The following is a 57671-nucleotide window of genomic DNA, read 5'->3' as shown; positions in this document are numbered from 1 at the left end:
CCGGCCCGCTCCAGCGCCTCCCAGGACGTCTCCAGCAGCAGCCGCTGCTGCGGGTCCATGGAGAGCGCCTCGCGGGGCGAGATGCCGAAGAACTCGGCGTCGAAGTCGGCGGCGGCGTCCAGGAACCCGCCCGTGGTGGCATAGCTCTTGCCGGGCACGGCGGGGTCGGCGTCGTACAGCTCGGTGAGGTTCCAGCCGCGGTCCTCCGGGAACGGCGAGATGGCGTCGGTGCCGGCCGCCAGCAGGTCCCACAGCTCCTGCGGGGTGTCGGCGCCGCCGGGCAGTCGGCAGGCCATGCCGAGGACGGCGATCGGTTCGTCGGCGGGCCGGGCCGTGGCGGCCGCCCGCGGGCCCTGCTCCGCCGGCTGCTCGGACCGGCCGGCGGCGGCCAGCCGGGTGTGCAGATGGGCGGCCAGGTCGGTGGGGGTCGGGTGGCTGAACGCCAGGCCGGTCGGCAGATGGAGGCCGGTCGCGTGGGCCAGCCGGTTGCGCAGCTGGACGGCGGCCAGCGAGTCGAGGCCGAGCTCCTTGAACGGCCGGTTCGGGGCGACCGAGTCGGGCGCGTGGTGGCCGAGGACGGCCGCGGCGGTGGAGCGGACCAGCTCGGCGAGGACCTGCCGCTGCCGGGCGGCCGGCAGCTGCGGGAAGTCGGACGGCAGGCCGGCCGCGGTCCGGGCGGTGCCGCCCGCCCGCTCCTGCTGGTCCTGCCGGGCCTGCTGGACGGGCGGGAGGTCGTTCAGGAAGGGGCTGGGGCGGTCGGCCGCCCGGCCGGACAGGAAGACCGGCCAGTCGAAGCGGGCCAGGACGATCCGGGGTTCGCGGCCGGCGGCCAGCGCGGGCAGCTCGGCGACGGCCCGGTCGCTGTCCAGCGCGAGCAGTCCGTGCTCGGCCGTCCAGTCGCCGCCGCCGGCACCGAGGCCGCCGGGGAAGTAGCCCCAGGAGACGGAGGTGGCGGGCAGGCCGCGGGCGCGGCGCCGGTCGGCGAGGCCGTCGAGGTAGGTGTTGGCCGCGCAGTAGGCGGTGTGGCCGCCCATACCGACGGTGGCGAGGACGGAGGAGTAGAGGACGAAGGCGTCGAGGTCGGCCCCCTCGGTGAGGTCGTGCAGATGGCGGGCGCCCAGCGTCTTGACGGCCAGCACCCGCTCCAGGTGGTCCGGCGTCAGGTTGTCGATGGTGGCCGTCTCCAGCACACCGGCGGTGTGCACCACGCCGGTCAGCGGCTCGTCCGGGGGGACGGCGGCGAGCACGGCGGCGAGCGCGTCCCGGTCGCGGATGTCGCAGGCGGCGAAGGTCACCCGGGCTCCCCGGCCGGTGAGTTCGGCCGCCAGCTCGGCCGCGCCCTCGGCGTCCGCGCCGTGCCGGCTGAGCAGCAGCAGGTGCGGTGCCCCGGCGGCGGCCAGGGTCCGCGCCGCGTGGGCCCCGAGGAAGCCGGTGCCACCGGTGACGAGGACCGTCCCGCGCGGCCGCCAGCCGGGCCCGGGCGGCACGGCGGCCTCCCGCAGACGGCAGGCGTACGTGCCCCGGGCCCGGACCGCGAGCTGGTCCTCGGCACCCGGCAGGGTCAGGGCGGCGCAGGCCCGGCGCAGGCTCTCGGGGTCGGGCTCGGCGGGCAGGTCGAGCAGCCCGGCCCAGCGGTCGGGATACTCCTGGGCGGCGGTGCGGCCGAGACCCCAGAGCGCGGCCTGCGCCGGATCGGTGTCGGTGTCGTGCGCGTCGACGCGCACGGCGTCCCGGGTGACGCACCAGAGGGAGGTCTCCCAGTCCAGGTCGTCCAGCGCCTGGAGCAGCGCGGCGGTGTCGGCGAGGGAAGGCTCCGGCTGTCCGTCGCCGTCGGTGTCCGGCCGGTGGGAGAGGAGCGAGACGATGCCGTCCGGTCGCCGGCCGTCGTCGCCGCCGACCAGCCGGGCGGTCCCGGCGCGGTCCGTCCCCGGTGGCACGGCCACCGTGCGGACCTCGGCGCCGAGGGCGGCCAGGGCGGTGGCCAGGGCCTGCGGCCACGGCCCGGTTCCGGTTCCGGCTTCGGTTTCGGGGGTGACCAGCAGCCAGTCGGCCCGGGTGGTCGGCGCGCTGTGCTCGACCAGCGGCGTCCAGGCGGTGGTGAAGCAGAGGCCGGTCAGCCGGGCGCGGCTGCGCCGGGCACTGCGCCAGGCCGCCAGTGCCGGGAGCACCTCGCGGACCGGCGCCTCGTCGGCCAGGCCCAGCGTGGCGGCCACGGCGGCGGTGTCCTGCCGTTCGACGGCCTCCCAGAGCGGGCGCTCGGCCTGGTCCTCCTGGCGCCGGGCGCCGTCGCCACCGGGCTGGGGCGAGGCGGACAGCCAGTAGCGGCTGCGCTGGAAGGCATAGGTGGGCAGCGCGACCGGCCGGGCTCCGCCGAGCACCGGCGCCCAGTCGACGGCCAGGCCGTGGCACCAGGCCCGGGCCAGTGCGAACAGCAGGTCGGCCGGCTCCCCGGTGTCCCGGTGGAGCGAGGGGAGCACGGTGATCTCCCGGGGCGGCTCCTCGCTGTCGGCGGTCTCCTGGATCCCGAGGGTCAGCAGCGGGTGCGGGCTCATCTCGACGAAGGTGTCGTGCCCGGTGGCGAGCAGGGCCCGGACGGTCGGCTCGAAGCGGACCGGGCTGCGCAGGTTGGTGAACCAGTACGCACCGTCCAGCAGCCGCGCCGGGTCCGTGTCGGCGGTGACGGTCGAGTAGAACGGGATCCGGGCCGGCCGCGGGGCGAGGCCGGCCAGGGCCTCGGCCAGCGGCTCGCGCAGGACGTCGACGTCGGCGCAGTGCGAGGCGTAGTTGACGGCGATCCGGGCGGTGCGCACGCCGTCCTTCTCGCACCGGGCGAGCAGCCGCTCCAGTTCGTCCCGCGGCCCGGAGACCACGGTGGCCGAGGGGCCGTTGAACACGGCCACGCCGAGACCGGGGTAGCCGTCCCGCAGCAGGCGCTCGACCTCGGCCGCGGGCAGCCGGAAGGAGGCCATCGCGCCGTCCGTGGCCAGCGTGCCGACCAGACGGCTGCGGGTCACGGTGGCGAGGACGGCATCCTCCAGGGTGAGGGCCCCGGCGGCCCAGGCGGCGGCGAGTTCGCCCTGGGAGTGCCCGACCACCGCGTCGGGCGTCACCCCGTGCGCGCGCCAGACCTCGGCGAGCCCGGTCATGACGGCGAACAGGGCGGGCTGCACCACGTCGTCCCGGTCCAGCGAGGGTGCCTGCGGCTCCTGGGCCAGCACCGACCGCAGCGACCAGTCGCAGTGCGCGGACAGGGCACGGTCGCAGGCCTCGATGTGCGCGCGGAAGACCGGGGAGGCGGCCAGCAGGCCGCGGGCCATGCCGGGCCACTGGGAGCCCTGCCCGGGGAAGACGAACACCGTCCGGTGGCCCGGGCGGGCCTCGGCCCGGACGACCGCCCCGGTCTCGGGGTGGTCGGTCGGGGCCGAGCGGGCCAGGGCGTCCAGACTGTCCAGCAGCGCCTCCCGGGTGTCGCCGACCACGGCCGCGCGGTGGTCCAGCGCGGTCCGGGTGGTGGCCAGCGACCAGCCGACGTCCCGGGGGTCGAGGGCCGGACCGTCCCGCAGGGCCCGGGCCAGCCGCTCCGCCTGGGCCGGCAGTGCCTGCGGGCTCCCGGCGCTGAGCGTCCACGGCACGGCGGGCGCGTCCCAGGCCCGGGCGGGGGGCTCGGCGGCGTGCTCGGCGGGGTGGCCGTCCGGCCGGTCGGTGGAGTCGTCCGGGGCCTCTTCGAGGACGAGGTGGACGTTGGTGCCGCTGATGCCGAAGGAGGAGATGCCGGCCCGGCGGGCGGCCGGCCCGCGCGGCCAGCGGACGCTCCCGGTCAGCAGCCGCAGGCGTGCCGCGTCCCAGTCGATCCGCGTCGAGGGCGCGTCGATGTTCAGGCTGGCGGGCAACTCCTCGTGCTGGAGCGCGAGCACCATCTTCACCAGACCCGCGGCTCCGGCGGCCGCCTGGGCGTGGCCGATGTTCGACTTGAGCGAGCCCAGCAGCAGCGGGCGGTCCGCGTCCCGGCCCTCCCCGTAGGCCCGGCCCAGCGCCTGGGCCTCGATCGGGTCCCCGAGCGTGGTGCCGGTGCCGTGGGCCTCGACCACGTCCACCGAGGCGGCGCTCACGCCCGCCTCTGCGAGGGCGCGCCGGATCACCCGTTCCTGCGCCGGTCCGTTGGGGGCGCTGAGGCCGCTGCTCGCGCCGTCCTGGTTGACGGCGCTGCCCCGGATCACGGCCAGCACCGGGTGGCCGTGGCGGCGGGCGTCGGAGAGCCGCTCCAGCAGGACCAGGGCGGCGCCCTCGCTCCACGCCGTCCCGTCGGCCGCGGCGGCGAACGGCTTGCACCGCCCGTCGGGGGCCAGCCCGCGCTGGCGGGAGAACTCCACCCACATGCCCGGCGAGGACAGCACCGCCACACCGCCGGCCAGCGCCAGTCCGCACTCGCCCGCGGCGAGCGACCGGCAGGCCAGGTGCACGGCCGCGAGCGAGGAGGAACAGGCGGTGTCGACGGTCAGGGCCGGCCCGGTCAGGCCGAAGGTGTAGGCCAGCCGGCCGGAGGCGACGCTGGTGGTGGTCCCGGTCAGGGCGTAGCCGCCGGACTCGGCGGGCGCCTGGTGCATCCGCGGGCCGTACTCCTGGGCGGTCGCCCCGATGAACACACCGGTGGCGCTGCCCCGCAGCGAGTCGGCGGGGATGCCGGCGCGCTCCAGGGTCTCCCAGGCGATCTCCAGCAGCAGGCGCTGCTGGGGGTCCATCGCGCGCGCCTCGCGCGGGGAGATGCCGAACAGGTCGGCGTCGAACTGCGCGGCGTCGTAGAGGAAGCAGCCCTGGCGTACGTACGTCTTGCCGGGTGCGTCGGGGTCGGTGGCGAACAGTTCGTCGATGTCCCAGCCCCGGTCGCGGGGGAAGTCGCCGACGGCGTCCCGGCCGGCCTGGAGCAGCGACCACAGCTGCTGCGGGGAGGTGATGCCGCCGGGCAGCCGGCAGCCCAGCGCGACGACCGCGACCGGGTCCTGGCGCAGGTCCGGTGGAGTGGCGAACTCGCCGTCATCGGTGGGGAGTTGTTCGCTCCTGGCGGTGAGGAGCCCGGCCACCTCGGCGGCTGCCGCGCGCGGGGTCGGGTGGTCGTAGGTCAGTGTGTCCGGCAGCGGCCGTCCGACGGCCGCACCGAGGGCGGTGGACAGCTGGACGGCGGTGAGGGAGTTCACCCCGAGGTCCTCGAAGGAGCGGCGCGGGTCGATCCGGTCCTCCGCCTCGTAGCCGAGGAGCGCGGCGGCGTGGCTGAGGAGCAGCTCCAGGACGGTCCGCTCCAGCTCCGGGCCGGAGAGGCCGGCGAGGTCGGAGGGGCCGGAGGGGCCGGAGGGGCCGGCGAGGTCCGGTGACGGCTGCGGTTCGGGCCGCGGCGCTTCGGGCTGCCGCGGTTCGGGGCGCGGTTCGGCCTGCGGCCCGGGGACGGGCTCGGGCCGGGTCCCGGGCCCGGTGCCGGCGGCGCCCGCGACCGGTGGCGTCAGCCAGTGGGCCCGGCGCTGGAAGGCGTACGTCGGCAGCGCGGTCCGCCGGGCGGGCAGCTGCTCGAACACCTTCGGCCAGTCCACCGGGACCCCGTGGACGAACAGTTCGGCCAGCGCGCCCGACAGCGCGGCCGGCTCCGGGACGGTGTCGCTGAGCAGCGCCAGCGTGCTCCGGTGCGGCTCGTCCTCCGGGGGCAGGCAGCGCCCCGCCATCGTGGTCAGGGTGGCGTCCGGGCCGAGCTCCACCAGGTGGGCGGCCCCGCCCTCGGCGGCGGTGCGGACCGCGTCGAGGAAGCGCACGGTGCCCCGCAGCTGCTCGACCCAGTAGTCGGCCGTGCACAGCTCCTCGGGGCGCGCCCGGACGCCGGTCAGGGTGGAGATCATCGGCACCTCGGGCGGCCGGTAGGAGACCGACCGGGCGACCTCGGCGAAGTCCGGCAGCACCGCGTCCACCTGGGGGGAGTGGAAGCCCCGGCTCACCCGGAGGATCCGGGTACGGGCGCCGCGCCGCCTGAACTCCGCGGCCACCGCCCGCACACCGTCCGGCTCCCCCGAGACCACCACGGCCCGCGGGCCGTTCACGGCGGCGAGCGAGACCAGCCCGCCCTGCTCCGCCAGCAGGGGGGCGACCTCCTCCTCGGTCGCCTCGATCGCGGCCATCGCCCCCGTCGGGAGGCCGCTCATCAGCTGCCCGCGCCGCGCCACCAGCAGCGCCGCGTCCGGCAGGGACAGCACACCCGCCGTGTGCGCCGCCGCCAGCTCGCCGACCGAGTGGCCGAGCAGGACGTCCGGGCGGATCCCCCACGTGGTCAGCAGCCGGTGGAGCGCGACCTCCAGCGCGAACAGGGCCGGCTGGGTGTAGGCGGTGTCGTCCAGCAGCGCGGCCCCGGCGCTGCCCGCGTCGGCGAACACCACGGACTTCAGCGGGCGCGGGAGGTGGCGGTCCAGGGCCGCGGCCACCTCGTCGAAGGCCGCCGCGAAGACCGGCTGGTGCCGGTGGAGCTCCCGGCCCATGCCGGGCCGCTGGGTGCCCTGTCCGGCGAAGAGGAAGGCGGTGCCCGCCCGGTCGCACACCTCTCCCTGGTGCACGCGGGGGGACGAGGTCCCCTCGGCGAGGTGCGACAGCCCTTCGCGGAGCGCGTCGCGGTCCCCGGCGACCACGCCCGCCCGCCGGCCGAACCGCGTCCGGGTGGTCGCCAGCGAGTACGCCAGGTCGAGCGGCTCGGGCGGCCCATCGTTCGAGCCGTCGGGCCCGTTCGAGCCGTCGGGCCCGGGGTCGGCCCCGTCCGTGACCCGGGCCGCCGAGGTGAGCCGGCCGAGCAGGGCGCGGGCCTGCGCCTGCAGCGCCTCCCGGGTGCGCCCCGAGACCACATGGACGTGCTCGTCGTGGATCCACTCCGCCCGGGGCTCCGGCTCCGCCGTCCTGGGGGCCTCGGCGAGCACCACATGGCAGTTGGTGCCGCCCAGCCCGAAGGAGTTGACCGCCGCGACCAGCGGCGCGTCCCGTCGTGACCAGTCCTCGAAGGCGAGCGGCACCCGCAGGTTCAGCTCGTCCAGCCGGATCCGCCGGGACGGCTCACGGTAGTTCGGCTGGGGGACGATCGCGTGATGCCAGACGGAGAGCGCGGCCTTGATGAAGCCCGCGATCCCGGCGGCGGCCTCCAGGTGCCCGATGGCCGCCTTGACCGAGCCGACCACCACCGGGTGCCCGCTGTCGTGGGCCGCACCCAGCGTGCCGCCGACGGACCGCGCCTCCACCGAGTCGCCGGCCGGCGTCCCGGTCGCGTGGAGTTCGACGAACTGCACCGCGTTCAGGGTGCCCGCCCGGTCGTTCACCCGGCGCAGCAGCTCCTGCTGCGCCACGACGCTGGGGTGCGTCAGACCCGGCCCGCCGCCGTCGTTGTTGACGCCGCTGCCCCGGATGACGCAGTAGATCCGGTCCCCGGCCGCCAGCGCGGCGGTCAGGGGCTTGAGCAGGACGACGCCCGCGCCCTCGCCGGGCACGAAGCCGTTGGCGGCCTCGTCCAGCGGGCGGCACCGGCCGTCGGGCGACAGGGCTCCGAAGGACCCGGCCCCCGCGGCCCCGTCCTGGTCGAGCAGCAGATTGACGCCGCCCACCAGGGCCGCTTCCGACTCGCCGCGCAGAATGGACTCGCAGGCCAGGTGGAGGGCGACCAGGGAGGAGGACTGCCCGGTGTCCACCGTCATGCTGGGGCCGCCCAGCCGGAGCGCGTAGGACACCCGATTGGCGATCATGCTGCGTTGCAGCCCGGCGAACGTGTGCAGGCTGTAACGGTCCTGACCGTGACGTCGGGTGAGCACGGCATAGTCGTCGCGCATGGCACCGAAAAAGACCCCGGTGTCGAGTTCACTCAGGGCGGCCGGCAGGATTCCGGCGTCCTCGACGCTTTCCCAGGACACTTCGAGGGCCAGGCGCTGCTGCGGGTCGAGTGCGGCCGCCTCTTTCGGGGAGATGCCGAAGAAATCGGCGTCGAATTCCTCGGGGTTGGCGATGAACCCGCCCGAGGACGGTCGGTCGGAAAATTCTGCGAAGGAATTCTTGGGTGGTCCGGAAATTGCGCTGGTGCCGCCGGTCAGAAGAGACCAGTAGGATCGGATGTCAGGTGCGGAAGGAAAGCGGCAGCTCATTCCCACGACCGCTATGCTTGCGTCCACGAATTCGTCCTTCTCTCCCTGCGGCCCGGTTCCCGGGGAACCGGCCCGGGCGGGTGCCGTCCTGTTGTCCCGGTCGGGCCGGAGCGCGCGGTTGGGCGCGCGGTTGGGCGCGCGGACAGCCGGCGCGGCCCGGGCCGACCCGCACCGGCTCCCGCCGGGATCCGGTCGTCCGTCTCTTCCGGCCGGCTGTCGGGTCATCCGGTTCCGGTTCTCCGGCGGGGCGGACAGGGCCCGCCCCGCCTCAGGCGTGGTGCGGTGCGCGCTACTCGGCGATCGCCGTGCTGTAGCTCCAGCGGAACACCGGCAGCAGCTGACCGTCCACGTACTCGGTTCCGCCGCTGCGCTCGAAATGGTGGTGCTGCCCGCAGCGGGTGACGACCACCTGGGCCCCGCCCGTGGCCGGGTCGACGTCCGAAGGGTCGGTGGGCAGGCTGTCGGGCCGGCCTTCCAGAACGACCGACCGCTCGGCTCCTGCTGAATCGGTCACAAAAATTCGCGTTGACATACCGTAGCCATCCTCCGGTGAGGAGCGCCGGTGCACTGCTACGCAGGGTGATGATTTCCGGGTTTTCGGAGGACATCCGATGGGGGCCTCCTCCGTCTGCGAACACGCACGGTGAGAGCCTTCCGGTCCGCATGCGAAAGCCATTCCAGTGTGCCTGGAGTGCATCGAGGGAATATCCAGTTGGATTCAGTAGACCATGCCCGAATCGGGCATGCAACAATTCCCGGACGAGGCGGTTGGTGGAAAATTACACGACCGTACGGACCGGTTCGGCCGCATCGTCCGGGGCCTGGATATCGCCGCTCGCACGGGAATCCGCGGGGTGCCGCGCGGGCGCGGCCGCGGGCGGATCCACGGATGGCACACTCCGGTAGCGCTCCGTGTGGGCGCGTGTGTAGATGGTGACGGGCCGCCATGCCGCGGTGGCCTGCTGAACCACGAACTCCACAGCCTTGGAAGGGCGCTTCCCTCATGCGTACTGCTCACCGCGTACTCGCCGTCTCCGCGCTCGCGCTCCCGCTCGTCATCGGCGGGGCGACGGTCGCCTCCGCGACCGAGTCCGTCCACGTCCCGAACGCCAACTTCACCCAGGGGGCGTTCGCCGTCGGCCCGAACGGCAGCGCCATCCACTTCACCGATGTCGACTTCGGCCCGAACGGTGCCACGTTCTTCGAGGGCACCCTGGTGATCGGTCCGACGGGCGTGGCGGGCAACTTCACCGAGACCGGCATCGGCGGCTGACCGGTCCCGCTCCACGACCGCCCCGGGCCGACGGTCCGGGGCGGTCGTGCGTCGTCAGGGCGCCCTCAGGCCTCAGGCCCTCGGCGGTCCCGAGCGGACGCGGGCGCGGACGAGGTCGGCCGGGCCGCGGAACCAGCCGAGCTTCTCCACCCACCAGGTCAGCCCGGCCGCCCGGTACGGGGCGACGACGGCGGCGTCGGCCGCCGGCTCCAGCCCGGCGGTCTGCCCCTCCATGACGACCTCGAACGGCCGCCGGTCGCCGTTCGTCCGGTCGCTGTCCGTCGGGTCGCCGTCAGGCCGGTCGCCGTTCCGGTGGGCGCGGACGTACCCGACGACGGCCTCCAGGTCCGCCGGAGGCATCATCTCGGTGTGGCCGACCCCGGCCCGGGTGGGGAAGACGCCGTCCCAGCGAGCGGCCCGGCGCATCGGGCGCCGTGCGGGCCAGGTCCCGGCGATCCACACCGGGATCCGCGGGCGCTGCGGGCTGACCGGCTGGAACGCCTGGTCCGCGACGGTGAACCAGCGGCCCTGGAACGTGAAGGGCCGGCCGGTCCACAGTCCGTCCAGGACCTGGAGGGCCTCGTCGAGCCGGTCGGCGCGCACCCGCGGATCCGGGTCCTCGCCCAGCGCCTCGAACTCCCGCGCGGAGGAGCCGAGACCGGCACCGAAGACCAGGCGGCCGCCGCTGAGCAGATCGAGGGCCACCGTCGCGCGCGCGACCTCGGCCGGGCGCTTCAGGGCGAGCACGCTGACCATGACGCCGAGGCGCAGCCGCGCCGTGTCGGCGGCGACCGCGGCCAGGGTGGTCCAGGCGTCGGTCACGTGCTCGCCGGGGTGTTCCGCGACCTGCCCGTCCCAGAGGAAGAACCCGTCCCAGCCGGACTGTTCGGTCAGTACCGCCAGTTCGCGCAGCAGCCGGGGATCCGCGTACTCGCGCCGGTTGGGGAGTCCGACCGCGTACCGCAGGGGCGGCTGAGGGGTGGCGTCCATCGGGTGCCGCCTTCCTGGCGTCGGCGGGCGCTTCGGTGGGCGCTTCGACAGGTGTGCCGCCCTGCCCCCGCCGGAGGGGGTGACCCGGCGGTGTTCCGGGGCCGCACGGCCCCGCTCACCCGGGGTGGTCCACGCCCTCATGATGTCCGGCGCCCGACGGCGGGGCAACAGGGGCCGCGCGCCTCGTCGCGCACGGTGACGCGGCGTTCGAAGCGGTCGGTCCGACGTGCCGATGGCCGGACCCGCCGCTACGGTCGGATGGCGGGGTGCCTCCGCCGTAACCGGCTCCGGTGCCCTCGCTCAGGCGCCGCCTCCCACGACGCGGCGCACGTCCGGACGCGAGCGGCCGGCGCCCCCTGGCGGGCGTACGGCGCGAACCGGTGGCTGGCGCCTCGGAGCGCCTCCGGCCCCGCCGCGGGCCGTCGAACCCGCCGGGTGCGCGACCACCGTCCCGGGCGCCGGCCGAACCCCCGAGGTCCCGAGGAGTGGCGATGTCCGACAGCGGCTCGGCCCTGTCCCGGCTTCACCCGAACGGCCCGCCCGGCCTCGGCCCGCCCGGCGGTGAAGTCCTGGTGATCGGCGGCGGGTTCACCGGCCTGGCCGCCGCGCACGAACTCGCCCTGGCCGGCGTGGCCTGCCGGGTGCTGGAGAGCGAGCCCTTCGTCGGCGGCCTGGCCGGGTCGTTCGAGGTCGAGGGGGCCAGACTGGAACGCTTCTACCACCACTGGTTCTCCTCCGATCTGGAGATCCGGCGGCTCTGTGCCGAACTCGGCTGCGCCGAACTGCTGGAGCAGCACCGGACCCGGACCGGGGTGTACTACGCCAACACCGTGTACCGGCTGTCCAGCCCCTGGGACGTGCTGCGCTTCGCCCCGCTGCCGCTGCCCGACCGGGTCCGGCTGGGCTGGTCGGCGGTACGGGCCGGGCGGGTGCGGCACTGGCGGGAGCTGGAGGCGCTCACGGCCCGCGAGTGGCTGCTGGCGCTGAGCGGTCCGCGCGTCTACGAGACGGTCTGGAAACCGCTGCTGGAGGGCAAGTTCGGCCAGTACGCGCCGGAGGTCGGCGCCACCTGGATGTGGACCAAGCTCCATCTTCGCGGCGGCAGCCGGTCGCGTTCCGGCCGCGAGGTCCTCTACTACCTGCGCGGCGGCTGCGCCGCCCTGCTGGACGCCTGGGTCGCGCGCCTCACCGGCCTCGGTGTCCGGATCTCCACCGGCACACCGGTGCGGGAGGTGCTGACCGACGAGTCCGGCGTCCGCGGAGTCCGCACCGAGAGCGAAGTCCTGCCCGCCCGGCGGGTGCTGGCCACCACGGCGCCGGACCTGCTGGCCGGACTCCTCGCCCCGGGCGCCACCCCGGGCCGGGCGGCGGCCCACCCTTCGGTGCCCGCCGTCCGCCGGCAGCTGTCCGCGATCCCGTACCTGGCCAATCTCTGTCTGGTGCTGGAGAACGACCGGGCGCTGTCGGACACTTACTGGCTCAATGTCACCGACCCCTCGTTCCCCTACGTCGGCGTCATCGAGCACACCAACCTGGAGGCCTCCGACGCCTACGCCGGGCGCCACCTGGTCTACCTCTCCGCCTACCTGCCGACCGGCGCGGAGCTGTACCGGATGGACGACGAGGCCGTGTTCCGCGCCAGCCTGCCGCATCTGACCCGGATGTTCCCGGACTTCCACGAGGGGTGGGTACGGCGCCACCACGTCTGGCGCGCCGATCACGCCCAGCCGGTCATCACCCCGCACTACTCCGAGCGCGTCCCCGCGATGGAGACCGAGCTGCCCGGGCTCTACCTGGCCGGCATGGCCCAGGTCTTCCCGCAGGACCGGGGCACCAACTACGCGGTGCGGCAGGGCCGGCACGCCGGCCGGCTGATCGCCGACCGGATCCGCACCGCCCGGCCCGCCGCCCACCACCCAGCCACCGAAGCGCAGTTGACCGATCTCACGGGCACCGCGGGCCCGCGACCCGTACCGCAGGAGGGAACCGAATGAGCGCACTGATCAGTGCCGAGGAGTGCGAGCGGATGCCCATCACGCGGGTGCACGAGCTCTACCGGCGCCATGTCAGCCGCGGGCAGGTGACGCTGCTCGGGGCGTTCGGCTTCGGCCGCGACACCGTGGACAGCGCCTCGGGCTGCTGGATCACCCTGAGCGACGGCCGGCGCGTCCTGGACTTCACCGGCGGCATCGGCGTGCTGAACCACGGCCACAACCACCCCAGGATCCTGGCCGCCCGCCGCCGCTTCCAGGAACGGCGGCGCATGGAGGTGCACAAGAACTACCTCTCGCCCTATGTGGCCGCGCTCGGCCACAACCTGGCCCAACTGCTGCCCGGGGACCTGGACATCAGCTACTTCCCGAACTCGGGCGCGGAGGCCGTCGAGGGCGCCCTCAAGATGGCGTACAAGTACCACCGGGGGCACCGCGGCACCGTTCTGCACAGCGACATCGCCTTCCACGGCAAACTGCTCGGGGCCGGCAGCCTGACCGCCTCGCCCGAGGTGCACTTCGCCTTCCCCCGGATCCCCGGCACGGACCGCTTCGCCTACGACGACCTGGCCTCGTTGCGGCTGGCCCTGGAGCGGCACACCACCCCCGAGGGGACGAGCGACGTCTACGCGCTCGTCCTGGAGCCGTTCAGCGCCTCCAGCCTGCGCGAGTGCTCCGAGGAGTTCCTGCGCGAGGCGCGGCGGCTCTGCACCGAGCACGACATCGTCCTGATCTTCGACGAGGTCTACACCGCCTGGGGCCGGACCGGCTCGCTGTTCCACTTCATGCGCCACCGCGGCCTCGTCCCCGACGTGGTGACCACCTCCAAGTCCTTCGGCGGCGGCAAGGCCTCCATCTCCGGCTATGTGGCCCGGGAACCGGTGTTCCGCCGGGCCTACGACGCACTGCCCGACGCCACCCTGCACAGCACCACCTACTACGGTTTCGGGGAGGAGACCGCGACCGCGCTGGAGGCCGTGGCGATCGCCGTCGAGGACGACTACCCGGGCCGGGCCCGCCGCATCGGCGAGCGGCTGCGCGGGGGCCTCACCGCCCTCGCCCGCGCACACCCCCGGGCCGTCGCCGAGGTCCGGGGGAGCGGCGCCCTGCACGGTGTGGTGCTGCGGCCCGGCCCGAGCTCCCTCGACCACCTGCTGCGGCTGCTGCCGTCCGCGTTCGCCCGCGATCCGCAGGCCCAGGCCAAGCTGGCGACCGCCGCCGTGGTCGCCGCGCTCTACCGCGACCACGGCGTGCTCACCTACTACGGCTCCAGCCGGGACCTGCCACTGATCGCCGCGCCCCCGCTGATCGCCGGGGACGCCGAGATCGACCGTTTCCTCGACGGGCTGGACGCCGTCCTGGCGAAGGGGATGCCCCGGCTGCTGGCCGGCCTGGTCCGGGAGAAGGTCGCCTCGTGAACGGCCTGGTGAGGCGGCTGGTGACCGCCTTCGCGGCCGCCTTCGGGGCCGGCTTCGTGACGGGTCTCGTGAGCCGTCTGATGGGTCGCCCGGTGAACCGTCCGGTGGTTCGTCGCCCACCGCGGCCTTCCGCGGACGGTGACCGCCGCTGGGAGCGGCGGGTGCGGGGCGGCGGCCTCCCGCCGATCTGGGCGGCCCGTTACGCCGTCCTGGCCGAACCGTCCCGGCAGGCCGCGGCGGTGAGGCACACCGCCGCGACGCTGGCCGCGCTCCCCGGGCCGTACCGGACGGTGTTCGCCGCCCTGCTGCGGGTGTTCCCGGCGGCCGTCGCCCTCGCCGCCCTGCCGGCGATCCCGGGCCGCAGCCGGGACCGGGCCCGGCTGCGGCGCGCCGCCGACCGGCTCGCCGCGGTGCCGGGCTGCGCCGAACTGCTCAGGGTGAGCAGCGTGCTGGCCCTGCACGGAGCCCTGGACGGCGCTCTTGACGGCGGCCTGGTCGGCGGCCCGGTCGGACCGGGCGCCGCCGGGTCGCCGACCGCCGGTACGGCGGGCCCGGCCGGAGGCCCCCGATGACGGCCGCCGTGCCCGCCACCCACTGCGACGCGCTGGTGATCGGCTCGGGCGCCGGAGGCAGCGCCGCCGCGCTGGAGCTGGCCGGGGCCGGCCGGGAGGTCCTGGTGCTGGAGGAGGGCCCGCGCGTCGCACCGGAGCGGATCGCGCGGGCGTCCCCGGCGGAGAACCTGCGCCTGCTCTACCGCCAGGGCGGACTCGTGCCCATCCACGGCAGGCCCACCATCCCGTTCGGGGAGGGCCGTTGCGTCGGCGGCACCACCGTGGTCAACGGGGGGCTCTTCTGGCGGCCCCCCGACCGCCTGCTCGACCGCTGGGCGGCGGCCGGGGTCGACGGCTACCGGGCGCACCACCTCGCGCCCCAACTCGCCGACATGGAACGGCGCCTGGGCGTGACCGACCAGCCGCCCGGCGCGGGCAACCGTGACTCGCTGCTGCTGGCCCGGGCCGCCGACCGGCTCGGCTGGCACTGGGCCCCGGCCCGCCGGGTGGTGCGCGGCTGCGCGCACGCCAACCGGTGTGTCACCGGCTGTCCCACCGGAGCCAAACAGAGCATGCTGGTCAGCTACCTCCCCGCCGCGGAACGGCTCGCGGCGGTCGTCCAGCCGGACACCAGGGTCGTCCGGCTCGAACACGACGGCGCCCGGGTGACCGCCGTGCACGCCGTGCGGGACGGCCGGCGCCTGCGCTTCCTCCCCCGGACGGTGTTCCTGGCCGCCGGCCCGGTCGGCAGCGCGCTGCTGCTGCGCCGCAGCGGTATCGGTGGCCGGGGCCCGGGCCGGAGCATCGCCTTCCACGTCAACCTCCGGACGGTGGCCCGGTTCCGCGAGCCGGTCCTGGCCGTCGAGGGCACCATCTTCACCGCGCAGCTGCAGGAGTTCGCCGACCGGGGAGTCCTGGTGATGCCCGGGAACCTCACCCCGGGCTCGCTCGCGGCGGCGCTGGCCGCCCACCCGACGGGAACCGTGGACCGGATGCTGGCCCAGCTCGACCGGGTCGCGGTCTACACCACCCAGGTGCGCGTGCGGGCCGCGGCCCGGCTGACCGCCGTCCCCGGCCTCGGCGCCGTCCTGCGCCACCGGCTGGCCGACGAGGACGTCGGTCTGCTGCGGTTCGCGTTCCGCCGGACGGCCGAACTCCTGCTGGCGGCCGGCGCGGTCGAGCTCCTGCCACCCGCGCCCGTCACCCTCACCGGCGCCGGGCCGGCGGCCGACTTCGCCCGCCGGAGCCGGCCCGAGACCTGGGACCTGCTCTCCGTGCACGCCATGGCGTCCTGCCCGATGGGGCCGCCCGCCACGGGCGGGGTGTGCGACGCCGGCGGCCGGCCGTACGGCTTCACCAACCTGCGGCTCTGTGACGCGAGCGTGCTGCCCGGCGCGACCGGTGTCAGCCCGCAGGAGACCGTCATGGGCTTCGCCCACCTGATCGCCGCCCGCTATCTGGAGGGCCCCGCCGCGGGGTGACGGCGGCCTGGGGCGGTCGCGGTCGGTCCGGTCAGTGCCGGTTCTGCACCTGGGGGTCGGTGAATCCGACGGCGAACACCGTGCGCAGGGAGGTGATGGTGGTCGCGGTCCGGTCGGTGCAGACGCCGGTGTCGTCCGCGCCCGCCGTGAAGTGCGGGTGGCCCTTGGGGCGGCAGATGCCTTCGGTGAGGCCCCACAGTTCGTCGACCCGGGTGGTGCCCAGCACGGGCCAGTAGCTCAGGGCCTGGGGCGAACCGGCGCCCCAGTTGCCGGTCCGGGCGTCGCCCGAGCCACAGGTGGTGACGGGGCGGGTGTCGCCGGTCCAGGTGTGGGAGAAGACGGCCGGCTTGGTCCCGCACCCCTTGGAGAAGGCGAAGTTGAGCGCGCCCTGGTCGTCGGTCCAGGTCATGCCGCCCTGGAGGCCGCGGTAGCCGTCGGCGGTGAAGGCGTCCTGGACGACCGTCCGGCCGCCGGACGTCTTCAGCAGCCCCGGCCCGGTCGCCGCACTGGCCGGGTTGAGCTGGTAGCGGACCACCCGGGCACCGGAGGCCTGGCCGTACCACTCGCCGGTGACCAGCTTGAAGGTGGAGCCGCCGCCGGTCTTGTCGAGGGAGAGCCAGGAGAAGCAGAGGGACTGCGCGTCGATCGGCCCGGTGGCGGCGCACGAGGGCGCGGCCTTGGCCTGGAAGTAGCGGTGGACCTCCGGCAGGACGTACGGGTAGCCGCAGGCGCTGGACTTCCCGTTGCTGATGCCGACCGTCGAGACGTCGGACCCGTAGGTGTCCACCTTGGCCAGCTTGTTGATGTCGAAGACGCGGATGCCGTGGGCGGTGTCGGTGACGTAGATGTAGTTGGCGTACCACGCGATGCCGCCGCCGTGGCCCTTGACGAAGGTGAAGTCGGAGGCGGTGGCCGAGGTGCTGGTCGGCTCCGCCAGCAGGACGTGGCGGTACTTGCGGGTGGTGCGGTCGATGAAGGTGAGCTTCAGCAGGTTGTCGGTCTTGCAGCCGGCGGAGGTCTCGTCGCCGTACGCCTTGTAGTGCCAGCTGACGGCGGCGACGCTCTGCCCCTGGATGGCCCCGTCGCCGCCGTCGGCCGTGCCGGTGGTGCTGAGGCCCTGCGGGTACCAGTGCTCGGTGGTGTCGTCCGCGTACGCGCTCGACCAGCACCAGGCGGTCTTCTTCGCCACGTCGGCCGGCGGCAGGCCGGCGGTCTCGGTGCCCGCGCACGCCCCCATCTGCCGGAGGTTCAGCCAACCGTCCGTCCGGCCGGCCGAGTTGGTGGTGAAGTTCGTGCTGATGACGTCGCCCAGGCCGACGGGCTTTCCGAGGTGGTTCTTGAGGAGGCTGTCGGTGGCGGCGGCGTAGCTGGTGTCCGTCAGCTGGAACTGGCCGGCGGTCGGGGACAGCGGGTTCACCACGGGTGCGGCGGCCGGGGCGGTCGGCTCGTCCGCCGCCGCGGCGGACGGCGCCGGGCCCGCCAGTGCGGTCATCCAGACGGCGGCCAGGGCGGCGAGGGTGGGCTTCCACCGTAATGTGCGGGACTGTCCCATGCGTCTCTCCTCGGTGCTTGGTGCAGGGTTGGACTGGGCAGATGATCGCAACAGGGTATGACATGTTCAGGATTGCTCCCAGGGGTCGCGGCGCACTCGCCCGGCCGTCCTCGGTGGCGAACCGCGGCGCCGGCCCGCCGGGCGGACCGTGATCTTGACGAGTTGTTAACACCCGGTCGCCGTGGGTAGCTTGTGCACTTCGCCGCCCGGGGGAAGTGGCGTCGGCGTGGCCCGGCGCGACCGCGGTGGCCGAGGAGCTTGTCCGGAAGGCGTGTGCCGTGGACCTGACCGAACTCGCCGAGCAGCTCGACGGCCGCGCCGCCGTGGCGGTGCGCCCGCACCTGTTCCGCGCCGCCGACGACGAGGCCCGCTGGGTCTGCTGGCTGTACGGCTACCGGATAGCGGAGGTCCGGCGCGCCGGACCCGACACCGAGCTGCTGGCCGTCGCCGACCCCGACCCGGGCGCCCGTGCCCGCGGCGCCTGGATGCGCCGGCCCGACCTGGACCCCGGCGGCGATCCGCCGGTGCCGTGGACCCGGGTGACCGCGGCCCGGCCGAACGGGGCCGGGGCGCCCCCGGTGTGGACGCCGCCGGGCTGGCCGCCCGGCCACGCCCCGGTCCGCCCGGCGCCCGGCCGGATGCCCGGGCCCACCCCCGGCCAGGCCGGCGCCGGCCCCGAGCCGTCGCTGCTGCTGCTCCTCGCCGCCCTCTTCGGGGTGCTCGCGGCGCTGTTCGCCGCCACCCGCCCCGCCGGCGCCGTCCTCCTGCTGTTCTTCGCGGCCGGGAGCCTGGCCGCCTACCCGTTCGCGCGGCACCGCCGGGAGCGCCTGGTGCGGCGGGCGGTGGCGGAGTGGCCGCCGGGGAAGCGCGCCGGATAGCCGGCCGGTCCGACTTCACCGCCGGCCCCGGTGGCCGCCGGCCTGACGCCTTGCCAAGCCCCTGGGTGCCGTGTGCTGCTGGCGGACGCCGCGATGCTCTACAGTGCTGTAGAACTAAGGGTCGGCGGGGCCGCCGGCCGCGGTCCGGCGTGGGCGCGGGCGGCCGGGGAGGGCGGTGGGGGGCCGCCCGCCGCGCGGAGGCGGGCCGGGGGGAACCGCGGCCGGCCGGTGAACAGCGAACGGGGAAGACACCATGGACAGGCCGCTTCGACTGCCGCAGCAGGACCGGGCCGACTTCGAGACCGCCCTGAGCCGGGCGCTGGAACTCCCGCAGGTCCGCGCCGCCCTCCAGCAGTCCGGCGACGGCGCGCACGGCGCCGAGCGGCTGCGGCGGCAGGCGCGTGAACACGCCGAGTACGTCCTCGCGGCGGCGTCCCCGGAGTACGAGCGGTACGCGGCCCTGCGGGCGGACGCCGACGCGCTGGCCCGCCTGCCCGTGGACGCCCCGGGGCGCGAGCGGCTGTCCGGCTGGCTCGGGGTGCTGGCGCTCATCGTGCCGATCGTCGCGGGCAGCGCCGCCGCCGTCTTCCTCCTCCTCGGCTACGGGCTCCGGCTCACGGACTCCCTGGAGGTGCTCGGCGAGGCGCTGAGCGGCGCCGGGTGGATCGCCGCCGCCGTCGCGCCGGCCAGTGCGCTGGCCGGTGGGCTGGGGCTGCTGAGGGCGGCCGCCCGGCCGCGCCCGGCCGAGAGCCCCGGCGGTGCCGGTGTGGTGGACGGCGGCCTGGAGGAGGCCAGGAGCGCCTGGCGGGCCGCGCTCACCGAGCGCGGCCTGGTGCCCTTCCTCGTCGCCCGGGCCGGAGCCGGGGACGGCGGCGGCGAGGCGGTGTCGGGCTTCCGCCCGCGCTACACCAGCCCGGACTTCGAGACCGACGTGTAGGCCGCGTTGTCCGGATCGCGGTGGGCGCGCGGCGGGGGTGCTGACGCTTCGGCAGGTGACTCCGCGCCACGGCGGGTTTGCCGGCCCTTTACACTTCGATGGGCGCCGAATTCCGGTCCGTACCCGCTCGTTCCGGTCCGTTCCGTCCGTTCCGTCCTGCGGTGTCCCGCCAAGAACCGAACACGAAGGAGAGCACCCGATGGTGTTCAAACGGCTCCTCGGCGCCCTCGGCGTCGGCGGCCCCAGCGTCGACACGGTCCTGTCCACCCCGACCGTCCGCCCCGGCGGTCAGGTCCTCGGCCGGGTCGAGCTGGTCGGCGGCGGCCGTGACGCCGACATCGCCGGTATCACGCTGCACCTGGTGGCGCGGGTCGAGGTCGAGCACGACGACCAGGAGGGCACGGCCCCGGCCCCGTTCGCGACCGCGGTCGTGGCCGGCCCGCTGACGCTGCGGGCCGAGGAGCGGCGATCGGTCGAGTTCTCCCTGCCGGTGCCCTACGAGGCCCCCGTCACCGCCATCGCGGGGCAGCCGCTGCACGGCATGACGGTGGGCGTGCTCACCGAGGTCGACGTCGACGGCGGCCGCGACAAGAGCGACGCCGACGCGCTCACCATCGAGCCGCTGCCGCTCCAGCAGCAGGTGCTGGACGCGTTCACCGCCGCCGGGTTCCGGTTCAGGCGGGCCGACCTGGAGTCCGGGTACATCCGCGGCACCGGTCAGACCCTGCCGTTCTACCAGGAGATCGAGTTCGCCGCGGCCCCGCAGTACGCGCACGCCTGCAGCGAGGTCGAACTCACCTTCCTCAGCACGCCGTTCCAGACCGAGGTGGTCCTGGAGGTCGACCGGCGGTCCGGCGGCTTCGGCCACGGCGGCGATGTGATCAACCGTCATGTGCTGGACGAGACGGCCGCCCGGAAGGACCTCGCCGCCACCGTCGACGAGTGGATGCGCCAGGCGCTCCAGCACCACACCGCCCACGACGGCTCCCACCACTACGGCTCCCACCACCAGGACGGCGACCACCGGAGCGGCCCCGGCATGGGCGCCGTGGTCGGCGGAGCCGTCGCCGGTGCCGCGGTGGGCTTCGTCGGCGGCATGATCGTCGACGAGGTGGTGGACGAGGTCGTCGACGAGTTCTTCGACGACGAGGACTGACCCCCGCCCACGGCTCGGTGCGCGCCCGGTGCCCGGCCCGCGACCTCCCGGCGGGCCGGGCACCTCGGGGCCGGGCGCTCAGGACGATCGCCGGCGCAGCCCCCAGGGGAGGGCGAACCACAGGACGGCGAACAGCACGGTGGTCGCGCCGGCGATCACGGCGGCCGCGGTGCGGTTGAGCACGACGTCCATCAGCAGCAGCACGGCCGCGTTGAGTGCCAGGGCGAGGAAGGCCAGCCCGATCTCGGTGAACCGGGCGGACAGCTCGACGATGCGGCGTTTGGCGCCGCGGTGGAACAGCGCCCGGTGCAGGGCGACGGGCGTGGACAGCACGGCGGCGGACACCACGGTGAGTAGGAACGTGGCGACGTAGAGGGTCTGCTGGGTGTTGTCCAGCGTGCCGAAGCGCTCGGTGAAGGCCATGCCGAGCAGGAACGCGAACAGGATCTGCACACCGGTCTGGACCACCCGCAGCTCCTGCAGGAGCTCGACGAGGTTGCGGTCGGCCCGCTGCTCCGGTGTCTCCGGGCGTGTCCACGCGGGCTCCGGCTCCGGCGGTGTGGGGGGTGTCGGCGGCGTCTGCATGCCCTTACTGTCCACCGGGCCGTCGGCCGCCCGACCGCGCCGCGCCGCCCGCCACCGCCGCCCGCCACCGCCGCTCCCGGCCGCGCCCCACCGGCGCACCCGCCGGCCGTGCCCCGCTGCCCGACGGGTGCGCCGACCGCCGGGTGGGGGCCACAGTGGTAGGGGAGACGGAGCACGATTGGTGGCGAGCCGGGACATGGGACTCACCGGTCACAAGCTGTTGGCACTGATGGTGCTGTTCGCGGTGCTGACGGTGCTCGGCACGCTGTGGGTCTGGCCGAAGCTGGCGGTCCGCAGCTGGCCGGCGATGTTCCTGCGGCTCGGCACCATCGCGCTGACCCAGACCGTGCTGCTCTGCACGCTCGGTCTGGTGGTCAACGACTATTTCGTGTTCTACAGCAGCTGGTCGGACCTGCTGGGCCACAACCGGGGCCAGGGCGTGATCCAGGGCGGCCCGGTGACGCCGGGCATGAGGGAACCGGGTACGAGGACACCGGGCGCGGGGGCGCCGGCGCCCGGTGTGCAGGTGCTCGGCACGGCCGAGGTCACCGGCGCCGGGGGATTCGGCTCCGACCCGGCCCGGGCCGGCCGGCTCGACCGGGTGCACATCCCCGGCCCGGCCACCGGCCTGTCCACCGACGGCTACGTCTACCTGCCGCCGCAGTACTTCCAGCCGTCCTTCCAGGACCGGAGATTTCCTGCCGTGATCGTCATGACGGGGTTCCCCGGAGAGGCCGAGAACCTGGTCACCAAGCTGAGGTACCCGGCCACCGAGCTGAAACTGCTCAGGAACGGGACGATGCGGCCCACCGTCCTGGTGCTGATGCGGCCCTCCCCGTCGATGCCCCGGGACAGCGAGTGCGAGGACATCCCGAACGGCCCGCAGGCGCAGACGTACTTCACCGCCGACGTGCCGCAGGACCTCAGGGCCTCGTACCGGGTGCTGCCCGGGCCGGGCGGCCTAGGGGTGATGGGCGACTCCACCGGCGGCTACTGCGCGGTCAAGCTCGGCATGGAGCATCCGCAGGTCTTCTCCGCCGCGGTCTCGCTGTCCGGCTACCTCAAGGCGGCGGAGGACATCACCACGGGTGATCTCTTCGGCGGCAGTCAGCAGCGCCGCGACCAGGCCGACCTCGACTGGCGGCTCGCCCACCTGCCCGCCCCCGCGCTGGCGGTGCTGCTCGCCGACAGCAAGGAGGACGGCCGGACCTACGCCGACTCCCGGGCCTTCGCCGCCGCCGCGCATGCCCCGATGACCGTCACCCAGGCCACCGTCGACTCCGGCGGCCACAACTTCACCACCTGGATCCGGCTGCTCCCGCCCTCCCTCGGCTGGCTGAGCACCCACCTCGCCGACCCCGCCTGACGGCCGGCGGACGGGGCCGGCGAGTGGTCACACCGCCGGGGTGGCGACGGCCGGGGCCGCGCCCGCCCGGGCGGTGAGGGCCCGGCCGTAGCGGCGGAGCAGCAGGACCGCGGTGGTGGCGAGGCCGATGAGGAGGCCGAACCAGAGGCCGAGGGTGTCGCCGCCGAGCGGGTAGGCGAGGAGCCAGGCGGCGGGCAGACCGACGAGCCAGTAGCCGACGAGGGTGATGCGGAAGCCGCTCCCGGTGTCGTCGAGGCCGCGCAGCAGCCCGACGCCGATGTTCTGGGCGCAGTCGAAGAACTGCAGCACGGCGACGACGGCGAGCAGTCCGGTGGCGATCTCCAGGCCCTGCCGGTCGGCCGCCGAGCCGGGGTCGAAGTAGGGCCGCAGCACGAGGTCCGGCAGGGTCAGGTAGACCGTGCCGACCACCGCCATCACCACCGCGCCGCAGGCGAGCGCGGTGTTGCGGATGCGGCGCGCGGCGGCGTACGCGCCGAGCGCGAGTTCCCGGCTGACGTTGATGGACGCGGCGTGCGAGAGGCCGACGGCGACCTGGAAGACGATGTAGATCAGCTGGTTGACGGCGGTGTGCGCGGCGAGCGCGGCCGCGCCGAAGCTGCCGGCCAGCAGGGCGGTGACGGAGAAGAAGCCGGCCTCGGAGCCGTAGGTCGCGGCGATCGGCGTGCCGAGGCCCAGCAGCCGTCGCACGGTCGCCGCGTCGGCCCGCCAGAAGTCCAGGCCGAGCAGCGGGGCGAGCTGCGGGTCGCGGCGGGCGGAGCCGTACAGGGCGAGGAAGGAGAGCAGGTGGACACAGCTGGTGGCGACGCCGATGCCGGTGAGGCCGAGTGTCGGCATGCCCCAGGTGCCGTGGATGAACGCCCAGTTGAGCGCCGCGTTGACGGCGACCGAGACGACGGTGATCCGCAGCAGGGCCTGCGGGCGGCGCATGCCGACGGTGAACTGGCGGATCGCCTGGAACCAGAGGCAGGGGAGCAGCCCGGGGGCGAGCGCGAGGAGCATGCCCTGGGCGCGGTCGGCGACGGTGGCGTCCTGGCCGAGGAGGGTGGCGGCCTGGCCGATCAGGACCATCAGGGCGGCTCCGGCGACGCCGGCGAGGGTGGCGACGGCCATCGCCGCGCGGACCAGGCTGCGGACCTCGTCGCCCGGCCCGGCAGCGGTCGCGGCCTCGGTACCGGCCTCGGCAGTGGTCGCGGTGTCGGCACCGGCCTCGGCGTCGGGATTCCCGGTGGACCGTTCGGCCCGGGCGGCCGCCGCCGCGACCTGGTTGCCGACGGAGGTGACCAGACCGACCCCCATGGTGCGGAGCTGGTTGAAGATGACCAGGGCGAGGCCGCCGGCCGCGAGCGCCTCGGTGCCCAGCACGCCCATCATGATGGTGTCGGTGGTGGTGAGGGCGACCTGGGCGAGCTGGGTCAGCGCGAGCGGGACGGCGAGCGCGGCGAGCGCCCGGCCGTCGCGGACCAGCGTGGTCAACTGCTGCATGGTGGTGGTCACGTGTTCCTGCTGTCAGGGCCTGCGGAGCTTGGTCAGGACCTCGTCGATCTCGGCCTCGACGGCGTGGTCGACGAGTTTGCGGGCGTTCATCCAGTCGTCGTCGAAGACGGTGTCCAGGTACTTCTCGCCGCCGTCGTTGACGAATGCGACCATAACGGCGTCCGGCGGGAGGGCGGGCAGCCGGGTCAGGGCCTCGTGGACGACGCCGCCGGCGGAGCCGCCGATCAGCAGCCCGGTGCGGCGGGCGACGACGCGGGCGGTGGCGAAGGCCTCGACGTCGCCGACCTTCACCCCTTCGTCGATGAGGTCGAAGTCGACCAGCAGGCCGATGGTGGCGCCCTCGGGGGTGCCGGTGCCGGACTGGTAGTAGTCGTGGGCGGGCGGCCCGAAGGCGATGGAGCCCTTGGGCTCGACGCCGATGACGGTGAGGCCGGGGACGGCCTTCTTCAGCTCCCGGGCGGTGCCGCAGAGCCCGCCGCCGGTGCCGACGGCGCCGATCAGGACGTCCACCCGGTTGTCGAGGGCCTGGGCGATCTCGCGGCCCACGGCGTAGTAGCCGACCGCGTTGCCGGGGTTGTTGTGCTGCTCGGTGAAGAAGGTGTTGTCCTTCCCCCGGGCGAGCTCCTCGGCGAACTCCTCGCGGGCGGCGGTGTTGAGCTCCTCGCCGCCGTCCTCGGCGACGTAGACCAGCTCGGTGCCCATGGCCCGCATGCCGCGGAGCTTGTCGACGGCGGCGTGGTTGTCGACGACGGCGGTGAAGCGGTAGCCGCGTTCGGCGGCGACGACCGCGAGGCCCAGGCCGGTGTTGCCGGAGGTGGACTCGACGACGTGGCCGCCGGGGCGCAGGTCGCCGCGCTCCTCGGCGTCGAGGATCATCTGACGGGCCATCCGGATCTTCGCGCTGCCGGTGGGGTTGTACATCTCCAGCTTGAGCAGCAGCCGGGCGCCGTGGTCGGCGCGGGCCAGCTCGAACAGCGGGGTGTGTCCGATGAGGTCGGAGATCCGGCTGACCACCGGGGGTCGGTGGAGGGCGTCGGTCATGGCAGGGGCTCCTCGGGGCAGAGCGGTGGGGGCGGGTCGGCCGGGTCAGACGGCCGGGCGCTGGTCGAGCCGCCAGCGCAGCCGGCCGCCCCGGCCGTGCAGGACGACCTTGGGCGGGAGCGGCAGGTCGTGGAACGGGGACTCGTTGGAGTCCATCTGGTAGCCGGCGGTGTTGGGGTAGACGAGCAGGTCGCCGATCCGGGGCCGGCGGGGGAAGGCGATCTTGCGCCAGCTGAGCAGATCGGAGTCCAGGCAGCTGGCGCCGCCGACGCAGGCCCGGTAGGGCCCGTCGTCGGCGGTGGGCGGCCCGGTCGGTCCGGCCGGGCTTTCGCCGACGGCCGGTTCGGCCGGCAGCAGCGCCGGGTCGGGCAGGTACTCGCTGTTGAACCACTGCTCGGACAGGCTCAGGCTGGTGCCGTCCACGGTGACGATGCCGTACCCGGCACGGTCCTTGACGCCCTGGACGCGGAACACCGAGGAGCCGGCCCGGTCCAGCAGGGCGCGGCCGGGCTCCAGCAGGAGCGCCACCCCGGCCTCGCGCAGCCGCTCGGCCAGGGTGGCGCCGGCCCCGCCCGGGCGGGCGGCGAGGACGGCGCGCAGCGCGTCGGCGCCGGCGACGGGGGAGTGGTACGGGTAGAAGTCACCGGGCGTGAAGGACCTGTCGGCGTGGTAGTGGCCGGGGCCCTGTTCGGCGAGGAAGGCGGCCCAGTGCCCGGCGGCGGTGTAGTCCACGGCGAAGCCGCCGCCGATGCTGATCCGGTCGGCCCGCAGACCGAGGGCGCGGGCCCGGCGGCAGAGGTCGACCAGCTCGCCCGCGAGGTCGGCACGCGGCCGCACCTCGTACCCGGAGAGGTGGAAGCTGAAGCCCTCCATCCTGAGCCGGTCCCCGGCCGCCGCGCAGCGCAGCAGGGCCGCGTCCAGCTGTTCGCCGTCCAGGCCGAAGCGGCTGCGGGGCTGGGCCGGCGGGTGGCGGCGCAGCAGGACGCGGACCGGCCGGGGCGCGTCGAGCTCCAGGACGCGCTCCAGTTCGTCGGGCGAGTCGACGGCGATCAGCGAGCCCTGCAGGGCGGCCGTGCGCAGCAGCCGGTCGGCCTTGGCCGGCCCGGTGACCACGAGGTCCTCGCCGCGGACGCCGTGGCCGAGGGCTTCGCGCAGTTCGCCGTGGCTGGCCACGTCCACCCCCGCGCCGGTGCCGGCGCAGCGCTCGGCGAACACGGCGGCCTTGTTGGCCTTCTTCGCGTAGTACACCCGCCCCTCCACCCCGGCCTCGGCGAGGGCGGCGCGGAAGGCGGCGAGGTTGGCGTCGAAGCGCTCGGGCAGCAGGTAGTGGAACGGTCCGCCGAAGGCGTACGAGAGGTCGTGCAGCAGGCCGTCGCGGTGGATGCGGCCGGCGAGCGGGTCGGGGTGGGGCGGGAGGGTCAGCGCCACAGGGCGACCTCGGTGCCGAGGCCCTGTGCGGCGGCGAGCTGGGCGAAGCGGTGGCCGAGGGCGATGTCGGTGACGACCAGTCCGCTGTTGTAGGCGAAGATCCGCTGCCCGGGCGCGGTCCGGCCGGGGGCGGCTCCGGAGAGGACGGCCGGCAGTTCGGCGTCGACGGCGGGCAGCGCGCCGTCGGCGTCCGCCAGGTCGGTGCCGGTGACCCGCATCTGGGCCTCGCTGGTGGCGATCACCCGGTCGGCCCGGTGGAGGGTGGAGGGGGCCAGTCCGTGGCCGACCAGGATGCCGAGCGCGCCGGGCCTGAGCCAGTCGGCCTCGACGGCCGCGGCGGTGTGACCGCCGGCGGTGGCCACGATCAGGTCGGCCTCGCCCGCGGCCCGGCGCAGGTCGGTGACCAACTCCGGTTCCCGGCCCGGGAAGTACCGGGTGAGCCGGGCGCGGACGGCGGCGATGCCGTCCGGGTGGGTGCCGGCGAGGAGCAGGCGCTCCAGCTTCGGCAGGGCGGTGAGCAGGAAGGGCAGGGCGAGGCGCCCCTGGGTGCCGGTGCCGATGACCAGCGCGGTGCGGGCGTCGGGGGAGGCGCACTCGCGGGCCAGCAGGGCGGAGACGGCCGGGGTGCGCAGCGAGCCGATCCGGCCGCAGTCCATCATCGCCACCGGCAGGCCGGTGACGTCGTCGTAGAGGGTGAGCGTCGTGTAGTAGTGCTGCCGGTCGCGGCTCTCGTGCAGGCCGTGCTTGTACGAGGTCTTGACCGCCACGACCTCGCGCACGCCGTCGCGGCCGAGCATGGCGTAGGAGACGGAGTGGCCGTCGGCGGGTTTGACGGTGAGTTTGCGCGGGTTGTCGGAGCGGCCGGCGGCGAGGGTGCGGTAGGCCTGCTCGACGGTGTCGAGGACGTCGGAGAGGCCGATGTCGATGCCGGCGAGGTCGCTGGTGCTCAGTACGCGCAGGGTGGTGTCGTCCCGGTGGTCCACGGGGGGTCCCTTCGATGGCGGAGGCGGGGCGGAGGGTTCAGACGGCCCAGGCGGTGACGGCGGCCTGGCCGTAGCCGTGTTCGTCGTGCTCGGCGAGCGGCCGGGTGGGGCGGCCCTCGACCCGGACCGAGGCGCGCTTGAGCCACCGGTCGGTGCCGTCGTAGCGGGCCCGGAAGGGGACCCTGCCGTGGACGACGATGTCGTTGTCGACGACCAGCACGTCACCGGGTTCGAGGCGCACCGCGACCGAGACCCGGGCCAGTTCCTCCGCCAGCCGCCCGTACGCGGCCCGCCAGGGCCGGTCGGCGGTGTCGAGCGGGGTGTAGGCGGGGTCGAAGCGCAGGGTCAGGCCCTCGGGGGAGTCGAAGAGGGTGGGCACCGGCGCGGGGCGGCCGGCGAACCGCTGGGCCCCGGTGTAGGCGTCGTCGGGCAGGATCGGCGCCACGGGCCGCTTCAGCCGGTCGAGGTCCGCCTCGGCGAGTGCGGTCCGGCGGACGCTGGCCGCGGTGGTGGCGACGCGGTCGTGGTTGCGCAGGCAGCACAGCAGCAGCAGGTGGGCGCGGCCGGGGTGGAAGGCGTCCTCGGTGTGCGGGGTGAGCAGGACGCTGCTGGAGGCGCCGGTCTGCTCGTCCTCGTGCCCGGGCGAGGGGAGGATGTCGTGCACGAACCGGCCGTCCTGCTGGCCGTCCCAGGCGATCGGGGTGCCCATCAGCGTGGAGACGAGCAGCAGGACGACGTCCCAGACCGCGCCGGCGCCGCCGACGGTGGACCAGTGACCGGGCGTCGGGCCCAGCCGGTCGTCGTCGACCCGTAGACCGCGCAGGACGAAGAGGCCGTCGTCGGTGTCCACCGGGCGCAGCGCGTGGCGGAGTCCGGCGCCGAGCCGGGCGCCGGCCGTGGGGAGTGCGGCGAGCAGGCCGGGGCTGGTGGCGGAGCCGTGGCGGGTCAGCAGTTCGGCCGCGGCGGCGGTGAGTTCGTCGACGTGGGCGGCGTCGAGTGGGCGTACCGGGGCGGGGGTGGTGGACACGGGGGCACCTTCCATGGCGCGGGCAGGCGGCGGGGCGGGGCCGGCTCGGGTACGGCGCGGGGCATGGCTCGGGCAGGGCGGGGAGCGTGGCTCGGGTACGGCTCGGTGCGGCCCGGGGGCGGCGGGAGCCGGGGACTCGGCCCGGCGCGGCGCCGGCGGCCGGGCGACGACCGAAACGTAGCAACCGATCTTAGGTAAGGCAATCCTTACTTGAAACTCTGGCGCAGTTCCGCAGGGCCTGATCGGGCGAGGGGGTGTACGAAGGGCCCCTTGGGTGCTGCGGCTTCGCGCGGTGGGGTGAGTTGACCTGCCGTCGGCGCGGGGGTTGCCCTTGCGTCAATTGTTCGATGCCGGGTTGCGTGATGGGCAGTTTTTAGGATAGGCAACCCTAAGAAAATCCTGCTTGACCCGGAAACGAGGAACAACGACGTGAGCGTCACCAGACGAGAGCTGCTGTGGGCCACCGCCGGTATCGGCGCGGCCGGGGCGCTCGCCGCCTGCGCCGGCAGCAAGGGCGGGTCCGGGTCCGCGGCGGGTGTGGCGTCCGGCTCCGCGAACGAGCAGCCCCGCACCGGCGGCACCCTGAAGGTCGGTGCGCTCGGCCGTGCCTCCGCGATCACCCGCGACCCGCACGGCACCCAGGCCAACGAGAGCGACTACCTGATCATCAGTCTGCTCTATGACACCCTGACCGTCCCCGGCGACAAGACCAACACCGCCGCCCGGCTGGCCGCCTCCTGGAAGCCGTCCGAGGACCTCAGGACCTGGCGCTTCACCCTCGCCGACGGCGCCACGTTCCACGACGGCACCCCGGTCACCGCCGAGGACGTCGTCTGGTCGCTCAGGCGCCTGCGCGCCACCCCCTCCGGCAAGAGCCGCCTGCCCGGCATCCAGCCCGAGGGCATCCAGGCCGAGGACGCCCGGACCGTCGTCCTGGTCTCCGACTACGCCAACGCCGACCTGCCGCTGCTCACCCGGCTGACCACCTTCGTCCTGAAGAAGGACACCAAGGACGACGCGCTCGCCGGCGCCCCCGGCACCGGACCGTTCACCCTCGACTGGTACCGCGACGGCAACGCCCGCCTGGTGCGCAACGACAACTGGTACGGCGGCAAGGTCCTGCTCGACGCCGTCGAGGTACGGATCTTCGAGAGCCCGCAGGCGATGGCCAACGCCCTGCTCGCCGGCCAGATCGACGTCGCGTCCAACGTCGGCGCCGTCGCGGCCCGCACCGCCGAGACCCGCAAGGACATCCAGATCCTGCGCCGGCCCAACGACATGGCGATGCCCATCGTGATGCGCGCCGCCGACGGGCCGTTCGCCGACGCGAAGGTCCGCGAGGCCCTGCGGCTCTCGGTGGACCGCGACGCCATGGTCAAGCAGGTGCTCTCCGGCTACGGCACCGTCGGCAACGACATCCTGGGCACCGGCGACCCGGCCTACGCCAAGGACATCCCCCAGCGCAAGCGGGACCTCGACCGGGCCAGGCAGCTGCTCGCCGAGGCCGGCTTCGACACCGCCAGGACGTACGACCTCATCACCACCGAGGACATCGCCGGCCTCGCCGAGTCCGCGACGCTCTTCGCCACCCAGGTCCGCGAGGCCGGGGTGAGGATCAACGTGGTCAAGCAGGACTCCAAGGTCTTCTGGGACGCCACCTGGCTCAAGGCCCCCCTCTACACGAGCTACTGGGGCACCAACGACTCGGTCGTCTTCTTCGCCTCGAAGACGATGCTCTCCGACGCCGGCCAGAACGAGGCCGGCTGGCAGGAGCCCTCCTTCGACGAGGCCTACCGCACCGCCATGGCCACCGCCGACGAGGCCGCCCGGACCACGCTGCTGCACCAGCTCCAGGAGATCGAGTACGCCAGGTCCGGCTACCTGCTCTGGGGCATGGCGGACGGCATCGACCTGGCCGGCTCCGCCGTGCGCGACCTGCCCAGGCTCCCCGGCTACGGACGCGTCCAGCTCGAGAAGACCTGGCTGGCCCGTTGACCCCGGCCCCGACCGCCGGGGGCGCCGCCGCGCCCCCGGCACCGCCCCGGGCCGCCGGGCCGCTGCCCGGGCTGGGCCGGGCCGCCTGGCTCGCCGCCCGGCGGCTCGCCATGCTCACGGTGCTGCTCGCCGCGGTCTTCGCCGCGATCGAACTCCTGCCGGGGGACGCGGCCAACGCCACCTCCGAACGCGGTGAGACCGCCGCCGACATGGCCGCCCGCCGCGCCGCCCTGGGCCTCGACCGGCCGGTCGTCGAACGGTTCTGGGACTGGATGACCGGCCTGCCCGCCGGCGACCTCGGCACCACCGCCCACGGACAGCCCGTCACCTCCGTCCTGGCCGGCCCGTTCCCCAACACCCTGCTGCTCGGCACCCTCGCCCTGACCGCCAGCATCCTCGGCGCCCTCGCCCTCGGCAGCTGGGCCGCCCTGCGCCCCGGCGGCCGGACCGACCGGACCATCGCCGTCCTCTCGACGGCCGCCTTCGCGCTGCCCGAGTTCGTCCTCTCCGTCGCCCTGCTGCTGGTCTTCTCGCTCTGGACGGGCTGGCTGCCCGCCGTCACCCTCACCGGCGCCGACGGCACACCCGCCTCCTGGGACATGCTGCTGCTGCCCGCGCTGGCCCTGGCCGTCCCGCAGATCGGCTGGAACACCAGGATCGTCCGGGGCGCCCTCGCCGACCAGGCCGCCCTGCCCCACGTCCGGGCGGCCGTCCTCGACGGCCTGCCGCGCCACCGGATCCTCACCCACCACATGCTGCCCGGCGCCCTGCCCGCCATCGCGGTGAGCACCGCGACCTCCGCCGGGATGCTGCTCGGCGGCGCGGTCGTCGTCGAGACGCTCTTCAACTACCCCGGCATCGGCGCCGTCCTGTCCGGTGCCATCGCCGACCGTGACACCCCCCTCGTCGCCGGAGTCGTCGCGGCGACCGGAGCCGCCATCAGCATCCTGCTGCTGCTCGCCGACCTCGTCCGCGAGCGCGTCCTGCGAGAGCGCCCATGACCGTCGAGACCTCGTCACCCCTCCGGCCCCGTCGGATCCGTCGGGCCCCGAAGACCGTGCGGGCCCCCGGGGCCCCGCCGGCCCCGAAGCGCCGCGGCCGGCGCTCGCACGCCCTGGTCAGGGCGCTGCCCGCCCTGCTGCTGACCGCCCTGGCGCTCACCGGCCCGCTGTGGGCCCCGCACCGCGTCGACGAGCCGGTGACCGCCCCCTACGCCGCCCCCGACGGCGCCGCCGCGCTCGGCGGCGACCAGCTCGGCCGGGACGTCCTCAGCCGGCTGCTGCACGGCGGCGCGCCGCTGATCGCCACCGCGCTCGCCGTCGCCGTCCTGGTCACCGGCGCCGCCACGGTGATCGGCATCCTGGCCGTCCTGCGCCCCCGGCTCGGCCGGTGGGTGGAGCGCGCCGCCGACCTCGCCATCCTGCTGCCCGCCGTCCTCGGCATCATGCTCATCGGCCTCGCCTGGCCGGCCGGCGGGCGCCTTCCCGTCGCCGCCGCGGCCACCGTCCTCGGCATCCCCTACGCGGTGCGGGTGGTGGCCGCCGCGGCCGCGCCCGTCGCCGCCAGCGGCTATGTCGAGGCGGCCGCCGTCGGGGGCGAACGCCTCTGGTACCTGATGGTCCGCGAGGTGCTGCCCAACCTGCGCGCGACCGTCCTCGCCCTGTTCGGCCTGCGCTTCGTCGAGGGCGTCTACGTGGTCTCGGTCGCCGCCTTCCTCCAGCTCGGCCCCCAGCCACCCGAAGCCGACTGGGCGCTGATGATCCGTGAGAACGCCCCCGGCATCATGCTCAACCCCTGGGCCGTCGGCGCCCCCTGCCTCGCCATCGGCCTGCTCGCCGTCAGCGTCAACCTCGCGGCCGACGCCCTCGCCCCCGCCCGGACCACCCCGGAGACCGCCCTGTGACCGCGACCGACCCCACGGACCGGGTCACCGCCCGGGTCGCCGCACTGTCCATCGCCCTCGACGACGGCACCCCGCTGCTCGCCCCCACCAGCCTCACCCTCGGCCCCGGCCGCGTCCACGCCGTCACCGGGCCCTCCGGCGCCGGCAAGACCACCCTGCTCCGGGCCCTGGCCGGCGCTCTGCCACCCGGCGCCGCCCCGCCCGGCGGCACGCTCACCGTCCTCGGCCACGACATCCTCGCCCTCCCGGCCGAGGAGTTGCGCCGGCTGCGCCGCCACCGCCTCGCCTACCTCGGGCAGGACCCGGGCTCCGGGCTCAACCCCCGGATGCGCGTGGCCCGTCTGATCACCGAGACCGCCGTCGACCGCAGCGCCGAGGCGCTGCGCGAACTGCTCACCCAGGTCCGGCTGCCCACCGACCAGCAGCTCGAACGCCGCCGCCCCACCGCCCTCTCCGGCGGACAGCAGCGCCGCGTCGCCCTCGCCCGCGCGCTCGCCCGCCGACCCGAACTCCTGCTCCTGGACGAGCCCACCGCGGGCCTCGACCCGGCCCTGCGCGACGAGATCGCCGACCTGCTGCGCGAACTCGCCCGCCGCCACGGCATCGCGGTCGCCCTCTCCAGCCACGACGCCGCCTTCGTGGCCCGCTGCGCCGACGAGGTCCTCGTCCTCCGTCCGGCGGGCCGGGCCCCCGTGGGCGCGGCCTCCGTGCTGTCGGCCGTCGGCGGGACCGTCAAGCCTGGCCCTGGGGCCGCGGTTCCGGTCGGCGCGGTTCCGGTCGGCGCGGGTTCGAACGGTGCCGGCCCGGACCGTGGTCTCGGCGCCCACCGGATCGACGCCCATGTCGGCGACGGCCGCGGGCGCCGCCGGATCCTGGCCGGCCTCGACCTCCACCTCGCGCCGGGTACCTGCACCGGCATCACCGGGCCCTCCGGCGCCGGGAAGACCACCCTGGTCCGCGTCCTCGCCGGCCTGCACCCGCCCACCGCGGGCACCCTCACCCTCGACCGTGCCCCGCTGTCCGGCTCCCACCACACCCGCACCCGCGACCAGCGCCGCCGGATCCAGCTGGTGCCGCAGAACCCGCTCGGCGCCCTCAACCCGGCCCGCACCGTCGGCGCCACCCTCACCCGCCCGCTGCGCCTGCACCACGCCACCCCGCACGAGCAGTGCGCGGACCGGGTCGCCGAACTCCTCGCCGCCGTCGACCTCCCCGCCGAGCTGGCCGCCCGTCACCCGCACGAGCTCTCCGGCGGCCAGCGCCAGCGCGTCGCGATCGCCCGTGCCCTCGCCGCCGAGCCCGACGTCCTGCTCTGCGACGAGGTCACCTCCGCCCTCGACGAGGCCACCGCGGAGGGCATCATGGCCCTCCTCGGCCGCCTGCGTGCCGACCGCGGCCTCACCCTCGCCCTGATCAGCCACGACCTGCCCCTCGTCCGGCGGCACGCCGACGCCGTGGTCATGCTGGGCGACGGGCGGCCCGAACCGGTCGGCGCCGGCCGGTGAGCCCGGCCCGCCCCGGGCCGGCGGGCCCGGCACTCAGCCGGTGGTGGCGGCGGGCGCGGCGGTCCTGGCCGGCCGGTGGCCGGCGGCGAGGGGGAGCGGGGCGCCGCTGCGGGCGGTGAACTCCAGCCGCTCCAGCAGCTCCGACGGTGGGACCGCGACGACCCGGCAGGCCGCGTGGCCGCGGCAGTGGCGGGTGACCGAGCCGTGCAGCAGACGGTCGAGCCGGCCGTGGCCGCCGGTGCCTACCACGAGCAGGTCGTCCGGGCCGGTGACGGCCGCCACCAGGGCCGGGCCCGCGTCGCCCCGGACCACCAGCGGGCGGATCACCAGGTCGGCCGGGTAGCCGCCGAAGGTCTGCTCGAAGGCGGTGTCCAGGCGCCTGCGGGCCGCGTGTTCCAGCTCGGAGAGCGGCCGCAGACCGCCGCCGTCGGCCGGCGTCCAGGCGGCGACCGGGACGAGGTCGGCCCCGCGCCTGGCCGCCTCGCCGACCGCGCGGTACAGGGCCGCGAGGCTGCTCAGCGACCCGTTCAGTCCGACGATCACTCGGGTGGGGTCGGCCATGGCCGCTCGCCTCCGTCTCGATGGTCCGGTATGTCCGGTGCTTCCGGTGACTCCAGTGAACCCGGGGCCGGGCGCGCGGACGCCGCCGCTGACGGCACCATGACGCCGGGCACCGGGTTCTTGACGGGCCGTTGACAGGGGCTTTGGCGTGGACGCGGGCCCGGCGTGTCCGGCCCGGGTACGAACCGGGCCGGCAGGTCGATGGCCTTGATGCCGAGTGGCGGCAGGACCGGCGCCGTCCTTGAGGGCACCCCGGTGGACGGGCTCCGGGCCGGGCGGCTCCCCGGGGACCGCGCCGGGTGGACTCAGACCGGGTGGGCGGCGCGGCGCGTGGCGGCCGGTGCGGGCGTGGAGGGCGTGGGGCGCTCGTCGGCGACGGGCGCGGCGTACGGCAGCGGCACCGGCTTCGGGGCGGCGGCGGCCAGTTGGGGGTCGACGGTCAGGATGGTGACGCCCAGCGGTTCGGCGAGGGCGCGCAGGGCGGGCTCGGCGAGCGCGATCCAGGGCTGGTCGGGACCGAGGACGGCGGTGAGCCGTTGCTCGGTGGTGAAGGCGACGGCGGTGCGATCACCGAGCGGCGTGCGGAAGAGCCGGGCGGTGTGGCCGAGCCGACCCGGCCGGACGGGGACCAGGAGCCGTCCGGCCGGGCCGGGTCGGGAGGGTTCGGGATCGTCGGGGAGCTGGCGGTACATGGCGGCCTCCGGTCGGAAGGGGCGGTCTGGGCGAGATACTGCGGGCGGGCCGCGGCGGGCGGGCTCCGCCCGCCACCGTGGATCGCACGACGACCGTATGCCCGCCCGGTCGGGGGCCGCGCCAGGCCCTGACACGTTCTTGATCCCCACGGACCGGGCCCTGACGGGGCGCTGACACCGGAGAGCATCGCGCACCACCCGCTCGGGCCGGTCCGGGCCGGGAAAGCCGCCGCCGTGTCAGGAATCCGTCAAGGACGGCCGCCGGCGCGTAGGTCACGCGTCAAGGCCGGGTGCGGTTGGTGTGCGCAGGGTCTCCACTGGAACCGCGGGTCCGGGACCGGGTCCGCGCCCCCGTGGAAGGAACCGTTCGCCATGAGTGACACCCAGGTCGTCGTCGCCGTCGAGAAGCCGCAGCTCCGGACCGTGCGGGAGACCGTCCCGCCGCGCCGCCGGATGCCGGTGGCCGCCTTCGCCGGGCGGTCGGAGGAGCCGGACGAGCCGGCCGAACCGAGCCCGGCCCCGGCCTGGTCCGAGGCCGACCGGCGCCGGACCAGGGCGGCACACTGCCGGATCGCGATGCGGTACGAGGACTGACCGCGTCCTTCCCGTCCCCGCCGCGTGGGGCGGCCGGTGCCGTCCGGTTCCGCGACCGCCCCTTCCGTTCCCAGCAGGAGCACCCGCCATGCCGCAGCTTTCCGCCCGCCCGACCACCGTCTCGGCCACTGTTTCGACCCCGGCTTCGACCCCGACCGCCGCCTCCGCCCTGGTACCCGTACCCGCTCCCGTACCCGTCGCCTCCCGACCGGACGGCCCCGGCCTCCCCGGCGGCTCCACCGGTCTGCTCGGCGGCCCCTGGCCGGCCTCGGCACGGGACGGCTCCGACGGGGAAGTGCTGGTCGGCGGCGTCGGCCTCGCGGAGGCCGCCGAACGCTTCGGCACCCCGCTGTACGTGCTGGACGAGGGCGAGGTGCGGGCCCGCGCCCGGGCCTACCGGCGGGCCCTGCCGCACGCCGACGTGCTCTACGCCGCCAAGGCGTTCCTCTGCAGCGCGATGGCCGACTGGGTGGCCGAGGAGGGCCTCGGCCTGGACGTCTGCTCGTCGGGTGAACTGTGGCTGGCCACCGCGGCCGGGTTCCCGGCGCAGCGGATCGTGCTGCACGGCAACGCCAAGTCCCCGGAGGAGCTGCGGCTGGCCCGCCGGATGCGGGTCGGCCGGATCGTCATCGACGGCCCGGCGGAGATCGCGCGGCTGGCGGCCCTGGTCGCCGGGGACACGCCCCAGCGGGTGCTGGTCCGGGTCGTGCCGGGCATCGCGGCCGGGCACCACGCGGCGGTCCGTACGGGCGTCGGCGGCCAGAAGTTCGGCTTCCCGGTCGACGGCGGCGACGCGGCCGACGCGATCGCCCGCGTGCTGGCCCAGCCCGGGCTCGAACTCGCCGGCCTCCACTGTCACCTGGGCTCCCAGATCACCGAGGTCGAGCCGTACCTCACCGCCGTGGACGCCCTGGTGCGGCTGCTGGCCGAGGTCCGTGAGCGGCACGGTGTCGAGCTGCCCGAGCTGGACCTCGGCGGCGGCCACGGCATCCGTTACCTGCCGGAGGACCGCGAACTCGACCTGGCGGACTTCGCGGCCCGGGTGACCGACCGGCTCTCCGCCCGCTGCGCCCGGGCCGGTCTCGCCGTGCCGCGCCTGGTGGTCGAGCCGGGCCGGGCCGTCGCCGGCCCGGCGGCGGTCGCCGTCTACCGGGTGCTCTCGGTGAAGCACACCGCCGACGGCCGGTACTTCGCCGCCGTCGACGGCGGGATGAGCGACAATCCGCGGCCCGCCCTGTACGGCGCGCCGTACACCGTCCGGCTGGTCGGGCGCCGCTCCGCCGCCGAGCCGACCCGGATGGACGTGGTCGGCCGGCACTGCGAGGCCGGTGACGTACTGGTCCGCGACGCCGGGCTCCCCGCCGACCTGCGGGCCGGCGACCTGCTGGCCGTCCCGGCCGCCGGCGCCTACCAGCTCTCCATGGCCTCCGGCTACAACCTGGTCGGCCGCCCGGCCGTGGCCGCCGTCCGTGACGGCCGGGCCAGGCTGCTCATCCGCCGGGAGACGGTGGAGGACTTCCGGGCCCGTGAGGTCGGCCGCTGACCGGCGCGCGGGCCCGGCCGGATCCGTCGCTCCCGCCGGGCTACCCCCGGAACGCCGCCGGCCGCTCCGGGGACGCCTCGGCCAGGGCCTTGGTGACGCCCCCGACGTCGGCACGCAGGCCGTAGACGGGCGTGTCGGGCTGCTGGCGCCAGGACTCGTCGATGCCGCCCGCGTCCACGGTGTCGAAGCCGAGCTCGTCGATCAGCGCGCGGACCACCCGCTTGGCGGCCTCGTCGTCGCCGGCCACCGGCAGCGCGATGCGCTCCGGGTCGCCCTGGGGGCGGGGCCGGTCGAGGATGTCCTGGGCGTAGGTGCCGTTGAAGGCCTTGACGACGGCGTGGCCGATCTGCCGCTCCGTCCAGCGGCTCTCGGTCAGGCCCTCCTCGATGGCGGCGATCCGGCCGTCGCGCTGCTGCGGGTAGTAGTTGCCGGTGTCGATCACGGCGACGTGCTCCGCGGCCTCGTCGAACAGCCCGGACGGCAGGTCGGGCACGTTCTTCAGGGGCACGGTGACCACCACGACCTGGGCGCCGCGCGCCGCCTCGGCCGCGGTGACCGCCGTCGCGCCGGTCTCCTCGACGAGCGCGGCCAGGGTCTGCGGCCCGCGCGAGTTGGCCACCGAGACCTCGTGCCCGAGGGCGCTCAGCCGCCGGGTGAGGTTGCCACCGATGTTGCCCGCGCCGATGATGCCGATCTTCATGGGACGTCCTCCGGGAGATGGGTGTGATCCGGTCTCGCCTCAGGCCCAACCACACGGGCGGCCCGTCCATTTCCGCCCGGCACGATTCGTTCGGGAGCCCGTCGGTGAGCCCGGGCCGCCGCGCCGGGGCGGCGGCCGGCACTCCTACCCGGCGTCCGCGGCCGGCCACCGTGGACCGATCCACCCACACCGCAACCGACTTCCCTTGAACCGGTGGAATCCGGCCGGGTGATCCGGAACGATGGCGCGATGGACCACGATCTCGGCCGCCTGGGCCACCGGGAGTTCGAGCACCTCGTCCAGGCGCTCGCGAAGCAGGTGCTCGGGCCCGGGGTCAGGGTGTTCGGCGACGGGAAGGACGGCGGCCGGGACGCCGCGTTCCATGGCCCGGTGGCGTACACGTCCCACGGCGGCGCCTGGGACGGTTACGGGGTCGTGCAGGCCAAGTACCGCGGGCGTTCGGGCGGCAGGCCCTCGGACGCGGCGTGGCTGGAGGGCGAGATCCGCAAGGAGCTCCGCGACTGGACGGCGCCCGGGTCCGCACGGGGCGCGCTCCCGGAGTACCTCCTGTTCGCCACGAACGTCCTCCTCTCGGGGGTGCCCGGCAGCGGCGGCATCGACCGCATCGACCGCTTCGTCGGAACGGAGGCCGCGCGGAGGGGCATCCGGCTGACCGGCTGGGCGGTCTGGCACCACGACGAGATCTGCCGTTTCCTCGACATGTATCCCGGAATCCGCCAGAGCTTGGGCGGATTCGTCGTCCCGGGTGATGTCCTCGCCCACCATCTGATGGATCGACAGAAAGTCGACAGAGAATCAGAGTTGACTGAGCTGATGAGGACTCAGGTGGCTGCGGGACTGGTGGCCGACCGATGGGTCCAGCTGGGGCAGGCCGGAGCCGGGCCCGACCGGGGCAAGATCGGCCTGGGCCCGGTGGCGGTCGATCTGCGGGCAGACCGGGTGGGCATCGTCGACGGCGACCGGACCGTCCTGGCCGCCGGGCATGTGATCGGGCGGGGCGACGCGCCCCTGCGGCCCTCCGTGCGGACCACCGGGGAGGCGCGGCATGTCCTGCTGGTCGGCGGCCCCGGCCAGGGCAAGAGCACGCTGGGCCAGTTGATCTGCCAGGCCTATCGGGTCGCGCTCCTGGACGGGGACGACGACCTGCTGCCGGCGCCGGCCTGCGAAGTGCTGCAGTCCCTGCGCCAGGACCTCGCACGGATCGGCCTCCCCGTGCCGCGTACCCGCCGCTGGCCGTTGCGGATCGCTCTGCGCGACTACGCGGAGGCCCTGCTGCGCGATGCGCGTCTCGGTCTGCTGGAGTTCCTGGTACGGCAGTTGAAGCAGCACTCACCGGATGTTACGGAGGCGGTACTCGTTCGTTCGCTGCGCGCCGCGCCCTGGATCCTGGTTCTCGACGGTCTCGACGAGGTGGCGCCGCGGCGGACGCGCGAGACCGTTATGGACCGCGTCCTCGAATTCCTCGTCATGGCCTGCTCCTTGGACGCGGACCTCCTGGTGGTGGGAACCACGCGGCCGCAGGGGTACAACGGTGAGTTCCACCAGGGCGACTTCGAGACCCTTGAACTACGGGAACTCACGAGAGAGGAGTCGCTGCACTACGCGGGTGGACTCGCCCGGGTGCGTCACCACGATGATCCCGACATGTACGACACTGTGGTGAAGCGCATCGAGTCAGCCGCGAGTGATCAGGACACCGTGCGGCTCATGCGGTCGCCGCTCCAGGTGACGATCATGTCCTTGCTGGTCGAGAAACGCGCCAGGATGCCCCAGAACCGCTACGAGCTCTTCGACGCCTACTACCAGACCATCTACGACCGGGAGGCCGGGAAACCCGGGCCGACCGGTCGATTGCTCGCCGAGAACAGACTTCATGTGGATTGGCTGCACCAACACGTCGGTCTGGTCCTGCGGTCAAGGGTGGCGGTCACGGAGCCCGGGGAGTCGCTGACGCTGCCGGAGGCGGAGCTGCAAGTCCGTGTTCGGCAGCGACTCCTGGAGGAGACCTGCGATCCCGACCGGTCGCGGTCGCTGGCGACGGAGCTGATCGAGGCGGCCACCGATCGGCTCGTCCTGCTGGTCGCCCCCCAGCCCGGTGTCGTCGGCTTCGAGGTCACGAGCCTTCAGGAGTACTGTGCTGCCCGCGCGCTCCTCTTCGGTCCGGACGCGGAGATCGTCCCACGTCTCGGCGATCTCGCCACGGACCAAACCTGGCGCGACGCTTGGCTGTTGGCCGTAGCGGGTCTCTTCACCCACCGGCAGCATCTGCGTGCCGACCTCATCACCGCCCTGCGTGAGCTGGACGCGCGCGACCAGGTGACCATGGCCCTGCGTCCGGGAGCCTGCCTCGCACTGGACCTCCTCGACGAGGACCTTTCCCGCCAGCACCCCCGTCACCACAATCTGCTGGCGCAACACGCAGCCGAACTCATCGGCGGCCCAGCCGGCTTCACGTCCTCCTTCAGGAACGTGTCGCGCAGCCTGGCGAAGGCCGCGGCCCGCAGCGAGCAGGCTCGGCTCTACCTGGAGAACGCCGCCAGGATCGCACTCGTCGGGCGGGGCGTCCACACGATCTTCGCCTTCCGTACTGTCGCCCTGTGGGCGCACCTGACCGGCCCACTGCGGCCGGTGGCGCGGAGTCTGCTGTCGGAAGCGGTCCTGAGGATGGCCCCTGAGCAACTGGCGGCGGCCAGGACCCTCGTCGCGCGGGAACTGCCATGGCTGTCCCTGCCGGGGCTCTCCGGGTACACCCCGTCCGGTGCCGATGGCCGCACCAGCCTCGCCGCCTTTCTGGTGGATGCCCCGTCGTCTGCCGCGCGGGGCGATGCCGAAGCCGGGAAGATCCGTGAGTGGATCACCAACTGGCTGGCGGGGGAGTGGTTGTCCGTCGAGGTCGTCGACGGCGTTCCTGTGCCGCTCGTTTGCGACGAGTACGGCCTGGGGCTGGAGTACTACGGGGACTGGCGGTGGCTTCCCGACGTACAGCAGGCCTGTGTCGATGCCGCCGCCGCGCTGTCGGAGGCGGGGTGGAGCGTGGTGGCGGCGTTTCACGAGGTCCTGGAGATGACCTTCTCGTTCGAGGTCGCCCTGGAGCCCGTTGTTGACGGCATCAGCTGAGTGCGTCCGAGTTCCTGCTCTCCCCGCGCTCCTCGTACATCACCGCCCAGGACTTCGTGGTGGACGGTGGCCTGGTGACGGCCGTCCCGGCAGCCTGACCGGCGACCGGCCCGACCGCCGGGGCCGTGGGGTGCAGCCTGGTCCTGACAGGGCCAGGCTGCACCGGCGGCCGGCGGGGACAATCGTCGTATGAGTACCGCGATCAGCCTGAGCGAGTTCCTCCGGACGCGCCGCGCCCGGCTCCGGCCCGAGGACGTCGCCCTGCCGGACTTCGGCGGCCGCCGCCGGGTGGCCGGACTGCGCCGGGAGGAGCTCGCCCAGCTCGCCGGGGTGAGCGTCGACTACTACACCCGGCTGGAACAGGGCCGGGTGGGCAACCCGTCGGACGCCGTGCTCGACGCGCTGGCCCGCGCGCTGCTCCTCGAACCGGACGAGGCCCGCCATCTGCACCGGCTCGCCCGCCCCCGGCCCGCCCGCCGGGCGGGCCGTACGCCGTCCGCCCCGCAGCGGGTCCGGCCGATGCTGGCGCGGCTGCTGGCCGAGCTGTCCGACGTGCCGGCCATGGTGATGGGCCGCCGGATGGACGTCCTGGCCTGGAACCAGGCCGCCGTCTCCCTGTTCGGGGACTACGGCGCGCTCGCCCCGGCCGAGCGGAACATCCCCCGGATCACCTTCCTGGACCCGGCCTCGCGGGAGCTGTACGCGGACTGGACGGCCTGCGCCCGCGAGAACGTCGCCTTCCTCCACCTGGAGGCCGGCCGCCGCCCCGACGACCCCCGGCTGGCCGAGCTGATCGGCGAACTGTCCATGCGCAGCGCGGACTTCCGCCGCTGGTGGGCGGAGCATCCGGTGCAGGACAAGACCTCGGGCCGCAAGCGCTTCCGGCACCCGCTGGTCGGCGAGCTGGACCTGGTCTACGACACGCTGCGCCCGGCCGACGACCCGGACCAGGCCCTGATCACCTACGCCGCCGAGCCGGGAACCCCGTCCGACGACGCTCTGCGGCTGCTCCTCTCCTGGGCCGCCGCACCGGAGGTCCCGGGCCCGGTGAGCGGGGCGGGGGCCGATCCGCGCCGACGCTGACCGGCTGACCGGCTGACCGGCTGACCGGCTGCCCGGCTGCCCGGCTGCCCGGCTGCCCGGCCGCCCGGGCGGCCAGGGCGTGGCGGGTCGGCGTCGGCGGGTCAGCGCGCGGAGCCGGAGCGCTCCGCGCTGCGGAGGAGGACGGGGAGGGCGGCGGCCAGGTTGCCGTGCTGGTCGGCGAAGGGGAGCCGGAGGTGGTGGCGGAATCCGTCGACGGCCGAGAAGGCGGGGCCGGGGACGATCAGGACGCCTGCGCGGCGGGCGAGTTGGGCGGTGGCCTCGGCGTCGGCTCCGGGGAGTTCGACCCAGAGGGCGGAGCCCCCGGCGGGGTGTTCCCAGCGCCAGTGCGGTGCCTCGGCGGTGAGCAGCCGCTCGGTCGCGGCGAGGCGTTCGCGCAGTTGGGCGCGGCGCCGGGCGCGGGCCTCGGGCAGCCCTTGGAGCAGCCGGACGGCGAGCAACTGCTCCACCACCGGGCAGGAGAGGTCGACGGACTTCCGGATCTCGGCCAGGCGGTGGATGACGGTGGTGGAGGCGCGGATCCAGCCGAGCCGGAGGCCGCCCCAGAACAGCTTCGAGAGGGTGCCGATGGTCGCGGTGGCGGCGGTCGGCAACTGGGCGGCGAGCGGGACCGGTGCGCTGTCGTCGCGCAGGGACAGCTCCGCGTAGGCGTTGTCCTCGACGGTGTAGAGGCCGTGTTCGGCGAGGACGGCGGCCCAGGCCCGGCGGGTCCGCGCGCTCATGCCGAGGCCGGTGGGGTTGTGGACGGACGGCTGCAGGTAGACCAGGCGCGGGCGGATGTGGCCGGCCAGCCGGGCCAGGGCGGCGGGGCCGTCGCCCTGCGGGCCGGGCGCGCCGTGCGGGGGCAGCGGGACCAGGCGGGCGCCCCGGGCGCGCAGCGCTTCGAGGGCGCCGCGGTAGGTCGGGTCCTCGACGACCACGGTGTCGCCGGGCTCGACCAGCCCCTGGGTGATCAGCCAGAGGGCCTGCTGGGATCCGGCGGTGACCAGGATCTGCTCCGGTGAGGTCGGCAGGCCGGCCGCGCGGTGGTACTCGGCGAGCTGTTCGCGCAACTGCGGCAGCCCGTAGGGGAGGTAGCCGTCGTCGGCGAGCGCGGCGGTGAGGTCGCGGCCGGACAGCGCGTCCAGGGCGTCCGCGACGGCGGGCAGGCCGTCCAGCGCGCCGCTGGAGAGGTCGAGGGTGCCGTCCCGGCTGCCGAAGCTGGCGAGCCGCCCCTCGCTGGCGGGCTCGCCGACCGCCCCGGAGGCGCGCAGCCGGGAGCCGCTGCCGTGCCGGCTCTCCAGCCGCCCCTCGGCCTCCAGCAGTCCGTACGCGGCGGTGACCGTGGAGCGGCTGACGCCCAGCGCGGTGGCGAGGGCGCGCTGGGAGGGCAGTACGGTGCCGGGCCCGACGTCGCCGCGCTCGGCCAGCTCGCGCAGGGCGTCCGCCAGCAGTCGCGGCAGCGCGTCCGAACCGCCGCCGGCCCAGCCGGTGAGCAGGCGCGACAGGCGGGTGGGGGGAATCCGGTCCATGCCACCCATCATGCCCCGCAGCTGCGGCGGAGCCGGGCCGGGCCGGGCGCTGCGGGGCCGGGCCGGACACCGTCCGACGGCGCAGGCCACTTGGCCCCAAGTGGTCTTTGCCGCCCTCCGGGCCCGGCCCGATGATCGGGGCATCGTCCGTTCAAAGGAGCAGGGACATGGCGACCGTCGTGCTGGTCGGGACACTGGACACCAAGGGCGCGGAGTACGCGTGGCTCGCCGGGCGGTTGCGCGAGGCCGGCTGCGAGGTGGTGGTCGTCGACGCCGGTGTGCTGCCGCCGCCGGCCGGTACGCCCGCCGGTGACATCGGCGCAGAGGCCGTCGCCCGGGCGGCCGGGCACGACCTGGCGGCGCTGCGCGCCGGCGGGGACCGCGGTGCGGCGGTGGCGGCGATGGCCGAGGGCGTCGAGCGGGTCGTCGGCGACCTGCACCGGGAGGGCCGGCTGCACGCGGTGCTGGCGGTGGCCGGCAGCGGGGGCTCGTTCATCGCGGCCCGGGCGATGCGGGCACTGCCCGTCGGTGTGCCCAAGCTGCTGGTCTCCACCATGGCGGGCGGGGACGTCGCGCCCTACGTGGGCAGCAGTGACATCACCATGATGTACAGCGTGGTGGACGTCGCGGGCATCAACTCGGTCTCTTCCCTGATCCTCGGGAACGCGGTGGCGGCGGTCGCGGGCATGGCCGCCCACCACGAGCGGGGCCTTGCCGGCCCACAGTCGCAGGGGCGCCGGCTGGTCGGCGCCAGCATGTTCGGGGTGACCACGCCCGCGGTCGACGCCGCCCGCGCGCGGCTGGACGAACTCGGTTACGAGGTCCTGGTGTTCCACGCCACCGGGGCCGGTGGGCGGGCACTGGAGAAGCTCGCCGCCGGCGGCTTCCTGGCCGGAGTCCTGGACCTCACCACCACCGAACTCGCGGACGAACTGGTCGGCGGCGTGCTGAGCGCCGGGCCCGACCGGCTCACCGCCGCCGGGCGGGCGGGCGTTCCGCAGGTGGTCGCGCCGGGGGCGCTGGACATGGTCAACTTCGGCCCCCGGGAGAGCGTTCCGGAGCGTTTCGCCGAGCGGCACCTGCTCGTCCACAACCCCACCGTGACGCTGATGCGCACCACGGCCGAGGAGATGGCGGTGCTCGGCACCACCATCGGGCAGAAGCTGGCCGCCGCCCGCGGCCCGGCGGCGGTTCTCTGGCCGCTCGGCGGGGTGTCCGCGGTGGACGCGCCCGGCGGGCCGTTCCACGACCCGGACGCCGACCGGGCCGGGCTCGCGTCGCTGCGTACCGCGCTGGCGGGCGGCGCCGTCGAGCTGCGGGAGGTGGACGCGCATGTGAACGACCCGGCCTTCGCCGTTGCGGCCGCTGACCATCTGCACCGGCTGATCACCGCTCAGGACCGTGCACAGGGCCGTTCGCCCGCCCTGGCCTGAGCCGTGGCCCGGCTTGAGGCGCGCGCCGGCTTGAGGTGCGCCGGCCTGAAGCGCGCGCCGGCCCGAAACGCCGTCGCGCCGACGCCTGAGCCGTCGAACCGCCGAACCGTCGAAACCACTGGGCCCGGCCCGTTCCGCGCAGCCCGGATCCACCCGACCGAAGAGGAGCCCCACCCGTGAACCGCACCGAAGCCCTGGCCCGACTGACCGCGCAGGTCACCGCCGGACGGCCCGTCATCGGGGCCGGCGCCGGTACCGGCCTCTCCGCCAAGTGCGCGGAGGCCGGCGGCGTCGACCTGCTGATCATCTACAACTCCGGCCGCTACCGGATGGCCGGCCGCGGTTCGCTGGCGGGCCTGCTGCCGTACGGCGACGCCAACGCCATCGTGCTGGAGATGGCGGGGGAGGTGCTGCCGGTGGTCCGGGAGGTGCCGGTGCTCGCCGGGGTGTGCGGGACCGACCCCTTCCGGATCATGGGCAACTTCCTCGACCAGCTGAAGGCCGTCGGCTTCACCGGCGTGCAGAACTTCCCCACGGTCGGGCTGTTCGACGGCAAGTTCCGGGAGAACCTGGAGGAGACCGGGATGGGCTTCGGCCTGGAGATCGACATGATCCGCCAGGCCCACGAGCGTGACCTGCTCACCGCCCCGTACGTGTTCGACCCGGAGCAGGCCGCCGAGATGGCCCGGGCCGGTGCGGACGTCCTCGTGCCGCACGTCGGGCTCACCACCAAGGGCTCCATCGGTGCGGCCACCGCGCTCACCCTCGACCAGGCCGCCGCCGCGGTGCAGGAGATGCACGACGCCGCGAAGCGGGTCAACCCGGACATCATCGTGCTCTGCCACGGCGGGCCGATCGCCGAACCCGAGGACGCCCGCTACGTCCTGGAGCACACCTCGGGGATCGCCGGCTTCTTCGGGGCCTCCTCCATGGAGCGCCTCCCCACCGAACGCGCCATCACCGAGCAGGCCCGCGCGTTCAAGTCCCTCCCGCTGGGCTGAGCCCGGGGCCGGGCCGGGGCCGGGCACCAGGTGCGGCGAGTGCCGTGCGTGGTGCGCCGGCCCGCTTCAGCCGGCGGCGGCCGGAGCCGCCGCCGGCCAGGCGCGGTACCAGGCGAGGGTGTCGTCGAGGCTGCGCCCGAGCGGGGTGGGCCGGACGCCGAAGGCCTGCTCGAACGCGGTCGAGTCCAGTATCTGGGCCTCGGTGTGCTGGTAGAACATCTCCGCGTACTCGGCCATGAACTGCTCGTCGAAGGCGCGCGCCCAGCTGGAACTGCTGGCGGACGCCTACGGGCTGCACTGACGGGTCCGGTCCGCCCCGCCCTGGTCCGGGCGGCGGGCGCCCGTGGTGGTTCGGCTACTCAGCGGTCGGCGGCACCCGGTTCGCCGGGCGTGCCTGGTGCCTCCGATGCCCCCGCGTCCTCCCGGTCCTCCCCGGTGTCCCGGTCCTCCCCGTCCTCCTCGGCCCGCCGTTCGGCCGCACGGACCTGCTCGTCGAACGCGTCCGCGCCGATCCGCTCGACCGTGGCCCCGTACCGGGCGGCGAGTTCGTCGGCCGGAGCCGGGGACGCCTCCCTGAGTTCCAGGACCAGCAGCGCCGCGCCGGCCGGGACGCGGGGGGAGAGCATGATCAGGCCGGCGCCGGTGGTCGTGGCGCGGCCCTCCTCGGCGGCGTTGCCGAGCGCGGCGCCGGCGGCGAACCCCAGCAGCGCGCCGATCGGGCCGCCCAGCATCCCGACCAGGCCGCCGACCAGTCCGGAGCCCACGGTCGCCACGCCCGCCCCGCGGGTGAAGCCGTCCCTGGGCTCCAGCAGGCCGTCGGCGCTGCGCTCCAGCACCGCGGCCTGACGGAGCCCGGGCAGCTGCTGGGCCTCCTCGAAGGCCGGGTGGCACGCGGCGCTGTCCCGGAAGGTGAGAAGGACGACGTTGTGCAGGTCGGTCATCGTGCTCCGATCGGGTCGGCGCAGGGTCTTCCACGGACCTCCATCGTGACCGGAGCCGCCGAGCGGTGCCACAGGAAGGCGGTGCCACAGGAAGAGCGCCGATCTCCCCAGGGCGCGCGGGTTCAAACGTCATGCCCGGTTCAACCGCTCGTCATCGTTCGGAATTCGGTCAGGTGCATGGCGACTCCGGCAGGGCCGGGCCAGCGAAGGTGCGCCGTCGGCGGGCGGAAGACGGGGCCGGGGCGGGGACGGAACGGTTCGGCGATCCTGGCCGGAACTCGAACGGGTGAATTCCTGAGACCTGGTGTGACGGGTGGGGCGCTGGGAGGATCCGGAGCTCAGCGAGTCCGTACCGGACTCGAACTCCTGTAGGAGGCATCATGCAGCCCACGGCGGAGCAGGTTCGCGCGCTCAAGGACGAGGACTTCCGACTGACCCTCGGCCAGGGCCACCAGGCCCACCCGGCCGGCGACCCGGCGGGCGAGGTGTACGTCACCGCGGCGGTGCAGTCCAGCACCTGCGGCTCGCCCTCCAGTTGTGCGCGCATCTGTAGCTTCTGAGCCACCGGCTCACGAGGCGTCCCCGGTGCCTGCGCCGGGGGCGCCCCGCCCGCTGCCGAGGGGCCCCCGACCCGACTCCGACCGAGCAGAACCGAGCAGAACCGAACAGAGAGGCGGCCCAGCCCGTGGTCGACGCGTCCGAACTCCGACGGGCTGCGGCCCTAGCCGTACCGCTGGCCCGGCGTGGCCGGGCGGGGAGCGGTGCCGCGTCCGGGCCGGAGCCCGAGGACGCGGGCGGGCGGGTGGAGCGGGCCGCGCGGATCCTCGACCGCTGGCGGGCCCAGCCGCCGTTCGACCGGGACGGCTGGTTCGAGCGCCGGCTCGCCGCCGACGGGCTCGACGCCGACGCGCTGCGCGCCCTGCTCGCCGAGACCCCCGAAGCCCTGGCCGCCCGCCTCGGCCGGACCGGGGCGGGCCCCACGGCGGACTCCGGGGCGGGCCCAGAAGCCGACCCCGAGCCGTGGGTCGAACACCTCGCCGCCGCCTTCGAGGCGTCCCCGGCCCCCGAGCCGCTGGAGATCCCCGAAGACCACGCCTTCGCCGCGCTCGCCGGACCCCTGCTGGCCGCCGCCCGCGATCGCCTGTGCGCGGGCATCGCCGCCCTCGCCGCCGAGTCCCCCGAAACGGCCGCGCTCGGCGCCCCCGAGAGGCTCACCGCGCTGGTGACGCCCGCACTCACGGCCTCCGCCCACACGACGGCCGTCCGCACCGTGATCACCGAACTCCACGTCGCCCGGATCGCCGGCGGGCTGACCGGTGACACCCCCGAAGCGCGGTACCGCGGCTTCCTGGACCGGATCACCGCGCCCGAGCAGGCGCTCCTGCTCCTCGCCGAATACCCCGTCCTGGCCCGCCGCCTCACCGTGGCCGCCGAGCAGTGGACGGAGACCGGCCTCGCCCTGTTCCGCCGCCTCGCCGCCGACCTCCCCGCGATCTCCTGCACCTTCGCCGACGGCCGCCCGCTCGGCCGGCTCACCGAACTCACCACCGGCCTCGGCGACCCCCACCGGGGCGGCGCCACCGTCTGCGGGCTGCGGTTCGAGCACGAGGGGCACACCACCCGGATCATCTACAAACCACGCCCGCTCGGCGCCGAACTGCACTTCCAGCAACTGCTGCGGTGGATCAACCCGCGCCTTCGGCTGCCCCTCCTCGACCTGGCCTACCTGGCCGGAGACGGCTACGGCTGGACGGCCCACGTCACCGCCGAACCAGCCCGCGACCAGGCAGAGTTGAGCGCCTTCTACCACCGGGCCGGCGTCCTCGCCGCGCTGCTCCACCTCCTCGACGCGGTGGACTGCCACGCCCAGAACCTGCTCGCCGTCCGCGACCAGCCGGTACTGATCGACCTGGAGGCACTGCTCCACCCCGACCTGCACGAGCCCACCAAGGACCTCTCCGAGTCCGAACGCCTCGCCCGCCACGACGCCCTGCACTCGGTGCTCCGCTCCGGCCTGCTGCCCGAACGGATGTGGGACGAGAACGGCAACGGCGGCACCGACCTCTCGGCGCTCGGCTGGGACCCGGACACGCTGCCGCCGCGCGCGGTGCCCGTCCTGGCCGGCGAGGGCACCGACGAACTGCGCCTCGAATACCGGCGGATGCCCGTCGAGGCGGCCGGCAGCCGCCCGGTCCCGCCCGGGCAGCCGCTGCGGCCCGCCGACTTCGCCGCCGAGCTGGAGGCCGGCTTCACCGAGGCGTACCAGGTGCTGGCGGGGGAGAAGGAGCCGGTCCGTGGGCTGCTGCGGGCCTTCGCGGCGGACGAGACCCGGCTGCTGCGCCGCGACACCCTGGAGTACCGCAGCCTGCTGACCACCGGCTGCCACCCCGACCTGCTGCGCGACGCGCTGGACCAGGACCGTCACTTCGACCGGCTCTGGGCACTCGCCGCCTGGGAGGGCCACGCGCTCGCCTTCGTCGAGCACGAGCGCGCCGACCTCTGGCGTGGCGACGTGCCGGTCTTCACCATCCGCCCGGACGGCGTGGACGCCCGCGCCGCGAGCGGGGCCGTCATCCCCGGGGTCGCGGCCCGGCCCGCACTGGAGCTGGCCCTCGCCAAGGTGGACCGGCTCGGCCCCGAGGACCTCGCGCGCCAGGTGCAGCTGCTGCGGCTCTCCGTGACCACGGCCGACGGAGCCCGCGAACCGCGCCGCCCGGCCGCCGCACCGCGGCATGCCGCGCCCCGGCACACCGCACCACAGAACGCCGCACCACAGGACCCCGCAGCGCTCGACCGGCTGCGAACCCGCGCCCTGGCCAAGGCGGTCGAGGCCGGTGAGCAGCTGCTGCGCGAGGCGTACCGGGGGCGCGCGGACCTCGCCTGGGCCGGTCCGAACTGGGCCCCGCCCGGCCGCTGGGCCCCGGCCGAACTCGGCCCGGACCTCTACAGCGGAACGGCCGGCGTCGCGCTCTTCCTCCACCAACTCGCCCTGGCCGGAGGCGATCCGGCGCACCGGGCCGCCGCCCGCGCGGCCGGGACGACGCTCCGCCAGCAGATCCGGCGACGGGCCGACCGGCTCGGCGGCGGCCTGGCCGGCACCGGCGGCCTGCTCTACACCCTGGCCCAGCTCGCCGCCGACCACCCCGACGCCGAACTCGACGCCCTCGGCGAGCTGTTGGTCGCCCGGGCCGCCGCCACCGCGGGCGAGGACACCTGCTACGACCTGATCGCGGGCAGCGCGGGCACCATCGGCGGCCTCGCCGCCTGGGGCGCGGTGCGCCCCGGCCCGGCGGTGACCGACGCACTGGCCCGCTGCGCGGAGCGGCTGGTCGTGCAGGCCCGGCCGCACCCCGAAGGCGGGACCGGCTGGCTGCCCGCCACCCTGGCCGACGCCGTGGACCGCCCGCTCGCCGGGTTCGCCCACGGCGGCTCCGGCATCGCCTGGGCGCTGGCCCGGGCCGGACACCTGCTCGGTGACGCCCGGCTGCCCGAACTCGCCCTCGGCGCCCTGGAGTACGAGCGCACGCTGTTCGACCCGGCCGCCGCCAACTGGCGTGACGTACGGGAGGACGGCACGCCGGAAGCGCCGTCCCACCCCGTTCTCTGGTGCCATGGCGCGGCCGGCATCGCCCTGGCCCGGGTCGAGCTGGCCGGGCTGCTCACCGGTCTGCCGGACGGCGAGGGCGAGGTGCTCCGCAAGGAGCGCGACACCGCCCTGGACACCGTGGTCCGACACGGTTTCGGCCTCAACTTCTCCCTCTGCCACGGCGATTTCGGCAACCTGGAACCCCTGCTGCTGGCCGGCGGCCACTGGCGCGCGGCCGGCCTGCGGCAGGCCGGCGCCACCCTGGACGCCCTCGACCGGCGCGGCTGGGTCTGCGGCCTCCCGCACGGCGTCCACAGCCCGTCCCTGCTGGTCGGCCTGGCCGGCATCGGCCACGGCCTGCTCCGCCTCGCCGCCCCGGACACCGTCCCCGCCGTGCTCGCCCTCCACCCGCCGGTCCGTTGAGGCGTATCTGAGGCCCGCCGCTCGTCGAGTGGTCGGCGGGAGCCGAACGCCGAGGATGGCCCTGCGGTAACCGCAGGGCCATCCAACCACTATGACGTCATGTCAGCTGGTCTTGTACTGCGTGGTGACGGTCGCCCCGCTGAAGCCCTGCTGGGCGTAGAGGCTGAAGTACACCCAGCCGGACGGCGGGTTGGCGATGGTGAGGCTCTCGCCGTTGCCGGGGTTGGCGGACTTCTTCAGGTAGGAGCCGGTGGTGGCCCAGCTGCCGCCGTTGTAGTAGAGGTCGGCGTTGCCGGTGCCGCCGCTGCTGGTGATGGTCAGCTCCTTCACCCCGGCCGGCAGGTTCAGGAACATGTAGCTGTAGTTGCCGGTGGTGGCCGCGACGCCGTCCCGGCGGCAGTTCTGGTCGAACTGGCGGGGGTCGGCGATGGTGCAGAGCGGGGCCTGGACGGGCGGCACGGTGCCGCACTTGTCGGCCGCGCAGGCGGTCAGCCAGGTGGCGAAGTCGGCGTCGTACCGGGTGCCGATGGTGCTGGTGAGCAGCGTGCGGGCACCGGCCCAGTCGCCGGCCCGGTACTTGGCGAGCACCGCGTCCACGTCCTGCGGGTGCGACTGGAGCATGTAGCGCACCGCCAGGTAGCCCCACTGGTAGATCCGGGTGGAGTCGGCGTTGTCGTAGGTGGTGTCGAAGAGCTGGCTCAGCTTGTAGGTGCCCTTGCCGGCCTCGGCGACCGCCTTGTCGTAGTGCTCGTTGCGGTAGCTGTACGAGACGTACTCGGCGAGCCCCTCGACCCACCAGATGGTCGGGGTCACCATGCCGGCCTCGAAGTCGCCGTACATGTCGTAGCGGCCGTCGAGGTAGTGGGTGTACTCGTGGTTGAGGTTCCAGATCTGGAAGTCGGGGCGCAGCCAGTCGGCCTCGTGGGCGATGAAGCGGGCCTGGTTGCCGGCCTTGGCCGGGTCGCCCTCCTCGTACATGCCGCCGTTGTCGACGGCGATGTTGTACATGTTCCAGGCGTAGAGGGTGTACTCGTAGTAGTCGTGGAAGACGACGACCTCAAGGCTGGTGTTGACGTCGTTGGCGACCGGGCCCTTGTCCTTGACCACCTTGTGGAAGAACGCGTCCTGGTTGATCAGGCTGGTGCAGGTGTCGGCGAGCTGGGCCGGGGTCATCTGCTGCGCGCGGATGCGCAGGTTGGGGTTGCAGGTGTGGTCGACGGTCAGCACCAGCGGGACGAGCCGGGTGGGCAGGTCGCAGATGCCGTAGTAGGAGCAGCTGCCGGTGTCGCGCTTCTCGGCGTACCAGACCAGGTTCATGGTGAGCGGGCCGGTGGCGCCGACCAGCGGGTAGCGGTTGATCAGGTCCTTGACCAGCGGCCGGGCCTGGGGCTTGAGCGGGGCGGAGTTGAGCAGGTTGCCGACCTGGATGCCGATGTCGGTGGCGAGGTCGCTGCCGGTGAGCATCGAGCTGTTGCGGGTGACGAAGGAGGCCATCGTGGTGGCGAAGCCCGGGTCGGCCTGCAGGGCGGCGGTGAACTCGGGCAGCTCGACGCCGCGTTCGATGACGGTCTTGGTGTTGGCGACGGCGTCGTACATCGCGCCGGTCCAGGAGCCGGTGTAGTCGGTCAGCAGGCGCTTGACGACGCCGGTGTAGCGGGCGTTCTCCTGGGCGCTGTCGATCAGGGTGACGGCCTCGGCCAGCGTGGCACCGTTGGCCTGGCTGACGTCCTTGCTGTGCGGGGCGGCGAAGAAGGCGTCCAGCGCGCCGCGGATGGAGGTCTGGAGCGCGGTGCCGTACGGGCCGACGACGTCGCCGTGGTACCACTGCACGTAGTAGCCGGCGCGCAGGAAGAGCACCAACTGCCCGGCGGAGGTGGAGTTGTCGCCGGGGTAGCCGGTGGCGGTGTCGCGCAGGGCGTCGGCGACGGAGACCATCTGGGCCTCGCGGAAGGCGTTCTTGGCGTCGTCGCCGGTGAGGTTGAACAGCGTGTTGACGCAGTCCAGTCCGGCGGCCTTGACCTGCTGGACCAGCGCGCTGCCGGACTTGCCGGTGAAGGCGGAGACGTCGCAGGCCGCGGCGGTCGCGGAGGGGGAGGCCGCGAGGTTCCTGGCGGCCTTGGCGGCCGGGGTGGTGGCCGGCTGCGGGGCGGCGGGCCTGTCGGCGTCGGCCGAGGCGAGCGGCCGTCCGTCCGGCTTCGCGTCGGGGGACTTGGGGACCGGGATCGCGCGCGGGGCGGCCGGGCGGTCGGCGCCGCTCGTGCCGGTGGTGCCGGTGGTGCTGCCGGGGCCGGCGGTCGGGACGGGGGCGGCCTGGCTCCGCGGGGCGAAGAGGCCGAGGGCGAGGAAGAGTGCGACGGCCAGCGCCAGCACTCGGCCCGCCTGGGCCGTACATATCCGGAAGGGGCGCATCTGTGGGGGCCTCCGGGGCCGTTGTGGTCGCGAGTTGGGGGGTGCGACCAATTGATGTGTGACATGTAAAATGGCACATGTCGCCGTGTGGCGGGAAGGCCTGGGAGGGGATTGCCCTCCGGCGAAACCGAAACGTTGTCAGATGCGGCCCGCGGTGGCCGGGGAATGGTCGAGCACGACCCGAGCGGGGTCAAGTGGGGCTCAGGCCACGGAGGTTCGGGCCTCCGGGGTCAGCGCGGCGTACTCCAGCGGGGCGGACGGGTCGATCGACAGGTTCGCGGGGGCGGGCGCGGCGCCGGCGCGGACCAGCAGGTCGCCGATGGCGGCGACCATGGCGCCGTTGTCGGTGCAGAGCCGCAGCGGCGGCACCCGCAGGGCGACACCGGCGGCGGCGCAGCGCTGCTCGGCGAGCGCCCGGACCCGTGAGTTGGCCGCGACGCCGCCGACCACCACCAGGGTGGAGATGCCGTGGTCGGTGCAGGCGCGGACGGCCTTGCGGGTGAGCACGTCGGCGATCGCCTCCTGGAGGGCGGCGGCCGCGTCGGGGACGTGCGGCTCGGTGCCGGCCGCGCGATGGCCCTCCACCCAGCGGGCGGCGGCGGTCTTGAGGCCGGAGAAGGAGAACGCGTACGGGTCGTCGCGCGGCCCGGTGAGCGGGCGCGGGAGCCGGACGGCGCCCGGGTCGCCGTCGCGGGCCGCGCGGTCGATGGCGGGCCCGCCGGGGTAGGGCAGGCGCAGGATCCGCGCGACCTTGTCGAAGCACTCGCCGGCCGCGTCGTCCAGGGTGTCGCCGAGGTGGACGATCGGGTCCCGGGCCAGGTCGCGGACCAGCAGCAGCGAGGTGTGCCCGCCGGAGACGATCAGTACCACGCAGGGGTCGGGCAGCGGTCCGCCGTCCAGCGTCGCGGCGGCGACGTGCCCGGCCAGGTGGTGCACCCCGTACAGCGGGACGCCGAGCGAGAAGGCGTAGCTCTTGGCGGCGGCCACCCCGACCTGGAGTGCCCCGGAGAGCCCGGGGCCGGTGGTGACCGCGACGGCGCCGACGTCGGCCAGGGCGAGCCCGGCCCGGTCCAGCGCCTCGCGGACCACCGGCGCCATCGCGTGCACATGGGCGCGGGCGGCGATCTCGGGCACCACCCCGCCGAAGCGGGCGTGCTCGTCCATGCTGGAGGCCACCGCCTGCCCGAGCAGCCGGCCGTCCCGGACGAGACCGGCGCCGGTCTCGTCGCAGGAGGACTCGATCCCCAGCACCACCGGCGATCCCGCCACCGAAGCTCACCCGACCCATACAGCTCGTACTGCTCAGAAAAAGTAGTTGCACATATTGTGCAATAAGGTGGGCAGGGTCCGGGGCGGGGGTGCGAGGAGACGTGATGGGCGGCGCGGTGGCGGGCGGAGTCGGGTCGACGGTCGGGTCGGGGAGCGTGCCGCCGGCGCGGACCGAACGGGCCGGCGCGGCGCGGGCCTGCCGGAGCGGCCCGGACGTCGCGGAGGCCTGCCGGGAGCTGCTGCGCTCCGGCGGCGGCCGCTGCACCGGGCCCCGGCTGCTGGTGCTCGCCGCCCTGCGCGAGCACGGCGGCCATCTCACGGTGGCCGGGATCCACCGCCGGATCGCCGAGAGCGGCGCCTGCGTCAGCGTCTCCACCGTCTACCGCGCGGTCGAGCGGCTGGCCGAGCTGGACCTGGTGCACGGCGTCCGCGGCCTCGGCGGCGAGCTCAGCTACGGCCTGGTCGGCGAGCCGCACCACCACGCGCTCTGCGCGGTCTGCGGGGCGGTCTCCGAGTTCCCCTACGAGCTGCTGGCCGGCGCGGTGGCGGACACCGCCCGGCGGACCGGCTTCCGGCTGGAGTCACTGGTCGTCAACGGGGTCTGCCCGGACTGCCAGTGACGCGCCGCCCGCCGGGCCCCGGGGTGATGGCCGCGATCGGTTCGCTGAGGCATATGCTTCGTTATTGCAAGTGATACGCAATAGTGTTGTTCCGGCACGATCGCCATCGTTGAACTCGCCGAAAGGGGCCGTGTCCTGATGGGCACCTACTCGCTTCCCGACCTTCCGTACGACTACTCCGCGCTCGAGCGGGCGATGTCCGCCGAGATCCTGGAGCTGCACCACTCCAAGCACCACGCCGCCTACGTCAAGGGCGCCAACGACACCCTGGAGCAGCTGGCCGAGGCCCGCGACAAGGAGCAGTTCGGCGGCCTGGTGGGTCTGCAGAAGACCTTCGCCTTCCACCTGTCCGGCCACGTGCTGCACTCCCTCTTCTGGGAGAACCTCTCCCCGGAGGGCGGCGACCGCCCCGAGGGCGAGCTGGCCGACGCGATCACCGAGCACTTCGGCAGCTTCGAGGCGTTCAAGAAGCAGCTCACCAACGCCACCACCGGCGTCCAGGGCTCCGGCTGGGGCATCCTGTCCTGGGAGCCGCTCGGCCGGCGCCTGATCGTCGAGCAGGTCTACGACCACCACGGCAACGTCGGCCAGGGCACCACCCCGCTGCTGGCCTTCGACGCCTGGGAGCACGCCTACTACCTGCAGTACCGCAACGTCCGCCCCGACTACGTCACCCGCCTGTGGGACGTCGTCAACTGGCAGGACGTCTCGTCCCGCTTCGCGGCCGCCAAGACCGTCTGACCTGATTCAGGCGGCAGGAAGGTCCCGGACCGGTCGGGCGGTCCGGGACCTTCCCTGCGTCAGGGGAGCCGCAACAGCGTCGTCCGGTGCTTCCAGGCAAGCCGCAGGAGTGCCGCACCGGCGGGCTGCATCGGCTCCGTGCCGGTGAGGCGGTCCACCTGCTCAGCCGTGAACGGGATGCCCGCCGACCGCCCTGTCGCATCGTCCAGTCCGACGCGACGACCTTCCTCGTTGCCGGAGACGATGCGCCGGAACGTCTCGTCGAACAGGTCGGCGTCGAACACGGCCACGGTGAGCATGTCGGTGACGAAGGTCAGTGGGTCCATCCCGAGGCCCAGCCAGAACACCCGCAGGCTGCCGTCCTCACGCGCTGCGGTGAGCGTCTTGTCGAGTGGCCAGGCGGCGTAGTCGATGGGTGCCTTGTCGCTCCCGTAGTCCTCGGTGTTGCCGAGCAGTTCCTCGCTCAGCTCCCTGAGGATGGCCCGCCAGAGATCGAAGTCGTTCTCCTCGTTCCACGGTGCGTCGTGCGAGGCCTGGAACATCCCGACCGGCATCACCTGGTAGAGGCCGCCGCCACTGGCGACCTTCCCGGGGTCACGCCAGTGCAGCACGAACTCCGCGTCGCCGGTTTGACGATCGTGCCGGATCGTCAACGTGCTGGTGGCCGCCATGACGGGGCGGCGCGTGAGGTCGGTCGGATCGGCGATGGCGGCCCGGAAGGGCGTGGCGGCAAGGCTCACTGGCCCATCCGGACCCGCCAGGACGGCTGCGGCGTACTCGTGCGCAACGGCCTCACAGATGTTGATGACGTCGAAGTACTGGCCGCGCCCGAAGGTCAGCACCGGTCCGGCGACGGACGTCTCGACATCAAGCAGGCGGTAGCAGCTTCGGTTCTCGAACAGCCTGGGTTTGGCAAGATCCCGAACCGCGTCGGCGTAGCGGCGACAGGTCGTTCCGTCCTGCTGGCGCGGGCGGATGTGATCCAGCTCGGGTCCGCCACCGTCCACAGGTGCTGCGGGCGTGTCCGGCTGCCAGCGCAGTCGGACACGCTCCAGTGGCACCGGCTGCTCCGGAATCCAGTGCCGGCGGGCAAGTAGAGGTGTTCCAGGGACCAGGTGGTCGGGAGGGCTCTCGGCCAGGAGTCGGCTGGTCAAGGCGAAGCGGTGATCATTCAGGAAGGCTCGAACCCGCTGCCACTGTTCCCTGCTGTCCAACGAGTTCGGCCGGTCATCTGCCACGGGCGCGCTGGGCACGACGCTCCTTCTTTGTATACAAGTGCGACGACTCGTGCCCGGTTACGGACTGAGCAACCGGTCGCGGTACTTCCAGGTCAGAGCCAAGCATGCTGCGCCAGGCGGCGCCATGGGTTCGTCTCTGATGAACTGTGAGACGTTCTGTTCGGTGAAAGGGATACCACTTGAGATGTCCCGGCCGTTCCACTCGGTGCGCGTCCCAGACGTCCACCGTCACACGGTGGGCGTGGACTGTTGCTGGTGGAGGCGATGGCGCATGCCTGGGGGTGGCATCCGGCGGGGGCGGGCAAGGTCGGGTGGTTCGAGTACCTGGAAACCTGCGAGGCGCCGTGCCCCCACACGTGGGGGCACGGCGCGTGACCTGCACTCTCCGCGCGAGGTGGCGAAACACCTCGCCGCTCTTCCGGGTGCGTGGTCGTGCCGCCTGCCACCGGAC

The 57671-nt window shown here is 74.6% G+C and carries 41 protein-coding genes and 1 pseudogene (1 of these 42 running past the window's edge); 23 read left to right on the top strand and 19 right to left on the bottom strand.

Annotation, left to right across the window (positions count from 1 at the left end):
• Positions 1-8369 carry the 5' portion of a type I polyketide synthase gene (locus AB0P06_RS05060; protein WP_363605145.1) on the bottom strand. 5107 nt of this gene lie to the left of the window's left edge, so only the first 8369 of its 13476 coding nucleotides appear in the window; its start codon is at positions 8367-8369; its stop codon lies beyond the left edge, outside the window.
• Between the two features lie 64 nt (positions 8370-8433).
• On the bottom strand, positions 8434-8658 hold the full coding sequence (locus AB0P06_RS05055; RefSeq protein WP_363605143.1) for a DUF5988 family protein: 225 nt from the start codon (positions 8656-8658) through the stop codon (positions 8434-8436).
• A gap of 489 nt (positions 8659-9147) precedes the next feature.
• Between AB0P06_RS05055 and AB0P06_RS05050 the strand changes: the two genes are divergently transcribed.
• Positions 9148-9417 (top strand): hypothetical protein, encoded by a 270-nt coding sequence (locus tag AB0P06_RS05050; protein WP_363605141.1) that lies wholly within the window; start codon positions 9148-9150, stop codon positions 9415-9417.
• 72 nt (positions 9418-9489) lie between these two features.
• On the opposite strand, the gene AB0P06_RS05045 is transcribed toward AB0P06_RS05050, so the two are convergent.
• Complete coding sequence (locus AB0P06_RS05045) at positions 9490-10407, bottom strand: LLM class flavin-dependent oxidoreductase (RefSeq protein WP_363605139.1); 918 nt, start codon at positions 10405-10407, stop codon at positions 9490-9492.
• A 491-nt stretch (positions 10408-10898) separates the two neighbouring features.
• Here AB0P06_RS05045 and AB0P06_RS05040 point away from each other — a divergent pair, with 491 nt between their 5' ends.
• From AB0P06_RS05040 to AB0P06_RS05025, 4 genes are read left to right on the top strand one after another with little or no spacing between them, the layout of a single operon-like run.
• Complete coding sequence (locus AB0P06_RS05040) at positions 10899-12401, top strand: NAD(P)/FAD-dependent oxidoreductase (protein ID WP_363605138.1); 1503 nt, start codon at positions 10899-10901, stop codon at positions 12399-12401.
• Positions 12398-13816: an aminotransferase class III-fold pyridoxal phosphate-dependent enzyme gene (locus AB0P06_RS05035; protein ID WP_363605137.1), complete on the top strand. Its 1419-nt coding sequence runs from the start codon at positions 12398-12400 to the stop codon at positions 13814-13816. The genes AB0P06_RS05040 and AB0P06_RS05035 overlap by 4 nt, the downstream gene beginning before the upstream one ends.
• Entirely contained in the window at positions 13813-14388 is a 576-nt protein-coding gene (locus tag AB0P06_RS05030; RefSeq protein ID WP_363605136.1) for a hypothetical protein, read from the top strand. The genes AB0P06_RS05035 and AB0P06_RS05030 overlap by 4 nt, the downstream gene beginning before the upstream one ends.
• Positions 14385-15848 (top strand): GMC family oxidoreductase, encoded by a 1464-nt coding sequence (locus AB0P06_RS05025; protein WP_363605135.1) that lies wholly within the window; start codon positions 14385-14387, stop codon positions 15846-15848. Before AB0P06_RS05030 ends, AB0P06_RS05025 begins: the two co-directional genes overlap by 4 nt.
• 31 nt (positions 15849-15879) lie before the next feature.
• Here AB0P06_RS05025 and AB0P06_RS05020 read toward each other — a convergent pair whose 3' ends face one another.
• Positions 15880-17400, bottom strand: coding sequence for a hypothetical protein (locus AB0P06_RS05020; RefSeq protein WP_363605134.1), 1521 nt, complete (start codon positions 17398-17400; stop codon positions 15880-15882).
• A gap of 278 nt (positions 17401-17678) precedes the next feature.
• Here AB0P06_RS05020 and AB0P06_RS05015 point away from each other — a divergent pair, with 278 nt between their 5' ends.
• The 3 genes from AB0P06_RS05015 to AB0P06_RS05005 all read left to right on the top strand — a co-directional run bounded on the left by AB0P06_RS05015 (position 17679) and on the right by AB0P06_RS05005 (position 20371).
• Positions 17679-18278, top strand: a complete 600-nt coding sequence (locus AB0P06_RS05015) for a hypothetical protein (protein ID WP_363605133.1) — start codon at positions 17679-17681, stop codon at positions 18276-18278.
• A gap of 253 nt (positions 18279-18531) precedes the next feature.
• The gene (locus AB0P06_RS05010; protein WP_363605132.1) at positions 18532-19215 is read left to right on the top strand and encodes a hypothetical protein; all 684 of its coding nucleotides are present in this window, start codon (positions 18532-18534) and stop codon (positions 19213-19215) included.
• Positions 19216-19414: 199 nt separating this feature from the next.
• Positions 19415-20371 (top strand): sporulation protein, encoded by a 957-nt coding sequence (locus tag AB0P06_RS05005; RefSeq protein WP_363605131.1) that lies wholly within the window; start codon positions 19415-19417, stop codon positions 20369-20371.
• 78 nt (positions 20372-20449) lie between these two features.
• Here the strand turns inward: AB0P06_RS05005 and AB0P06_RS05000 are convergent, their stop codons facing one another.
• Complete coding sequence (locus AB0P06_RS05000) at positions 20450-20956, bottom strand: DUF6328 family protein (RefSeq protein WP_363605130.1); 507 nt, start codon at positions 20954-20956, stop codon at positions 20450-20452.
• 181 nt (positions 20957-21137) lie between these two features.
• Between AB0P06_RS05000 and AB0P06_RS04995 the strand changes: the two genes are divergently transcribed.
• Positions 21138-22322: an alpha/beta hydrolase-fold protein gene (locus tag AB0P06_RS04995; protein ID WP_363605129.1), complete on the top strand. Its 1185-nt coding sequence runs from the start codon at positions 21138-21140 to the stop codon at positions 22320-22322.
• Positions 22323-22349: 27 nt separating this feature from the next.
• On the opposite strand, the gene AB0P06_RS04990 is transcribed toward AB0P06_RS04995, so the two are convergent.
• From AB0P06_RS04990 to AB0P06_RS04970, 5 genes are read right to left on the bottom strand one after another with little or no spacing between them, the layout of a single operon-like run.
• On the bottom strand, positions 22350-23825 hold the full coding sequence (locus tag AB0P06_RS04990; protein ID WP_363605170.1) for an MATE family efflux transporter: 1476 nt from the start codon (positions 23823-23825) through the stop codon (positions 22350-22352).
• Positions 23826-23849: 24 nt separating this feature from the next.
• Positions 23850-24878 carry a cysteine synthase family protein gene (locus AB0P06_RS04985; protein ID WP_363605128.1) on the bottom strand — a complete coding sequence of 343 codons (1029 nt, stop codon included), beginning with the start codon at positions 24876-24878 and terminating at the stop codon, positions 23850-23852.
• Between the two features lie 45 nt (positions 24879-24923).
• Positions 24924-26306 (bottom strand): Y4yA family PLP-dependent enzyme, encoded by a 1383-nt coding sequence (locus AB0P06_RS04980; protein ID WP_363605127.1) that lies wholly within the window; start codon positions 26304-26306, stop codon positions 24924-24926.
• Complete coding sequence (locus tag AB0P06_RS04975; protein ID WP_363605126.1) at positions 26297-27289, bottom strand: ornithine cyclodeaminase family protein; 993 nt, start codon at positions 27287-27289, stop codon at positions 26297-26299. The genes AB0P06_RS04980 and AB0P06_RS04975 overlap by 10 nt, the downstream gene beginning before the upstream one ends.
• Before the next feature lie 37 nt (positions 27290-27326).
• Positions 27327-28316 (bottom strand): TauD/TfdA family dioxygenase, encoded by a 990-nt coding sequence (locus AB0P06_RS04970; RefSeq protein WP_363605125.1) that lies wholly within the window; start codon positions 28314-28316, stop codon positions 27327-27329.
• Positions 28317-28745: 429 nt separating this feature from the next.
• Between AB0P06_RS04970 and AB0P06_RS04965 the strand changes: the two genes are divergently transcribed.
• The 4 genes from AB0P06_RS04965 (at position 28746) to AB0P06_RS04950 (ending at position 33719) form a co-directional block, all read left to right on the top strand.
• A complete protein-coding gene (locus tag AB0P06_RS04965; protein ID WP_363605124.1) occupies positions 28746-30311 on the top strand; it encodes an ABC transporter substrate-binding protein in 1566 nt (521 codons plus the stop codon).
• A 110-nt stretch (positions 30312-30421) separates the two neighbouring features.
• On the top strand, positions 30422-31312 hold the full coding sequence (locus tag AB0P06_RS04960; protein ID WP_363605169.1) for an ABC transporter permease: 891 nt from the start codon (positions 30422-30424) through the stop codon (positions 31310-31312).
• Positions 31309-32214, top strand: a complete 906-nt coding sequence (locus tag AB0P06_RS04955) for an ABC transporter permease subunit (protein WP_363605123.1) — start codon at positions 31309-31311, stop codon at positions 32212-32214. Before AB0P06_RS04960 ends, AB0P06_RS04955 begins: the two co-directional genes overlap by 4 nt.
• Positions 32211-33719, top strand: a complete 1509-nt coding sequence (locus AB0P06_RS04950; RefSeq protein ID WP_363605122.1) for an ATP-binding cassette domain-containing protein — start codon at positions 32211-32213, stop codon at positions 33717-33719. The genes AB0P06_RS04955 and AB0P06_RS04950 overlap by 4 nt, the downstream gene beginning before the upstream one ends.
• Positions 33720-33752: 33 nt before the next feature.
• Here the strand turns inward: AB0P06_RS04950 and AB0P06_RS04945 are convergent, their stop codons facing one another.
• Both AB0P06_RS04945 and AB0P06_RS04940 read right to left on the bottom strand, forming a co-directional pair.
• Positions 33753-34280 carry a universal stress protein gene (locus AB0P06_RS04945; RefSeq protein ID WP_363605121.1) on the bottom strand — a complete coding sequence of 176 codons (528 nt, stop codon included), beginning with the start codon at positions 34278-34280 and terminating at the stop codon, positions 33753-33755.
• A 305-nt stretch (positions 34281-34585) separates the two neighbouring features.
• Positions 34586-34972, bottom strand: coding sequence for an SAV_915 family protein (locus tag AB0P06_RS04940; protein WP_363605120.1), 387 nt, complete (start codon positions 34970-34972; stop codon positions 34586-34588).
• Between the two features lie 372 nt (positions 34973-35344).
• Here AB0P06_RS04940 and AB0P06_RS04935 point away from each other — a divergent pair, with 372 nt between their 5' ends.
• Together AB0P06_RS04935 and lysA are read left to right on the top strand one after the other, a co-directional pair.
• Positions 35345-35566, top strand: a complete 222-nt coding sequence (locus AB0P06_RS04935) for a hypothetical protein (protein WP_363605119.1) — start codon at positions 35345-35347, stop codon at positions 35564-35566.
• 88 nt (positions 35567-35654) lie between these two features.
• On the top strand, positions 35655-37109 hold the full coding sequence (lysA, locus tag AB0P06_RS04930; RefSeq protein WP_363605118.1) for a diaminopimelate decarboxylase: 1455 nt from the start codon (positions 35655-35657) through the stop codon (positions 37107-37109).
• A 40-nt stretch (positions 37110-37149) separates the two neighbouring features.
• On the opposite strand, the gene AB0P06_RS04925 is transcribed toward lysA, so the two are convergent.
• On the bottom strand, positions 37150-37809 hold the full coding sequence (locus AB0P06_RS04925; protein WP_363605117.1) for an NAD(P)-binding domain-containing protein: 660 nt from the start codon (positions 37807-37809) through the stop codon (positions 37150-37152).
• 249 nt (positions 37810-38058) lie between these two features.
• Here AB0P06_RS04925 and AB0P06_RS04920 point away from each other — a divergent pair, with 249 nt between their 5' ends.
• Together AB0P06_RS04920 and AB0P06_RS04915 are read left to right on the top strand one after the other, a co-directional pair.
• The gene (locus AB0P06_RS04920; protein ID WP_363605115.1) at positions 38059-40947 is read left to right on the top strand and encodes a hypothetical protein; all 2889 of its coding nucleotides are present in this window, start codon (positions 38059-38061) and stop codon (positions 40945-40947) included.
• 189 nt (positions 40948-41136) lie between these two features.
• Positions 41137-42030 (top strand): helix-turn-helix transcriptional regulator, encoded by an 894-nt coding sequence (locus AB0P06_RS04915; RefSeq protein ID WP_363605113.1) that lies wholly within the window; start codon positions 41137-41139, stop codon positions 42028-42030.
• Positions 42031-42131: 101 nt separating this feature from the next.
• Here AB0P06_RS04915 and AB0P06_RS04910 read toward each other — a convergent pair whose 3' ends face one another.
• The gene (locus AB0P06_RS04910; RefSeq protein ID WP_363605112.1) at positions 42132-43559 is read right to left on the bottom strand and encodes a PLP-dependent aminotransferase family protein; all 1428 of its coding nucleotides are present in this window, start codon (positions 43557-43559) and stop codon (positions 42132-42134) included.
• A gap of 167 nt (positions 43560-43726) precedes the next feature.
• Between AB0P06_RS04910 and AB0P06_RS04905 the strand changes: the two genes are divergently transcribed.
• Both AB0P06_RS04905 and AB0P06_RS04900 read left to right on the top strand, forming a co-directional pair.
• Positions 43727-44992 (top strand): Tm-1-like ATP-binding domain-containing protein, encoded by a 1266-nt coding sequence (locus AB0P06_RS04905; RefSeq protein ID WP_363605111.1) that lies wholly within the window; start codon positions 43727-43729, stop codon positions 44990-44992.
• 176 nt (positions 44993-45168) lie between these two features.
• Positions 45169-45993: a phosphoenolpyruvate hydrolase family protein gene (locus AB0P06_RS04900; RefSeq protein ID WP_363605110.1), complete on the top strand. Its 825-nt coding sequence runs from the start codon at positions 45169-45171 to the stop codon at positions 45991-45993.
• 66 nt (positions 45994-46059) lie between these two features.
• Here AB0P06_RS04900 and AB0P06_RS04895 read toward each other — a convergent pair.
• A pseudogene (locus AB0P06_RS04895) lies at positions 46060-46245 on the bottom strand (epimerase); the annotation flags it as partial.
• A gap of 107 nt (positions 46246-46352) precedes the next feature.
• Positions 46353-46934 carry a histidine kinase gene (locus tag AB0P06_RS04890; protein WP_363605109.1) on the bottom strand — a complete coding sequence of 194 codons (582 nt, stop codon included), beginning with the start codon at positions 46932-46934 and terminating at the stop codon, positions 46353-46355.
• 380 nt (positions 46935-47314) lie between these two features.
• On the opposite strand from AB0P06_RS04890, the gene AB0P06_RS04885 reads away from it, so the two are divergent.
• Together AB0P06_RS04885 and AB0P06_RS04880 are read left to right on the top strand one after the other, a co-directional pair.
• Positions 47315-47494, top strand: coding sequence for a hypothetical protein (locus AB0P06_RS04885; protein ID WP_363605107.1), 180 nt, complete (start codon positions 47315-47317; stop codon positions 47492-47494).
• Between the two features lie 125 nt (positions 47495-47619).
• On the top strand, positions 47620-50943 hold the full coding sequence (locus AB0P06_RS04880; protein ID WP_363605106.1) for a type 2 lanthipeptide synthetase LanM family protein: 3324 nt from the start codon (positions 47620-47622) through the stop codon (positions 50941-50943).
• A gap of 102 nt (positions 50944-51045) precedes the next feature.
• Here the strand turns inward: AB0P06_RS04880 and AB0P06_RS04875 are convergent, their stop codons facing one another.
• Both AB0P06_RS04875 and tsaD read right to left on the bottom strand, forming a co-directional pair.
• On the bottom strand, positions 51046-53352 hold the full coding sequence (locus tag AB0P06_RS04875; protein ID WP_363605105.1) for a M9 family metallopeptidase: 2307 nt from the start codon (positions 53350-53352) through the stop codon (positions 51046-51048).
• A gap of 201 nt (positions 53353-53553) precedes the next feature.
• A complete protein-coding gene (gene tsaD / locus AB0P06_RS04870; protein WP_363605104.1) occupies positions 53554-54621 on the bottom strand; it encodes a tRNA (adenosine(37)-N6)-threonylcarbamoyltransferase complex transferase subunit TsaD in 1068 nt (355 codons plus the stop codon).
• Positions 54622-54725: 104 nt separating this feature from the next.
• Between tsaD and AB0P06_RS04865 the strand changes: the two genes are divergently transcribed.
• Positions 54726-55241 (top strand): Fur family transcriptional regulator, encoded by a 516-nt coding sequence (locus AB0P06_RS04865; protein ID WP_363605103.1) that lies wholly within the window; start codon positions 54726-54728, stop codon positions 55239-55241.
• Between the two features lie 138 nt (positions 55242-55379).
• Positions 55380-55982, top strand: coding sequence for a superoxide dismutase (locus AB0P06_RS04860; protein WP_363605101.1), 603 nt, complete (start codon positions 55380-55382; stop codon positions 55980-55982).
• A gap of 59 nt (positions 55983-56041) precedes the next feature.
• Here the strand turns inward: AB0P06_RS04860 and AB0P06_RS04855 are convergent, their stop codons facing one another.
• Entirely contained in the window at positions 56042-57235 is a 1194-nt protein-coding gene (locus AB0P06_RS04855; RefSeq protein ID WP_363605100.1) for an XRE family transcriptional regulator, read from the bottom strand.
• Between the last annotated feature and the right edge of the window lie 436 nt (positions 57236-57671).

The organism is Kitasatospora sp. NPDC088351 (assembly GCF_040685575.1).
In the GTDB taxonomy this organism is placed as follows: Bacteria; Actinomycetota; Actinomycetes; order Streptomycetales; family Streptomycetaceae; genus Kitasatospora.
This window is presented reverse-complemented; position numbering and strand designations above follow the sequence as displayed.

What these genes read in the sequence shown, in the direction of transcription:
- AB0P06_RS04910 (WP_363605112.1), bottom strand. Translation starts at nt 43,559, where the DNA reads ATGGACCGGATTCCCCCCACCCGCCTGTCGCGCCTGCTCACCGGCTGG.
- AB0P06_RS04860 (WP_363605101.1), top strand. Translation starts at nt 55,380, where the DNA reads ATGGGCACCTACTCGCTTCCCGACCTTCCGTACGACTACTCCGCGCTC.
- AB0P06_RS04935 (WP_363605119.1), top strand. Translation starts at nt 35,345, where the DNA reads ATGAGTGACACCCAGGTCGTCGTCGCCGTCGAGAAGCCGCAGCTCCGG.
- AB0P06_RS04990 (WP_363605170.1), bottom strand. Translation starts at nt 23,825, where the DNA reads ATGCAGCAGTTGACCACGCTGGTCCGCGACGGCCGGGCGCTCGCCGCG.
- AB0P06_RS05000 (WP_363605130.1), bottom strand. Translation starts at nt 20,956, where the DNA reads ATGCAGACGCCGCCGACACCCCCCACACCGCCGGAGCCGGAGCCCGCG.
- AB0P06_RS05025 (WP_363605135.1), top strand. Translation starts at nt 14,385, where the DNA reads ATGACGGCCGCCGTGCCCGCCACCCACTGCGACGCGCTGGTGATCGGC.
- AB0P06_RS05035 (WP_363605137.1), top strand. Translation starts at nt 12,398, where the DNA reads ATGAGCGCACTGATCAGTGCCGAGGAGTGCGAGCGGATGCCCATCACG.
- AB0P06_RS04925 (WP_363605117.1), bottom strand. Translation starts at nt 37,809, where the DNA reads ATGAAGATCGGCATCATCGGCGCGGGCAACATCGGTGGCAACCTCACC.
- AB0P06_RS04940 (WP_363605120.1), bottom strand. Translation starts at nt 34,972, where the DNA reads ATGTACCGCCAGCTCCCCGACGATCCCGAACCCTCCCGACCCGGCCCG.
- AB0P06_RS04865 (WP_363605103.1), top strand. Translation starts at nt 54,726, where the DNA reads ATGGGCGGCGCGGTGGCGGGCGGAGTCGGGTCGACGGTCGGGTCGGGG.
- lysA (WP_363605118.1), top strand. Translation starts at nt 35,655, where the DNA reads ATGCCGCAGCTTTCCGCCCGCCCGACCACCGTCTCGGCCACTGTTTCG.
- AB0P06_RS04875 (WP_363605105.1), bottom strand. Translation starts at nt 53,352, where the DNA reads ATGCGCCCCTTCCGGATATGTACGGCCCAGGCGGGCCGAGTGCTGGCG.
- AB0P06_RS04985 (WP_363605128.1), bottom strand. Translation starts at nt 24,878, where the DNA reads ATGACCGACGCCCTCCACCGACCCCCGGTGGTCAGCCGGATCTCCGAC.
- AB0P06_RS05040 (WP_363605138.1), top strand. Translation starts at nt 10,899, where the DNA reads ATGTCCGACAGCGGCTCGGCCCTGTCCCGGCTTCACCCGAACGGCCCG.
- AB0P06_RS04915 (WP_363605113.1), top strand. Translation starts at nt 41,137, where the DNA reads ATGAGTACCGCGATCAGCCTGAGCGAGTTCCTCCGGACGCGCCGCGCC.
- AB0P06_RS04960 (WP_363605169.1), top strand. Translation starts at nt 30,422, where the DNA reads ATGCTCACGGTGCTGCTCGCCGCGGTCTTCGCCGCGATCGAACTCCTG.
- AB0P06_RS04890 (WP_363605109.1), bottom strand. Translation starts at nt 46,934, where the DNA reads ATGACCGACCTGCACAACGTCGTCCTTCTCACCTTCCGGGACAGCGCC.
- AB0P06_RS05050 (WP_363605141.1), top strand. Translation starts at nt 9,148, where the DNA reads ATGCGTACTGCTCACCGCGTACTCGCCGTCTCCGCGCTCGCGCTCCCG.
- AB0P06_RS04885 (WP_363605107.1), top strand. Translation starts at nt 47,315, where the DNA reads ATGCAGCCCACGGCGGAGCAGGTTCGCGCGCTCAAGGACGAGGACTTC.
- AB0P06_RS04955 (WP_363605123.1), top strand. Translation starts at nt 31,309, where the DNA reads ATGACCGTCGAGACCTCGTCACCCCTCCGGCCCCGTCGGATCCGTCGG.
- AB0P06_RS05010 (WP_363605132.1), top strand. Translation starts at nt 18,532, where the DNA reads ATGGACAGGCCGCTTCGACTGCCGCAGCAGGACCGGGCCGACTTCGAG.
- AB0P06_RS04905 (WP_363605111.1), top strand. Translation starts at nt 43,727, where the DNA reads ATGGCGACCGTCGTGCTGGTCGGGACACTGGACACCAAGGGCGCGGAG.
- AB0P06_RS05005 (WP_363605131.1), top strand. Translation starts at nt 19,415, where the DNA reads ATGGTGTTCAAACGGCTCCTCGGCGCCCTCGGCGTCGGCGGCCCCAGC.
- AB0P06_RS04945 (WP_363605121.1), bottom strand. Translation starts at nt 34,280, where the DNA reads ATGGCCGACCCCACCCGAGTGATCGTCGGACTGAACGGGTCGCTGAGC.
- AB0P06_RS05020 (WP_363605134.1), bottom strand. Translation starts at nt 17,400, where the DNA reads ATGGGACAGTCCCGCACATTACGGTGGAAGCCCACCCTCGCCGCCCTG.
- AB0P06_RS04920 (WP_363605115.1), top strand. Translation starts at nt 38,059, where the DNA reads ATGGACCACGATCTCGGCCGCCTGGGCCACCGGGAGTTCGAGCACCTC.
- AB0P06_RS05045 (WP_363605139.1), bottom strand. Translation starts at nt 10,407, where the DNA reads ATGGACGCCACCCCTCAGCCGCCCCTGCGGTACGCGGTCGGACTCCCC.